The organism is Streptomyces sp. NPDC058457 (genome assembly GCF_042720695.1).
In the GTDB taxonomy this organism is placed as follows: domain Bacteria; phylum Actinomycetota; class Actinomycetes; order Streptomycetales; family Streptomycetaceae; genus Streptomyces.
On the sequence record NZ_JBHXLU010000003.1, the window covers coordinates 107,960 to 163,511 of the forward strand.

Annotated in this window: 51 protein-coding genes, 1 tRNA gene and 4 pseudogenes (2 of these 56 cut by a window edge); 25 read left to right on the forward strand and 31 right to left on the reverse strand. The window is 70.6% G+C overall.

Annotated features, from left to right (window positions below; genetic code table 11):
• From mshA to ACFWPS_RS04045, 4 genes and pseudogenes are all read left to right on the forward strand, one after another.
• Window positions 1–140: the end of a D-inositol-3-phosphate glycosyltransferase gene (gene mshA, locus ACFWPS_RS04030; RefSeq protein ID WP_383700663.1), read on the forward strand. It extends 1,198 nt beyond the left edge of the window; the window shows 140 of its 1,338 coding nt (coding positions 1,199–1,338); its start codon lies off the left edge, out of view; the stop codon is at window positions 138–140.
• Window positions 133–642: a YbjN domain-containing protein gene (locus tag ACFWPS_RS04035; RefSeq protein ID WP_383700665.1), complete on the forward strand. Its 510-nt coding sequence runs from the start codon at window positions 133–135 to the stop codon at window positions 640–642. The genes mshA and ACFWPS_RS04035 overlap by 8 nt, the downstream gene beginning before the upstream one ends.
• Window positions 643–775: 133 nt before the next feature.
• Window positions 776–2,461 (forward strand): glycosyl hydrolase family 28-related protein, encoded by a 1,686-nt coding sequence (locus ACFWPS_RS04040; protein ID WP_383700667.1) that lies wholly within the window; start codon window positions 776–778, stop codon window positions 2,459–2,461.
• Window positions 2,386–2,601: pseudogene (locus tag ACFWPS_RS04045) on the forward strand (hypothetical protein); the annotation flags it as partial. The gene ACFWPS_RS04040 and the pseudogene ACFWPS_RS04045, both read left to right, overlap by 76 nt.
• Here the strand turns inward: ACFWPS_RS04045 and ACFWPS_RS04050 are convergent.
• On the reverse strand, window positions 2,594–3,415 hold the full coding sequence (locus ACFWPS_RS04050; RefSeq protein ID WP_383700669.1) for an AraC family ligand binding domain-containing protein: 822 nt from the start codon (window positions 3,413–3,415) through the stop codon (window positions 2,594–2,596). The pseudogene ACFWPS_RS04045 and the gene ACFWPS_RS04050 overlap by 8 nt on opposite strands.
• On the opposite strand from ACFWPS_RS04050, the gene ACFWPS_RS04055 reads away from it, so the two are divergent.
• Window positions 3,414–3,878 carry a DUF2000 family protein gene (locus ACFWPS_RS04055; protein ID WP_383700671.1) on the forward strand — a complete coding sequence of 155 codons (465 nt, stop codon included), beginning with the start codon at window positions 3,414–3,416 and terminating at the stop codon, window positions 3,876–3,878. The genes ACFWPS_RS04050 and ACFWPS_RS04055 overlap by 2 nt on opposite strands.
• Before the next feature lie 104 nt (window positions 3,879–3,982).
• Window positions 3,983–5,164, forward strand: a complete 1,182-nt coding sequence (locus ACFWPS_RS04060) for a hypothetical protein (protein ID WP_383700673.1) — start codon at window positions 3,983–3,985, stop codon at window positions 5,162–5,164.
• Window positions 5,165–5,222: 58 nt separating this feature from the next.
• On the opposite strand, the gene ACFWPS_RS04065 is transcribed toward ACFWPS_RS04060, so the two are convergent.
• A complete protein-coding gene (locus ACFWPS_RS04065) occupies window positions 5,223–6,482 on the reverse strand; it encodes an MDR family MFS transporter (protein WP_383700675.1) in 1,260 nt (419 codons plus the stop codon).
• A gap of 174 nt (window positions 6,483–6,656) precedes the next feature.
• Between ACFWPS_RS04065 and ACFWPS_RS04070 the strand changes: the two genes are divergently transcribed.
• A complete protein-coding gene (locus ACFWPS_RS04070) occupies window positions 6,657–7,418 on the forward strand; it encodes a phosphoglyceromutase (protein ID WP_383700677.1) in 762 nt (253 codons plus the stop codon).
• A 78-nt stretch (window positions 7,419–7,496) separates the two neighbouring features.
• Here the strand turns inward: ACFWPS_RS04070 and ACFWPS_RS04075 are convergent.
• Both ACFWPS_RS04075 and ACFWPS_RS04080 read right to left on the reverse strand, forming a co-directional pair.
• Window positions 7,497–7,835, reverse strand: a pseudogene (locus tag ACFWPS_RS04075) (site-specific integrase); the annotation flags it as partial.
• 420 nt (window positions 7,836–8,255) lie between these two features.
• On the reverse strand, window positions 8,256–8,462 hold the full coding sequence (locus ACFWPS_RS04080; protein ID WP_383700679.1) for a hypothetical protein: 207 nt from the start codon (window positions 8,460–8,462) through the stop codon (window positions 8,256–8,258).
• 698 nt (window positions 8,463–9,160) lie between these two features.
• On the opposite strand from ACFWPS_RS04080, the gene ACFWPS_RS04085 reads away from it, so the two are divergent.
• A complete protein-coding gene (locus ACFWPS_RS04085; RefSeq protein WP_383700681.1) occupies window positions 9,161–9,550 on the forward strand; it encodes a DUF4265 domain-containing protein in 390 nt (129 codons plus the stop codon).
• Between the two features lie 19 nt (window positions 9,551–9,569).
• On the opposite strand, the pseudogene ACFWPS_RS04090 reads toward ACFWPS_RS04085, so the two are convergent.
• Both ACFWPS_RS04090 and ACFWPS_RS04095 read right to left on the reverse strand, forming a co-directional pair.
• Window positions 9,570–9,836: pseudogene (locus ACFWPS_RS04090) on the reverse strand (hypothetical protein); the annotation flags it as partial.
• Window positions 9,837–9,907: 71 nt separating this feature from the next.
• The gene (locus ACFWPS_RS04095; protein WP_383701037.1) at window positions 9,908–10,216 is read right to left on the reverse strand and encodes a hypothetical protein; all 309 of its coding nucleotides are present in this window, start codon (window positions 10,214–10,216) and stop codon (window positions 9,908–9,910) included.
• 90 nt (window positions 10,217–10,306) lie between these two features.
• Here ACFWPS_RS04095 and ACFWPS_RS04100 point away from each other — a divergent pair, with 90 nt between their 5' ends.
• Window positions 10,307–11,110, forward strand: coding sequence for an aldo/keto reductase (locus ACFWPS_RS04100; RefSeq protein ID WP_383700683.1), 804 nt, complete (start codon window positions 10,307–10,309; stop codon window positions 11,108–11,110).
• Here ACFWPS_RS04100 and ACFWPS_RS04105 read toward each other — a convergent pair.
• On the reverse strand, window positions 11,092–12,390 hold the full coding sequence (locus ACFWPS_RS04105; protein ID WP_383700685.1) for a lanthionine synthetase LanC family protein: 1,299 nt from the start codon (window positions 12,388–12,390) through the stop codon (window positions 11,092–11,094). The genes ACFWPS_RS04100 and ACFWPS_RS04105 overlap by 19 nt on opposite strands.
• Before the next feature lie 174 nt (window positions 12,391–12,564).
• On the opposite strand from ACFWPS_RS04105, the gene ACFWPS_RS04110 reads away from it, so the two are divergent.
• Window positions 12,565–13,572: an alpha/beta fold hydrolase gene (locus ACFWPS_RS04110; RefSeq protein WP_383700687.1), complete on the forward strand. Its 1,008-nt coding sequence runs from the start codon at window positions 12,565–12,567 to the stop codon at window positions 13,570–13,572.
• Between the two features lie 35 nt (window positions 13,573–13,607).
• Here ACFWPS_RS04110 and ACFWPS_RS04115 read toward each other — a convergent pair whose 3' ends face one another.
• From ACFWPS_RS04115 to phoU, 3 genes are all read right to left on the reverse strand, one after another.
• Complete coding sequence (locus ACFWPS_RS04115) at window positions 13,608–13,859, reverse strand: SCO4226 family nickel-binding protein (protein WP_383700689.1); 252 nt, start codon at window positions 13,857–13,859, stop codon at window positions 13,608–13,610.
• A 213-nt stretch (window positions 13,860–14,072) separates the two neighbouring features.
• Window positions 14,073–14,228 (reverse strand): hypothetical protein, encoded by a 156-nt coding sequence (locus ACFWPS_RS04120; protein ID WP_167391710.1) that lies wholly within the window; start codon window positions 14,226–14,228, stop codon window positions 14,073–14,075.
• Window positions 14,229–14,376: 148 nt separating this feature from the next.
• Window positions 14,377–15,066 carry a phosphate signaling complex protein PhoU gene (gene phoU / locus ACFWPS_RS04125; RefSeq protein ID WP_383700691.1) on the reverse strand — a complete coding sequence of 230 codons (690 nt, stop codon included), beginning with the start codon at window positions 15,064–15,066 and terminating at the stop codon, window positions 14,377–14,379.
• Window positions 15,067–15,289: 223 nt separating this feature from the next.
• Between phoU and ACFWPS_RS04130 the strand changes: the two genes are divergently transcribed.
• Window positions 15,290–16,546 (forward strand): sensor histidine kinase, encoded by a 1,257-nt coding sequence (locus ACFWPS_RS04130; protein ID WP_383700693.1) that lies wholly within the window; start codon window positions 15,290–15,292, stop codon window positions 16,544–16,546.
• Window positions 16,543–17,223 carry a response regulator transcription factor gene (locus tag ACFWPS_RS04135; protein WP_010358452.1) on the forward strand — a complete coding sequence of 227 codons (681 nt, stop codon included), beginning with the start codon at window positions 16,543–16,545 and terminating at the stop codon, window positions 17,221–17,223. The genes ACFWPS_RS04130 and ACFWPS_RS04135 overlap by 4 nt, the downstream gene beginning before the upstream one ends.
• Before the next feature lie 108 nt (window positions 17,224–17,331).
• Here ACFWPS_RS04135 and ACFWPS_RS04140 read toward each other — a convergent pair whose 3' ends face one another.
• A complete protein-coding gene (locus ACFWPS_RS04140; protein ID WP_383700695.1) occupies window positions 17,332–17,997 on the reverse strand; it encodes a DUF461 domain-containing protein in 666 nt (221 codons plus the stop codon).
• Between the two features lie 649 nt (window positions 17,998–18,646).
• Here ACFWPS_RS04140 and ACFWPS_RS04145 point away from each other — a divergent pair.
• The 6 genes from ACFWPS_RS04145 (at window position 18,647) to ACFWPS_RS04170 (ending at window position 25,054) form a co-directional block, all read left to right on the forward strand.
• Window positions 18,647–19,129, forward strand: a complete 483-nt coding sequence (locus tag ACFWPS_RS04145; RefSeq protein ID WP_003953493.1) for a CarD family transcriptional regulator — start codon at window positions 18,647–18,649, stop codon at window positions 19,127–19,129.
• A 319-nt stretch (window positions 19,130–19,448) separates the two neighbouring features.
• Window positions 19,449–20,201: a 2-C-methyl-D-erythritol 4-phosphate cytidylyltransferase gene (gene ispD / locus ACFWPS_RS04150; RefSeq protein ID WP_383700697.1), complete on the forward strand. Its 753-nt coding sequence runs from the start codon at window positions 19,449–19,451 to the stop codon at window positions 20,199–20,201.
• Window positions 20,191–20,682, forward strand: coding sequence for a 2-C-methyl-D-erythritol 2,4-cyclodiphosphate synthase (gene ispF, locus ACFWPS_RS04155; RefSeq protein WP_383700700.1), 492 nt, complete (start codon window positions 20,191–20,193; stop codon window positions 20,680–20,682). Before ispD ends, ispF begins: the two co-directional genes overlap by 11 nt.
• 132 nt (window positions 20,683–20,814) lie before the next feature.
• Window positions 20,815–22,212, forward strand: a complete 1,398-nt coding sequence (gene cysS, locus ACFWPS_RS04160; protein ID WP_383700702.1) for a cysteine--tRNA ligase — start codon at window positions 20,815–20,817, stop codon at window positions 22,210–22,212.
• 112 nt (window positions 22,213–22,324) lie between these two features.
• Window positions 22,325–23,266 carry a 23S rRNA (guanosine(2251)-2'-O)-methyltransferase RlmB gene (gene rlmB / locus ACFWPS_RS04165; RefSeq protein WP_383700704.1) on the forward strand — a complete coding sequence of 314 codons (942 nt, stop codon included), beginning with the start codon at window positions 22,325–22,327 and terminating at the stop codon, window positions 23,264–23,266.
• A 117-nt stretch (window positions 23,267–23,383) separates the two neighbouring features.
• Window positions 23,384–25,054, forward strand: a complete 1,671-nt coding sequence (locus ACFWPS_RS04170; RefSeq protein WP_383700706.1) for a DoxX family membrane protein — start codon at window positions 23,384–23,386, stop codon at window positions 25,052–25,054.
• A gap of 131 nt (window positions 25,055–25,185) precedes the next feature.
• Here the strand turns inward: ACFWPS_RS04170 and ACFWPS_RS04175 are convergent, their stop codons facing one another.
• The 3 genes from ACFWPS_RS04175 to ACFWPS_RS04185 form a co-directional block, all read right to left on the reverse strand.
• Window positions 25,186–25,917, reverse strand: coding sequence for an NDP-sugar synthase (locus tag ACFWPS_RS04175; RefSeq protein ID WP_383700708.1), 732 nt, complete (start codon window positions 25,915–25,917; stop codon window positions 25,186–25,188).
• Window positions 25,918–26,012: 95 nt separating this feature from the next.
• The gene (locus ACFWPS_RS04180; RefSeq protein WP_383700710.1) at window positions 26,013–26,474 is read right to left on the reverse strand and encodes a hypothetical protein; all 462 of its coding nucleotides are present in this window, start codon (window positions 26,472–26,474) and stop codon (window positions 26,013–26,015) included.
• A gap of 249 nt (window positions 26,475–26,723) precedes the next feature.
• Window positions 26,724–27,860, reverse strand: coding sequence for an ABC transporter ATP-binding protein (locus ACFWPS_RS04185; RefSeq protein ID WP_383700712.1), 1,137 nt, complete (start codon window positions 27,858–27,860; stop codon window positions 26,724–26,726).
• A 217-nt stretch (window positions 27,861–28,077) separates the two neighbouring features.
• On the opposite strand from ACFWPS_RS04185, the gene ACFWPS_RS04190 reads away from it, so the two are divergent.
• Window positions 28,078–28,151: transfer RNA gene (locus ACFWPS_RS04190), tRNA-Thr, on the forward strand.
• A 417-nt stretch (window positions 28,152–28,568) separates the two neighbouring features.
• Window positions 28,569–28,850, forward strand: coding sequence for a hypothetical protein (locus ACFWPS_RS04195; protein WP_383700714.1), 282 nt, complete (start codon window positions 28,569–28,571; stop codon window positions 28,848–28,850).
• Between the two features lie 36 nt (window positions 28,851–28,886).
• Here ACFWPS_RS04195 and ACFWPS_RS04200 read toward each other — a convergent pair whose 3' ends face one another.
• The 3 genes from ACFWPS_RS04200 to ACFWPS_RS04210 are packed head-to-tail and all read right to left on the reverse strand — an operon-like array spanning window position 28,887 to window position 30,489.
• A complete protein-coding gene (locus ACFWPS_RS04200; RefSeq protein ID WP_383700716.1) occupies window positions 28,887–29,741 on the reverse strand; it encodes a helix-turn-helix domain-containing protein in 855 nt (284 codons plus the stop codon).
• 6 nt (window positions 29,742–29,747) lie between these two features.
• Window positions 29,748–30,263 (reverse strand): DUF6879 family protein, encoded by a 516-nt coding sequence (locus ACFWPS_RS04205; RefSeq protein WP_383700719.1) that lies wholly within the window; start codon window positions 30,261–30,263, stop codon window positions 29,748–29,750.
• Entirely contained in the window at window positions 30,238–30,489 is a 252-nt protein-coding gene (locus tag ACFWPS_RS04210) for a hypothetical protein (protein WP_383700722.1), read from the reverse strand. The genes ACFWPS_RS04205 and ACFWPS_RS04210 overlap by 26 nt, the downstream gene beginning before the upstream one ends.
• A 429-nt stretch (window positions 30,490–30,918) precedes the next feature.
• On the opposite strand from ACFWPS_RS04210, the pseudogene ACFWPS_RS04215 reads away from it, so the two are divergent.
• Window positions 30,919–31,419, forward strand: a pseudogene (locus ACFWPS_RS04215) (transposase); the annotation flags it as partial.
• Here the strand turns inward: ACFWPS_RS04215 and ACFWPS_RS04220 are convergent.
• From ACFWPS_RS04220 to ACFWPS_RS04240, 5 genes are all read right to left on the reverse strand, one after another.
• A complete protein-coding gene (locus ACFWPS_RS04220; protein ID WP_383700723.1) occupies window positions 31,416–31,796 on the reverse strand; it encodes a hypothetical protein in 381 nt (126 codons plus the stop codon). The pseudogene ACFWPS_RS04215 and the gene ACFWPS_RS04220 overlap by 4 nt on opposite strands.
• 413 nt (window positions 31,797–32,209) lie before the next feature.
• Window positions 32,210–32,701, reverse strand: coding sequence for a GNAT family N-acetyltransferase (locus ACFWPS_RS04225; RefSeq protein ID WP_383700725.1), 492 nt, complete (start codon window positions 32,699–32,701; stop codon window positions 32,210–32,212).
• A gap of 522 nt (window positions 32,702–33,223) precedes the next feature.
• Window positions 33,224–34,615, reverse strand: a complete 1,392-nt coding sequence (locus tag ACFWPS_RS04230; protein WP_383700728.1) for an anti-sigma factor antagonist — start codon at window positions 34,613–34,615, stop codon at window positions 33,224–33,226.
• Between the two features lie 180 nt (window positions 34,616–34,795).
• On the reverse strand, window positions 34,796–35,140 hold the full coding sequence (locus tag ACFWPS_RS04235; protein ID WP_383700731.1) for a hypothetical protein: 345 nt from the start codon (window positions 35,138–35,140) through the stop codon (window positions 34,796–34,798).
• 157 nt (window positions 35,141–35,297) lie between these two features.
• Complete coding sequence (locus ACFWPS_RS04240; protein WP_383700733.1) at window positions 35,298–36,875, reverse strand: PucR family transcriptional regulator; 1,578 nt, start codon at window positions 36,873–36,875, stop codon at window positions 35,298–35,300.
• 112 nt (window positions 36,876–36,987) lie between these two features.
• Between ACFWPS_RS04240 and ACFWPS_RS04245 the strand changes: the two genes are divergently transcribed.
• Together ACFWPS_RS04245 and ACFWPS_RS04250 are read left to right on the forward strand one after the other, a co-directional pair.
• Window positions 36,988–38,454 (forward strand): sodium:solute symporter, encoded by a 1,467-nt coding sequence (locus tag ACFWPS_RS04245; RefSeq protein WP_383700735.1) that lies wholly within the window; start codon window positions 36,988–36,990, stop codon window positions 38,452–38,454.
• A gap of 56 nt (window positions 38,455–38,510) precedes the next feature.
• Complete coding sequence (locus tag ACFWPS_RS04250) at window positions 38,511–39,278, forward strand: class II aldolase/adducin family protein (RefSeq protein ID WP_383700737.1); 768 nt, start codon at window positions 38,511–38,513, stop codon at window positions 39,276–39,278.
• Between the two features lie 19 nt (window positions 39,279–39,297).
• On the opposite strand, the gene ACFWPS_RS04255 is transcribed toward ACFWPS_RS04250, so the two are convergent.
• From ACFWPS_RS04255 to ACFWPS_RS04270, 4 genes are all read right to left on the reverse strand, one after another.
• Window positions 39,298–42,552, reverse strand: a complete 3,255-nt coding sequence (locus ACFWPS_RS04255; protein WP_383700739.1) for a Tat pathway signal protein — start codon at window positions 42,550–42,552, stop codon at window positions 39,298–39,300.
• Window positions 42,553–42,652: 100 nt separating this feature from the next.
• Complete coding sequence (locus ACFWPS_RS04260; RefSeq protein ID WP_383700741.1) at window positions 42,653–44,071, reverse strand: NAD(P)/FAD-dependent oxidoreductase; 1,419 nt, start codon at window positions 44,069–44,071, stop codon at window positions 42,653–42,655.
• A 9-nt stretch (window positions 44,072–44,080) separates the two neighbouring features.
• A complete protein-coding gene (locus ACFWPS_RS04265) occupies window positions 44,081–44,737 on the reverse strand; it encodes a rhomboid-like protein (protein WP_383700743.1) in 657 nt (218 codons plus the stop codon).
• A gap of 232 nt (window positions 44,738–44,969) precedes the next feature.
• Window positions 44,970–45,974, reverse strand: coding sequence for a zinc-binding dehydrogenase (locus ACFWPS_RS04270; RefSeq protein ID WP_383700745.1), 1,005 nt, complete (start codon window positions 45,972–45,974; stop codon window positions 44,970–44,972).
• 153 nt (window positions 45,975–46,127) lie between these two features.
• On the opposite strand from ACFWPS_RS04270, the gene ACFWPS_RS04275 reads away from it, so the two are divergent.
• Entirely contained in the window at window positions 46,128–46,814 is a 687-nt protein-coding gene (locus ACFWPS_RS04275) for a pentapeptide repeat-containing protein (RefSeq protein ID WP_383700747.1), read from the forward strand.
• A gap of 98 nt (window positions 46,815–46,912) precedes the next feature.
• On the opposite strand, the gene ACFWPS_RS04280 is transcribed toward ACFWPS_RS04275, so the two are convergent.
• Window positions 46,913–52,165, reverse strand: a complete 5,253-nt coding sequence (locus tag ACFWPS_RS04280) for a hypothetical protein (RefSeq protein ID WP_383700749.1) — start codon at window positions 52,163–52,165, stop codon at window positions 46,913–46,915.
• A 127-nt stretch (window positions 52,166–52,292) separates the two neighbouring features.
• Window positions 52,293–52,793 carry a hypothetical protein gene (locus ACFWPS_RS04285; RefSeq protein ID WP_383700751.1) on the reverse strand — a complete coding sequence of 167 codons (501 nt, stop codon included), beginning with the start codon at window positions 52,791–52,793 and terminating at the stop codon, window positions 52,293–52,295.
• Window positions 52,794–52,799: 6 nt separating this feature from the next.
• On the opposite strand from ACFWPS_RS04285, the gene ACFWPS_RS04290 reads away from it, so the two are divergent.
• Window positions 52,800–54,212, forward strand: coding sequence for a M1 family metallopeptidase (locus ACFWPS_RS04290; protein WP_383700753.1), 1,413 nt, complete (start codon window positions 52,800–52,802; stop codon window positions 54,210–54,212).
• Here ACFWPS_RS04290 and ACFWPS_RS04295 read toward each other — a convergent pair.
• The 3 genes in view from ACFWPS_RS04295 to ACFWPS_RS04305 are tightly spaced (at most 52 nt apart) and all read right to left on the reverse strand, a layout consistent with a single transcriptional unit that may run on beyond the window.
• Window positions 54,209–54,763 (reverse strand): GNAT family N-acetyltransferase, encoded by a 555-nt coding sequence (locus ACFWPS_RS04295; protein WP_383700756.1) that lies wholly within the window; start codon window positions 54,761–54,763, stop codon window positions 54,209–54,211. The genes ACFWPS_RS04290 and ACFWPS_RS04295 overlap by 4 nt on opposite strands.
• A 37-nt stretch (window positions 54,764–54,800) precedes the next feature.
• Window positions 54,801–55,403: a Uma2 family endonuclease gene (locus ACFWPS_RS04300; protein WP_383700758.1), complete on the reverse strand. Its 603-nt coding sequence runs from the start codon at window positions 55,401–55,403 to the stop codon at window positions 54,801–54,803.
• A 52-nt stretch (window positions 55,404–55,455) separates the two neighbouring features.
• Window positions 55,456–55,552, reverse strand: partial view of a helix-turn-helix domain-containing protein gene (locus ACFWPS_RS04305; RefSeq protein ID WP_383700760.1) — the final stretch only. It continues 761 nt past the right edge of the window; 97 of the gene's 858 nt are visible here — the last part of the coding sequence; its start codon lies off the right edge, out of view; it ends in the stop codon at window positions 55,456–55,458.

Below are 55,552 nucleotides of genomic sequence, written 5' to 3' on the forward strand. Positions count from 1 at the left end.
CCCTGACGGACCGTTTCGGCAGCGCCGCCGCCCGGCACGCCCAGTGCTTCGGCTGGGACACGGCGGCCGCCGCGACCGCCGACGTCTACCTGGCCGCGACCCAGTCCCACCGCCGTCGCGTACGCTCGGCCCATGGGTGATGCTTCACAGGAACGGCAGGCCGCGCAGGTCATCGAGGGTGTCCTGAAGGACGCCGAACTGGAGTGGGAGAGCCCCGAGTCCGGCACCTACGTCGTACAGCTCCCCGGCACCCGCAAGCTGAAGACGACCGTCTCCCTCCTCGTCGGCCGTCACTCCCTCTCCCTGAACGCCTTCGTCATCCGGCACCCGGACGAGAACGAACCGGCCGTCCACCGCTGGCTCCTGGAGCGCAACCTCAAGCTGTACAGCGTGAGTTACGCCGTCGACCGCCTCGGTGACATCTACGTCACCGCCCGCCTCCCCCTCTCCTCCGTCACCGCCCCCGACCTCGACCGCCTCCTCGGCCAGGTCCTGGAGGCCGCGGACGGCGCCTTCAATACCCTCCTGGAGCTGGGCTTCGCCGCCGCGATCCGCAAGGAGTACGCGTGGCGGGTGTCCCGGGGCGAGTCCACGCGGAATCTGGACGCGTTCACCCATCTGATCGAGCACTCCACCGACTGAGCTAATAGGTCTATACCTGAATATCCTCTGCACGACTCTTTCGGGGTGCGGGGATGCCATGGCATGCTCGCGGCCGACGCAGATATGAACGTCGTTCACAACCATGAAAGCCGCCATGGGAAGGACGTACGGCATGAGCACCACGCACCACGACCACGGCATGACCAGACGGAGCCTCCTCGCCGGTGCCACCGCGGTGGCCGCGACCGCCGTGGCCGGTGGCACGGCCCGCGCATCGGACGCCGAAGTCCCCTCCCTCTGGCGGGAGTTCACCCGCACCCCCTTCACCCACCCGCAGATCCCGTACATCGGCCGGGCCGGGGCCGCCCGCATCCGCCGGCTCCCCGTGGTGGCCGACGTACGCGCGTACGGCGCCGTGGCCGACGGCGTCACCGACTGCGCCCCCGCGATCAACCGTGCCATCGCCGCTGCCGCCAGGGCCGGCGGTGGCACGGTCACCATCCCGCCCGGCACCTTCCGCATCGACGGCCTGATCCTCCTCGGCTACGACAACGTGGTGCTGCGCGGCGCCGGCAGCGGCCGTACCACGCTGTACGCGACGAAGAACCTCACGGAGCTGATCGGCCCGTACGGCTCCCGCTACGGCGGCACGAAGTCGGCGTGGTCCTGGGCGGGCGGGCTCATCTGGCTGGCGCCGAAGTCCCGTTGGGACTCCCTGGTCACGGCGATCAAGGCGCAGGCCTGGCCCTTCGAGGGCTGGACGGGCAACAAACGGGACGAGTGGGAGCAGTTGACGACCGTCGAACCGGCCCGCCAGGGCGACTGGACGGTGACCGTCACCGACCCCTCCCGCCTCTGCCCCGGCCGCCTGGCCCTGCTCCGGGTCGCCGACGACAGCGCCCACACCCTCCTCCAGCACATGTCCGGCGGCGGCCCGGGCCCGGCGTCGTACTACTGGGAGGACAAGACCAAGCTGCTGTCGTACGTCCCCTACGAGTGGCCCGTCCGCATCACGGCGGTGCGCGGCCGCAGGGTGACGCTGGAACGCCCCCTCCCGGTCGACCTGCGCCCCGAGTGGAACCCCCTGCTCACCACCCACGTCCGTGGACTGACCGGATCCGGCGTCGAGGGCCTCACCCTCGACGTCATGGAGACCCCGCAGTCCCCGCACCTCCTCGACAAGGGCTACAACGGGGTCGTCCTGCAGTGCGCGTACGACTGCTGGGTGGACGACGTCACCGTCCGCAACGTCGACAACGGCTTCGGCCTGGTCGCCGCCTCCGCCTGTACCCTGCGCCGCACCCGGGTCGGCGGCCGGGGCGAACACCACCCCTACTTCTGCCGCGAGGGCTCGCACGACAACCTGATCGAGGACTTCACGGTCGAACAGCGCACGGTCCCGGCCCCGTCCGACACCCAACTCCACGGCATCAACGTCGAAGGTCTGTCCTCCTACAACGTCTGGTCGCGCGGCGAGATGCAGATGGGCACCTTCGACTCGCACCGCGGGCTGCCCTTCGCCGATGTCCGCACCGACATCACCGTGGACAACAACGGCCGGCACGGCGGCGACGCCAACGCCGGGCCGCTGTTCGGCGCCCGCTTCACCCACTGGAACGTTCGAGTGACCAACGGCCGCGCGGGCCTGATGAGACTGGACGGACTCGCCCCGTACTCCGCCACGGTCGGCCTCGACACGGTCACCGAGTTCGACCAGATCGACGTACCGGACTTCACCGGCGACCTGAACTCCCGCCTGGAGCTGTACGGCACCTGGGACGCGGTACGGCCGCGGAACCTGTACGAGGCGCAGCGCGACCTTTCCGCAAGAAGGGCAGCAGCACGTACACGACGCTGAAGACCGTGCGGGCCGACTCCGCCGGCGCCCTGAAGACCACGGTGAAGGCGTCCGCCGACGGCTACTACCGCTGGACCTTCGGCGCCACGGCCACCACGGGCGGCGCGACCTCCGCCGGCGACTACGTCGACGTCAGGTGAGGGACCGCACGCTGTCGCGATAGCGCCCCGGGGGCACCCCCACCAGCTTCCTGAAGTGCCGGGTGAGATGAGCCTGGTCGTAGAAGCCGGTGGCGGCGGCCGTCTCGCCGGGCGGGACGCCGTCCAGCAGCAGCCGGCGGGCCCGGCCGACCCGGCGGGACATCAGGTACTGGTGCGGGGCGATGCCGTACGCGCCGCTGAACGCCCGTACGAGGTGGGCCGGGTGGGCGTGCAGCAGACGCGCGGCCTCCGCCATGGCGAGCCCGTCGGCGACCCGCTCGTCCAGGAGTTCGCGCAGGGACCGGGCGAGGGCCGGGTCGGGAGCCCTCTCGGTCTCGGTCACGAGCGGGGGGCGGAGCAGGCCCCGCAGCCGCTCGCCGATGAGGGTGAGCCGGCTCTCGGCCTCCAGTTCGTCGCCGGGGCGGGCTAGGGCGGAGTGCAGCTGTCCGACCCGCCGCCGCAGCAGCGGATCCCGCAGGTCCGGCCCGTCGACGGCGGCGCCGATGAGGTCCTCCCCGAGGAGGGTCCCGTCCAGGTACACCACGCGCTTGCGGAAGCCGTCCGCGGTGGCCGGGGAGCCGTTGTGCGGGACATGCGGCGGCAGCAGGGACACGGTGTCGCCCGGGGTGCCGTGCTCATGCCGGTCGAGGTCGTACCGCACGGCGCCGTCGTCCACGATGAGCAGCGTCCAGGCGTCGTGGACGTGCATCGGGTACGCGTACTCGGTGAAACGGGCGTGGAAGACCTCGGTGACGCCCGGGACACGGGGGCGCCAGGCGGTGACTTCCTGTGTGGCGGACTGCCGGGCGGCCATGCAAAGAACGTACAAGACCCGGATGAACGACGCCCGGCAGTCTCGGGGCATGAGCACTTTCGACACGAAGATCGCCGTGCTGCTGCGGGCGGACCTGGAGCCCTGGCAGCGCCTCAACGTCACCGCGTTCCTGGTCAGCGGCCTGGGCGCGACGCTCCCCGAGGTGGTCGGGGAGCCGTACGAGGACGCCGACGGGGTGGCGTACCTGCCGATGTTCCGGCAGCCGGTGCTGGTCTTCGAGGGCACGAAGGAGACCCTCAAGGCAGCGCACGAGCGGGCCCTGAGCCGGGCCCTGCCCCGGGCGGTCTTCACCGCCGACCTGTTCTCCACCGGCAACGACCACGACAACCGCGCGGCGGTGCGCGCCGTGCCGACGGCGGAGCTCGACCTGGTGGGGCTGGCGGTGTACGGGCCGCGGAACGGGGTGGACAAGGTGCTGAAGGGGGCGCGGATGCACCCGTGAGACCTGGGGGTCGACTGAGCCGACCGATGGAATCGGGTGGCGTGACCGGGTGATCAGGTCATTTTATCCGACCACTTGCTTCGTAAATGTCGCATCTCAGAGTCATGCGATACATCAGACTCTCCAGTGTGGCCGCGGTAGCGGCGGCGATCGTCACGTGCGGGACGGGCGGCCCGGCGGTCGCCGGCGACGACTCCTCGACACCGGTGCCCTGCTACACGGCAGCGCTGACGAACGCCATCAGCAGCGCCTCGTCGGGGGACACCCTGTCCCTCGCCCGTGACTGCACCTACCACCTGACCACCCCCTTCAGCACCGGTGAAGGCCTGCCGACCATCTCCCAGCCCCTCACGATCAGGGGCAACGGCGCGACGATCGTCCGCGACGGGAACGCGACCCCCGCGTTCCGGATCTTCCACGTCCTCTCCAACGGCAACCTGCGCCTGCAGGACCTCACCGTCCGAGGCGGCAACGCCACCACCGGTACCGGTACCGGCAACGGCGGGGGCATCCTCGTCGACAGCAACGGCAAGCTCACGCTGGTGAAAGTCGACGTGATCGACAACACCGCATCGCTCAACGGCGGCGGTGTGGCGCTGTCCACGAACGCCACGGCGAACATCCGGCGCAGCTGGGTGGCGTTCAACAACGCGCTCAACGGCGCCGGGCTGCACAGCCAGGGGACGTTGACCGTGGACAACTCCGAGATCGGCCGCAACCACGCCCAGGTCCTCGGTGGCGGACTCCTCCAGAACGGCAGCATCGCCTTCATCCACGCGAGCGTCATCAGCCGCAACACCGCGAACCTCAGCGGCGGCGGTGTCCTCAACACCGGCGGCGCGTCGACGACGATCAGCGAGAGCAAGATCGCGAACAACACGACCTCCGGTGTCGCGGGCGGCGGGCTCGTGAACGCGGGGGCGACGCTGACGCTGGAGAAGTCGGAAGTCAGCGGCAACGTCGTCGGAGGCCCCGGGGGCGACGGCGGCGGCATCCACAACTCCAACGTGGGCACGGTGACCGGCACGCTCTTCCTCAAGGGCACCAGGGTCATCCGTAACAGCGCGAACGGCCCGAACGCCGGCACGAACCTGTCCCAGGCCGGCGGCATCTTCAACAACTCCGGGTCGGTCACGCTCGACCACAGCTACGTCCGCAACAACGCCTCCACGTCGGCGCCCGGCGGCCTCCGCACGAACGTCCCGATCACGCTCACGGACTCGTCCATCACCCACAACATCCCGACGAACTGCGTCCCGTTCCCGATCACGGGCTGCACGGACTGACTCGTCCCGGCAGCCTGGCCCCGCCCTCGGTCTTCGAGGGCGGGGGCCCGCGCCGTGCTCAGGCCGCCCGAACCCCGGCCTCGGCGCTCGCCGGAGCGGCGGCGGCCGCAGCGCTCTCCCCCGGCAGCCGCCGCATCAGCAGCCCGTACCCGAGAGCCGCCGCCGTCCCCACCACCGCGCACACCCCCCACAGCCACCGCGCCCCGAACCGGTCGATGACGACCCCGGACATGAGCGGCGCGATGAGCGCGGCGGCGGACCAGGACAGCGTGTACATCCCCTGGTACCGGCCCCTTCCGTGCACCGGCGAGAGCTGCACCACCAGCCCCGTCTGGGTCGGGGCGTTGACGATCTCGGCGAGCGTCCACACGCACACGGTGAGCGCGAACACCCCGACCGACCCGGCGAAGGCGGTGAGCCCGAACCCGTACCCCGCGAGGAGGGACGAGACGACGAGCAGGGACCGCGGGTCCCGGTGCTGGATGACCCGGGTCACCGGAATCTGCAGCACCACGATGAGCAGCCCGTTCACGGCGATGGCCATCCCGTAGTCGGCGGGCGAGAACCCGGCCTCGCCCATCGCCACCGGCAGCCCGACCGACCCCTGCTGGAAGATCAGGGCGACGAGGAACGACAGCCCGACGACGCCCATGTACCGCCCGTCGCGTACCACGGTCAGAAGGCTGACCTCCCGGTCCTTGGCGGCCTCCGCGGCGCCGCGCTCGGGCCGCGACTCGGGCAGCCGGAGGAAGACGAGGACGGCACAGACGGCGGTCATCCCCGCCTCGATCAGGAACCCGGCGCGGTAACTGACCTCGGCGATGAACCCGGCCCCCATGGAGGACACGGCGAAGCCGAGGTTGATGGCCCAGTAGTTCAGCGAGAACGCCCGTACCCGGTCCTCGGGCCGCACGATGTCGGCCATCATGGCCTGCACGGCGGGCCGGGAGGCGTTGGAGGCCACGCCGACGAGGAAGGCGACGGCCGCGATGGCGACCGGATCCCGGACGAACCCGAGCAGCGCGACGGCCCCGGCGGTGGACCCCTGGGCGACGAGCAGGGTCGGCCGCCGCCCCAGCCGGTCGGCCATCACCCCGCCCCCCAGGGAGGACACGACCCCGCCCAGCCCGTGCAGAGAGGCGACGAGCCCGGCGTACGACGCGCTGTACCCGCGGTCGAGGGTCAGGTAGAGCGCCATGTACGTGGCTACGAACGCCCCCAGCCGGTTGACGAGGGTGCTGGTCCACAGCCACCAGAACTCCCGGGGCAGACCGGAGACGGTCTCCCGGACGGCGCGTCGCAGGGCGACGGACGGCATGGCTCCCCCAAGGCAAGGCGTAAGAGACGTAAGAGGCGTAAGCGCATAGCGGAACTTACGTCTATGGCGCTCGCCTGAGCCACTCAATTAACAAATGCAGTCAACTGTCCGCCCTCTGGGACGTCCCGCGGGCGCCCGCACTCCGCCCCGAATACGTGGATTACGCTCTGACCCATGGCCGACGCACCGTACAAGCTGATCCTCCTCCGCCACGGCGAGAGCGAGTGGAACGCGAAGAACCTGTTCACCGGCTGGGTGGACGTCAACCTCAACGAGAAGGGCGAGAAGGAGGCAGTCCGCGGCGGTGAGCTCCTGAAGGACGCCGACCTCCTCCCCGACGTGGTCCACACGTCCCTCCAGAAGCGGGCGATCCGCACCGCGCAGCTGGCCCTCGAAGCGGCCGACCGCCACTGGATCCCGGTCCACCGCAGCTGGCGCCTGAACGAGCGCCACTACGGCGCCCTCCAGGGCAAGGACAAGGCGGCGACGCTGGCCGAGTTCGGCGAGGAGCAGTTCATGCTCTGGCGCCGCTCGTACGACACCCCGCCCCCGCCGCTGCCGGACGACTCCGAGTTCTCCCAGGCCGCGGACCCCCGCTATGCCTCCATCCCGCCGGAGCTGCGCCCCCGCACGGAGTGCCTCAAGGACGTCGTCGTCCGCATGCTCCCGTACTGGTACGACGGCATCGTCCCCGACCTCCTGGCCGGCCGCACGGTCCTGGTCGCCGCCCACGGCAACAGCCTGCGCGCCCTGGTCAAGCACCTGGACGGCATCTCGGACGCTGACATCGCCGGCCTGAACATCCCGACGGGCATCCCCCTCGCCTACGAACTGGACGCCGACTTCAAGCCGGTGACCCCGGGCGGCCAGTACCTCGACCCGGACGCGGCAGCCGCAGCCATCGAGGCGGTCAAGAACCAGGGCAAGAAGAAGTAGTGTTTGTGATCATGCCCCCGACCTGCGCAAACGGCGCGGTACGGGGGCATTCTCACGGCCTGGGCCCACTGTGGGCCCTCAGTGCCCCGGGTCCTGCGGCCGGAGCGCGCGCCCGATGGCCTTCCGGGCGCGGTCCTGGCTGCTGGGCATGAGGTGCGCGTACACCTTGAGCGTCAGCCCCGGGTCGGAGTGCCCCAGGTACTCGCTGAAGGCCTTGATGCTCTCTCCCGCATCCAGCAGAACCGACGCGTAGAAGTGCCTCAGGGCGTGCATGCCGTGCTCCCGCGCGGCGGCGTGCTCACGGCTCTTCGCCTTGGGGATGACACCCGCCTTGGCGAGCGTGGGCTTCCAGTGGTCTTCGTTCAGCGAGGTACGCCAGACGTGGCCGCCACGCGACCCTGTGAAGATCAGCCGGCTGCGCTCCGCTCCGCCGGGCGCGCTCCCGGCTCCGCTGCGCGCTGCGCTCCTGCCTTCGGCCCGCTCTGCGCGCGCTGCGCCGACGCGCCCACGTGGACTGTGCCGGAACATGAGTCGATCACCGTAAAGGGCAGCCACGGTCTGAACCAGCCTCCGGCGGGGGCGCTCAGGCTCCGAGATGGCGGGGGCGCCGTTCGCGAGTGCCGGCGAGTCAGTGGCGTGCGCGGGGTGCTCCCGTCCCGCCTGCCATCGACCCAGGCAGAGCCGAGCAGATGCGAGGAGTTCCGACCCGCCACGTACTTCCGGGCCGACTCGGACCCAGCGTGCCCGACGGGTCGGCACGGTCCCTGCGACTCTCCCGGCTACGCTCGCGCGGGAGCGCCCCGCAGCGCGTGGCTGCGGGGCGTCTCCTGGTGGGGTTCAGTCGACCGTCTTACCGTCTTGCGTACCGCCCCTGCAAGTGCCGGTTCCGGGCACGGTCGGGTTGCTCCAATCGACCGTTCCGCCGGCCTGCGTGCACTCACCCGGGGTGAGGCTCTCGGCGGTGGCGGTGGTGGCGCCTGTGAGGCCGAGTCCGGCGAGGGCTGCCGTGGCGATGACGGCGGCGAGGATTCGTCGAATGCGCATTTGGTTCGCCTTTCACGGATTGCCTCGGTTGGGACGCTACTCAGCTTGATGTTCATCCATGTGGGCGACACGTCATGTTGGGCCGTTCGGGTGACATTGCCGTCGGGTGCGGGGTCGGTGACGCGACCCGTCAGACAGGCCCTGGGAGATCTTTGGCGGGTGTGGCCTTCATCCGCGCGGTTGCGGACGACTGGACAGAAGAGTGAGGAGAGCCCTTGGAGCCGACCCCTATGCGCTCATGTGAGGGCCGAACGGTCCAACGCCGGGCGTGGGGCCATTCGAACTCTCAGAGAGCGGCAGAAATCCACACGTGCCCCTTGTGCGCCCGATCCAAGGGCACGAGGCGGGGAACCACGGTGACCGGACCAGACAGGCGCAGGTCAACGTCCCACCAGGTCAGACACCATCCGCATAAGCGATCTTCCGAACTGGTGCTCCAGGATCCGAGCAGCGGTACTTGGCAGGGGCATTGAAACTCCCGGCCAAAGTCATGCAGACGATCACGTGGGAACGTGCCGCGTGCATTCGCCGTCAACGCTGCACGGTCAGCGCGTCCCATCATCGTCAAGGATGGCTTGGGCCAGCTTCGTGAAGCCCGACAGGCCCTTGTCCAGTTCTTGGAGAGAGCCATGGGCCTGCCGGTAGATATCCAAGATGCTGTTGGGATTGCCCCCGCTAGAGATGTTGACCAAGGTCTCGTGCACCTGGCAGGGGCGGTTGACCAGGGTGACGGCACCGTGCGGCCCGACAACATCCCCTGGTTCGTCCGAGGCATCGCCTGTGGGGACATGGTGGCCGCCGAACCGGACGAGGAAGGCGTGCGATGGGCCGGCGAGGTGGTCCGGCGTTCGGAGAACTGCACCATCCGCCTCATCGTGTTCCGGAACAGCGGTTCCGGAGCTGCACGGCAGAGCGTGATCAACGCATTTCACACCCTCGGGGTCTGCGGCGAGGGCATGGAGAGGTTCGGCGTGGTCGCCCTGGACGTCCCGCCCACCGCCGATCTCACCGAGGTGCAAAGGCTCCTCAACCACGGTGTGGCCAAGGAGTGGCTAGCTCACCAAGATCCCGGACAAGACCCGGCGTAAGAAGAGGTAGGTTCTGTGATCATGCCCCTGAGCTGCGCGTATGGCGTGACTCGGGGGCATTTTCGCGGCCTGGGTCCTCAGTGCCCCGGTTCCTGGGCCGGAGCGCGCGGTCGATGGTCTTCCGAGAGCGGTCCCGGCTGCTGGGCATGAGGTGCGCGTACACCTTGAGCGTCAGCCCCGGGTCGGAATGTCCCAGGTACTCGCTGAAGGCCTTGATGCTCTCGCCCGCGTCCAGGAGAACCGAGGCGTAGAAGTGCCTCAGCGCGTGCATGCCGATCTCCCGCGCGTGGGCCCCATGGGCGGCCGGGGGGCGCTCCGTGGGGACGCCCGCGTTCGGGGCTGACCGTCTTCGGCCCGTCAGCGGATCGGTGGCAGTTTTCGGCGCTTGCGGGGTGTGCGGCCGTTGCGGAGCGTGTTGCCGCCGCGGGCCAGCAGGACGGAGCCGGGCACGCTGAGTACCACGAAGCAGGAGGCGAGGATGATGCCGAGTGGCTGGCGGTCCCCGGTCAGGGAGCCCGCCGCGCGTGTCAACTGCGCCACTCCGAAGGCCAGTGCGCCCCACCCGGCGAGGGTGTTGGCGTGCCTTCGGCGTTGTCGCCGGACGAACCATATGCCGACAGCCAGCCAGAGGACACCACCGGTACCGAACGCCACTGCGTCGTACATTCCCGCCTCCGAGCGGAAGGGTACCGGCAGGGTGGCTTGTTCCTGATAAGCATGCGTAAGCAAGCAAGGGAATGAGGACGGGAGCGCATCATGGCGACAGACGCGATGGCCGCGGGGGTGATCTCCCTCGCGGGGCGAACCGTGCCACGCATGGGCTTCGGAGCCATGCAGTTGCGCGGGGCGATCCGGCCCGAGGACGCGTTGGCCGTACTGAGCAGGGCCGTCGAGCTCGGTGTCCGGGTGATCGACACCGCGTGGTACTACGGCAGCGATGTCGTCAACCGGTTCATCGCCGAAGCGCTCCGCCCCTATCCGGCCGACCTCGTGCTGGCGACCAAGGCCGGCGCCCGGGCGGACCACAGCGGGAATCCGCCGCAGCCCGACTACCGCCCGGGCCAGCTGCGGGCCGGCAACGACCGCGACCGGACCGTGCTCGGTCTGGACACCGTCCCGCTCACCCACCTGAGGTGGCTCGGTGCGGACGACGCGTACGGCGGCGTGACGTTCGACGGCGCGTTCGAGACGATGCTGGCGATGCAGGCGGAGGGCCGGACCGAGCACGTCGGACTGTCCAACGTCACGCTCGACCAACTGCGCCGGGCACACGCACGCGGCCCGATCGCCAGCGTGTCGAACGTGTTCAGCCACGGCCGCCAAGGGGACGCGCCGACACTGGAGTTCTGCACGGAGAACGGCATTCCCTATCTGCCGTTCGGACCGCTCGGCTACGGCGCGGCCGACACCCCTCCGGCCGGACGCGGGCAGACGGCCGCACAGGCGCGGCTCGCGTGGCTGCTCGCCCGGTCTCCCGTCACGGTGGTGATCGCGGGCACCAGCAGCGTCAGGCACCTGGAGGAGAACATCGCGGCCGGTGCTCAGGGAAACCCGGTGTAGTGGGGGTCCGTCCCGCGGTGCAGGCGTACCAGGCGCAGGAGTTCGCGGACGATGCCCGCGTTGCCCATCGCCCAGCCGGCGCACGGTTCGAGGTCGCCGGGGGTGGCCCGGTGTTCGAAGTTGGACCAGCGGGCACCCTCGCCGTCCCGGATCGCGCGGGCGGCGAGGTCCGCGAGGAGGACGTGGGCGAAGTCGTACGGGGCCTGTTGTTCGGCGTGTTCGGCGTGTTCGGACTGTTCGGCCGTTCCGGCTCGTTCTGCTTGTTCGGCGATCCGGTCGCAGGCCAGGGCGAGGACGCCCGCGGTGCCACAGCAGCGGCCGTTGTTGTCCCAGAAGCCGGGGCGCAGCCGCCGGGGCAGGCCGGAGCGGGTCACCGTGTGCCAGCAGCGGTCGGCGAGGTCGGTCCAGGCGGGGTCGGCGGTGATGTCCCTCAGCAGCCGGAAGACCTGCGCGTCCCCGGCAGGGCCGTGGCACCAGCCGTAGCTGACGGGCTCGACGAGCTCGGGGCGGTACTGAGGGGTGGAGTGCCTCACCAGGAACCCCTGCGGCCCCGCCTCGTCGCGCGCGACGACGCCGGCGGCACCGGCCAGGGCCAGTTCGACCAGGTCGTCCCGCCCGGTCGCCGCGCCGACCCGGGCAAGCGCGAGGACGATCCCGAGCGTGCCGTGCGAAATGTGGTGCAGACGGGATTCGACACCCGCGCGGTGGGCCCAGTGGACGCCCGCCGGGGTCTCCTCCGCTGTCCGCGCATAGGGCTCCATGGCGAGGACGGCCAGTTCGGCGTCACCGCACAGAAGCGCTCCGAGGCCGATTCCCGCGTTGCCGCCCATCAGCTCGAACAGGTTGCCCCAGCGGGTGCCGTCGAAGCGTGACCGCACGACGTGCAACGCGCGGTCGGCGGCGGCACCGGCGGCCGTGTCGCCGAGTTCCTCGTGAACGGCCCGCAGGGCCAGGGCCATTCCGGTGCGGCCGAAGCAGAGGGAGTCGTCGTCGAAGTCGTCGACGCGGTCCGCGAGGCTGCGGGCCGCGCGCAGGGCGGTGTCGGCGTAGGAGTCGTCGCCGAAGTGCCGCCAAGCCTCCAGGAGCAGCGGGACGATCCCGGCCGTACCGACGTAGAACGTGGGGTCGAGCCGGTCGTCCGAGGGCCTGGCCGTCCAGGCGAGGCCGCCCCCGGGGGTCTCCCGCGCCACCCCGGTGAGCCACCGCAGCCCGTCCACCGCGAGTTCCTCGACCTCGTCCACCCCTCCCGGTGCTGCCGTCCCTCCCGGTGCTGCCGTCATGGGCCCCACTCTCGCATGGCCCCCGAGCCGGCCCAGGGCATACCGCGTTCGCGTTTGCCGAATCGGCAAACGGGCTCGGCCTCTCGGCGCGCGGCTTCGCATGATCGGTGGAGGGCCGGCACAGCGGCGGTCCTGAAGGGCGACGAGGGCAGACGCGAGCAAGGAGGAGGGCGTATGGCAGCGCAGCATCGGGTGGTCTTCGCGGCCGGAAGGCGGATCCATCTCGTCGAGGAGGGGGCCGGGCCCCTCGTGCTGCTCGTGCACGGGTTCCCCGAGTGCTGGTACTCCTGGCGGCATCAGCTGCCGGCGCTCGCCGCGGCGGGGTACCGGGCGGTCGCCGTCGACGTGCGGGGGTACGGGCGGTCCTCGAAGCCGGCCGCGGCCGAGGCCTATCGCATGGTCGAGCTCGTGGCGGACAACGCCGCCGTCGTACGGGCCCTCGGCGAGGAGTCGGCCGTGGTCGTCGGGCACGACTGGGGCGCGGCCGTCGCCGCGAACTCCGCGCTGCTGCGGCCGGAGGTGTTCCGGGCCGTGGGGTTGCTGAGTGTTCCGTACACGCCGCGTGGCGGGCCCCGCCCCAGTGACGTCTTCGCGCAGCTGAGCGGTGGGGGCGGCGGTGGGGGTGTGGGTGGGGACGAGGAGTTCTACGTCTCGTACTTCCAGGAGCCCGGGCGTGCCGAGGCCGAGATCGAGCCGGATGTGCGGGGCTGGCTCGCGGGGTTCTACGGCGCTCTGTCCGGCGACACCATGCCCGGACCCGGCGCTCCCGACCCGCACTTCGTCGGCAGCGGGGGGACCCTCAGGGACCGGTTCCCCGTCGGGCGGCTGCCCGAGTGGCTCGGTGAGCGGGACCTCGACGTGTACGCGGCCGAGTTCGAGCGCACCGGGCTGACCGGGGCGCTCAACCGGTACCGGAACATGGACCGGGACTGGGAGGACCTCGCGGCCTACGACGGCGCCCCGATCACCCAGCCGTCCCTGTTCGTCGGCGGCGGCCTGGACGCCTCCACGACCTGGCTCGCCGACGCCATCGAGGCGTACCCGGTCACCCTCCCGGGCCTGGTCTCCTGCCACGTCCTCGACGGCTGTGGGCACTGGATCCAGCAGGAACGGCCCGACGAGGTCAACCGGCTGCTCGTCGACTGGCTCGCCGGGCTGCCCGCCACCGCCACCGCCACCTGAAGGATCACCGGAGCATCACCGGCAGACGGTGACGGCTACCAGATCGACAGCGGTACCGGGTGAACCTCGTCCGCCGGATGACCGGTGCGTTCGTGGACGCGCCTGACCGCTTCGGCCGAGGGGGCCTCGGAGAGGCAGTAGACGTTGCCGGAGTCCGGGTCGGCCCAGGCCCGTTCGAAGTGGACGCCCTCGTCCTTCTCGGCCGCGAGGTCGGCCTCGTGGGCCTCCTTGAGCTGGTCGGCGGTGATGCCCTGCATCCCGTGGTGTACGTCCATGAACTGCGGCATGGCTGCCACCTCCTGTCTTCCCTCCCGCGCCGTTCCCGCGCCGTTCCCTCTGCGCCGTTCCCGCGCCGTTCCCTCTCCATGCTGCGCCCGTCCGGGCCGTCCCGCGCGCCGCCCTCACCTGTCCGACGCGCCGCCCCTCACCAGCGCGAAGGGCCCCCGACCGGAGTCGGGGGCCCTTCCTCGTACCTCAGGCGTCGTACCTGGCGCGTCGGGTCAGCCGCACTGGCAGGGGCTGCCCGACTGGCAGCCGCAGCCGCAGCCCGAGCCACAGCCGCAGGCGCCGATGACCAGAAGGTTCTTGATCTCGGCGGGCTGGTCGGTCTCGCGCTCCTGTGTCGGGTCGGGCGTGGTGCTGGGGGATTCGGCCATGGATCCCTCCTAGAGGTCCCTAGAAGCCCTAGAGGTAGGGCCTTGCCCATTCCATGCCCGTTTCTCCGGGCGCATCAACAGCGCACGGCGGCGCACGGTGGTGCCCCGCGCGCGTTGCGCACCCGGCGAGCCCCGCCCACCCGAGGGGTCACGCCCCCTCGGCGCCCGTCACCGGCTGGATGTCGGGCTGCAGCTCGTCCGCGTGCTCGCCGGTGACCAGGAAGACGACGCGCTTGGCGACGGCGACCGCGTGGTCGGCGTACCGCTCGTAGTAGCGGCCGAGCAGGGTCACGTCGACGGCGGTCTCGATGCCGTGCTTCCAGCGGTCGTCCAGCAGGTGCTGGAAGATCGTCCGGTGCAGCAGGTCCATCTCGTCGTCGTCCTGCTCCAGCTGCAGGGCCAGGTCGACGTCCTTGGTGATGATCACCTCGGCGGCCTTGGCCATCAGGCGCTGCGCGAGCTGCCCCATCTCCAGGACGGTCGCGTGCAGGTCGTGGGGGATGGCCTGGCCCGGGTAGCGGAGCCGGGCCAGCTTCGCCACGTGCTGGGCCAGGTCACCGGAGCGCTCCAGGTCGGCGGACATGCGGAGCGAGGTGACCACTATCCGCAGGTCCGTCGCCACCGGCTGCTGGCGGGCGAGCAGGGCTATCGCGCGCGCCTCCAGGTCGTGGTGGAGCTCGTCCACCTTCTGGTCGGCCTCGATGACGCTCTCGGCCAGCTTGAGGTCGGCGTCGAGGATCGCCGTCGTGGCGCGCCCGATCGCCGATCCGACCAGCCGGGCCATGTCGACCAGGCTGTCGCCGATCGAATCGAGTTCCTCGTGGTACGCGTCCCGCATCAGGGTTCCCTCTCCTACGTGTGTTCCATGGGGCTCCGGGGGCCGGGGCCCGTGGCCGAATCCAGCTGCGAACCCCACGCTTCCACGTTCCGGTCTCAACGCGACCGTTTCTGCCACCCCAAATGAACCAATACTGGCTCCAAGGTGAACTCTGGGCGACGAGTGTTCGAGCTCGCACCTCCATGGCTGTGGGGATGTCGTACCCCCTGCTTAACCTGTTTGCATGGACGTGAACGCGGCGGTCGCCGCAGCGGCAGCGATCGCCGGGGTGCTCACCGGTGTCATCGCCATGCTGGCGTTCCGCTGGAGCGAACGCGACCAGAAGCGACCGACCAGGACTTCTCTGCACACCGACCCCGTACTGCCCCCGGGCGTGGACACCGTACTGAGCGTGCTGCGCTCCTCGGCGGTCGTCCTCGACGAGGGCGACGTCGTCGTCAAGGCGAGCTCGGCGGCGTACGCCCTCGGACTCGTGCGCGGCGGCAAGCTCGCCATCGAGCCGATGCTCGGGATGGCCCGGGACACCCGGCGGGACGGCGAGATACGACAGGTCGAGCTGGACCTCCCGAGGCGGGGCACCGGACGGGGCGAGGCGCTGGCCGTCTCCGCCCGCGTGGCGCCCCTCGGCTCCCGGCTCGTCCTGCTCCTCGTGGAGGACCTCACCGAGGCCCGCCGCATCGAGGCGGTACGACGGGACTTCGTGGCGAATGTCAGCCATGAGCTGAAGACCCCGGTCGGCGCGCTCTCCCTGCTCTCCGAGGCCGTCATGGACGCCTCGGACGATCCGGAGGCCGTGCAGCGCTTCGCCGGTCGCATGCAGATCGAGGCCACCCGCCTGACCAACCTGGTCCAGGAGCTGATCGATCTGTCGAGAGTGCAGAACGACGACCCGCTGGAGGACGCCGAGCCCGTCCGGGTCGACGAGCTGGTCGCCGAGGCGATCGACCGGTGCCGGCACCAGGCCGGCACCAAACAGATCACCATGGCCGCCGGCGGCACCGCCGACCTGCACGTCTGGGGCAACCGCGGCCAGCTGGCCGCCGCCCTGGGCAACCTGGTCGAGAACGCTGTGAACTACTCCCCGGCCCGCACCCGGGTCGGGATAGCCGCCCGCCGGGTCAACGCGCCCGGCGGCGACATGATCGAGCTCGCCGTGACCGACCAGGGCATCGGCATCACCGACAAGGACAAGGACCGCATCTTCGAGCGCTTCTACCGCGTCGACCCGGCCCGCTCACGGGCCACCGGTGGCACCGGCCTCGGCCTCGCCATCGTCAAGCACGTGGTCGCCTCGCACGGCGGGGAGGTCACGGTGTGGAGCGCCGAGAACCAGGGCTCCACGTTCACCCTCAGACTGCCGGAGGCGGGCGCGGCCCGCGACCGCGCGTCGCAGCACCCCGACCCCGACCTCGACGACGAGGCCGGTACCACCGAGTCATCCCCGTACGAACCGCTTCCCGCCCCGGAGGTCCTTCCGTGACCCGAGTGCTTGTCGTCGAGGACGAGGAGTCCTTCTCCGACGCCCTGTCGTACATGCTCCGCAAGGAGGGCTTCGAGGTCGCTGTGGCGGCCACGGGCCCCGACGGCCTCGACGAGTTCGAGCGCAACGGCGCCGACCTCGTCCTTCTCGACCTGATGCTGCCCGGCCTGCCGGGCACCGAGGTCTGCCGCCAGCTGCGCGGCCGTTCCAACGTCCCCGTCATCATGGTGACGGCCAAGGACAGCGAGATCGACAAGGTCGTCGGGCTGGAAATAGGAGCCGACGACTACGTCACCAAGCCCTTCTCCTCCCGCGAGCTGGTCGCCCGCATCCGCGCGGTGCTCCGCCGCCGCGGCGAGCCGGAGGAGGTCACCCCGGCCGCCCTCGAAGCGGGCCCGGTCCGCATGGACGTCGACCGCCACGTCGTGACGGTCTCCGGCTCCAAGGTCGACCTCCCCCTCAAGGAGTTCGACCTCCTGGAGATGCTCCTGCGCAACGCGGGCCGCGTCCTCACCCGCATGCAGCTCATCGACCGCGTCTGGGGCGCCGACTACGTCGGCGACACCAAGACCCTCGACGTCCACGTCAAGCGCCTGCGCGCCAAGATCGAGCCCGACCCGGGAGCTCCGCGGTACCTGGTGACGGTGCGCGGTCTCGGGTACAAGTTCGAGCCGTAAACCGCTGAGCCGGGTTTACGGGCGTACGACCGACATACGGTGCCGGCTGTACGACGAAGGGCGGCCCCCTCGGGGGTACCGCCCTTCTCGCGTTGTCGCTGCGGCCGCTCAGCCCGCGTTCGTCGACTCCGAGGCCGAGTCGCTGGGCGTGGCGGAGGCGCTCGCGGACTCCTTGTTCTTCTTGCCCGCCTTGGCGCTCTCACTCGCCGTGGCGCCCGCGAGCGGGGTGGTGGAGGTGGACGGCGAGGCGGAGGCCGACGGCACCGCGCTCGGGCCCCAGCCGGTGAAGAAGCTCTCGGCCGGCACGACGAACGCGCGCAGGCTCACGTCACCCGTCTTGCTGAAGGTGAACGTGATCTTCTGGGCGTTGCCGTCGATGATCGCCTCACGGCTGCTGGCCAGCACCGCGGAGGCGTTGCCCGTGCCGCCCAGGATCAGCCGGCCGCCGCCCTGGATGGTCAGCGGCTGGGACTTGGTGGCGTGCAGCTCGGCGGTCTTGCCGGTGCCGGCGACGACGATCGACTGGAGCGTCTCCGGCTCGGTGCCGGTGTTGAAGATGGTCGCGGAGACCACGGCCGGTCCGGTCGAGGTGAGGTCGGGCTGGGTGATCACGGTCGCGTTCTGGACCTTGATGTCGCCGACACTCGCCGCCGCGTTGTCCGGCTTGACCTCCAGCGTCTGCGAGTTGTTGCCGGCACCGCAGGCCGAGAGCGCGGCGACGGAGAAGGCTAGGGCGGAGGCGGCGAGGGCGCCGCGTCGAAGGCTGCTGCTCACGGCGGCGGCATCTCCTTGAACGCACGGGCGGTTCTCTATAAAGCCGCCCTAAGTGTCTGTCAGCGGCCTTAGGTTACCGAGCCGTTCCCGCGCGGCCGCACCCGACCCTCCCCAAGCCCCCCGCTTCCCTCAAGGCTTCCCTCAAGCAGGGGGTACCCCGGGCTCCACAAGTGACTCTTCGGTCACTTTGCAGCAGCGCTCGTCGGGCATTCACATAACCCGCCCGCAAGACCGCGCGCAAAACTTCCGTGAAGGAATGCGCGACCGCCGGGAAAATTGATCACTCGCTGCTTCGCGTGCCCCTTCACGTGCGTCTTCACGTACCGTTCGGTCGGACTCCGTGATCAATTCCGGAAACGTCCGGGATCCGGCTCCGGCAACCGAACGGAGTAGCGGAAGTCGTACGCTTGGAAGCGGACATATGGGGACGTTCAACCGCTTGGGCGAGCGTCCGGATGTGTGTAACGTGCGCGTTTCACCTCGCCCGGAGAGCCGCTCCGACCTGCGAATACCTGGTTCCGGACGGCCTGCGAAGCACGTTCCTGTTGCTGTTGTCAAGCCCCGAGATATGCCCTGACCTGCGAAAACGCCATTCAGAACCGCCGGTTTCCGTGTTACCCTGGATAGCCACGGAAGGGGTACCTGTCACATGACGTTCAAGGTTGGCGACACCGTGGTCTATCCCCATCACGGGGCCGCGCTGATCGAGGCCATCGAAACTCGCCAGATCAAAGGCGTGGACAAGACCTACTTGGTGCTGAAGGTCGCCCAGGGTGACCTGACGGTACGTGTGCCAGCGGACAATGCGGAGTTCGTCGGCGTGCGTGATGTGGTCGGTCAGGACGGGCTGGACCGGGTCTTCGAGGTGCTGCGCGCGCCGTACGCCGAGGAGCCCACGAACTGGTCCCGTCGTTACAAGGCAAACCTGGAGAAGCTCGCCTCCGGCGATGTCATCAAGGTCGCGGAAGTCGTGCGTGACCTGTGGCGTCGTGAGCGCGAGCGTGGACTCTCCGCCGGTGAGAAGCGCATGCTCGCCAAGGCCCGCCAGATCCTGGTGAGCGAGCTCGCCCTCGCGGAGAACACGAACGAGGACAAGGCCGAGGCCCTGCTCGACGAGGTTCTCGCATCCTGACGCAGACACAGTCCAGCTCGGCACACTGAACTCCGCACACCCGAAATGCCGCGGTGCCCGATGACACAGCAACTGTCGCCGGGCGCTGCGGCATGTCTGTGCCCGGAACACGCCGGGAACGCACCCGGAACACTTCTCCTCGGGGACGCTGGTACCCGGCGACCCGGCACCCGGCCCGGTGGAAACCCCCGATACTAGGCGTGCCGGGCCCGGGCTGCTGGCTCGACCAGTGTCACGGAAGGGTCCGGTCAAGGCGTCGCGCCCGGCACTTCCCAGGCCATACCCACGCCAGGCCCGCACACAAACCTGACAGGAACCGATGTCTGACGATTCGCGTCCTTCGCGTACGGAACTGCGCACGGCAGCCGTGATTCCCGCCGCCGGCCGGGGCGTACGGCTCGGTCCGGGCGCTCCCAAGGCGCTACGCGCGCTGAACGGCACACCCATGCTCATCCACGCCGTGCGCGCCCTCGCCGCCTCCCGCGCGGTCTCCCTCGTCGTGGTCGTGGCCCCGCCCGAAGGCGCGCCCGAGGTCAAGTCCCTCCTGGACGCCCACGCGCTCCCCGACCGCACCGACTTCCTCGTCGTCCCGGGCGGCGAGTCCCGCCAGGAGTCGGTCAGGCTCGGCCTGGACGCGCTGCCCCCCGACTACGACATCGTCCTGGTCCACGACGCCGCCCGCCCCCTCGTCCCCGTCGACACGGTCGACGCGGTGATCCAGGCGGTCCGCGACGGCGCCCCGGCCGTGGTCCCCGCCCTCCCGCTCGCCGACACGGTCAAGGAGGTCGAGCCGGCCACCACCCCCGGCGACCCGGAGCCGGTGCTCGCGACCCCCGAGCGGGCCCGCCTGCGCGCCGTGCAGACCCCCCAGGGCTTCGACCGTGCGGCGCTGGTCCGCGCCCACGAGACGGTCACCGACAACGTCACCGACGACGCCAGCATGGTGGAGCAGCTCGGCGAACGGGTCGTGGTCGTCCCCGGCCACGAGGAGGCCTTCAAGGTCACCCGCCCCCTCGACCTGGTCCTCGCGGAGGCGGTCCTGGCCCGCAGGAGGCTGAACGATGGCTTCTGAGGTCGTACTGCCGCGGGTCGGCATCGGCACCGACATCCACGCCTTCGAGGAGGGCCGCGAGCTGTGGTGCGCCGGCCTGAAGTGGGAGGGCGAGGGCCCGGGCCTGGCCGGCCACTCCGACGCGGACGTCGTCGCGCACGCCGCGTGCAACGCGCTGTTCTCGGCGGCGGGCCTGGGCGATCTGGGGCAGCACTTCGGTACGGGAAGGCCGGAGTGGTCGGGCGCGTCGGGCGTGACCCTCCTGACGGAGGCCGCACGGATCGTCCGCGCCGCCGGTTTCACCATCGGGAATATCGCCGTACAGGTCGTGGGCCCGCGCCCGAAGATCGGAAAGCGGCGAGACGAGGCGGAGAAGATCCTTTCGGACGCGGCGGGCGCTCCCGTTTCGGTTTCGGGGGCCACGACGGACGGTTTGGGTTTCCCGGGCCGCGGAGAAGGCCTTATGGCGGTGGCAACGGCGTTGGTCGTCAAAGCAGCGTGACTGGATCGACCTTCTTTTAGGGGCGCGGGGCTGAACCGATTTGCGGCTCCGCCGCGGGGCGCGATCAACCCCCACGAACCCGCACATGACAACGGTCCCCGGCACTGCTGTCGGCCCACTACCCTAGGTCCCGTGACTATTCGCCTGTACGACACCAACGCCCGGCAGATCCGTGACTTCACCCCGCTCACCGCGGGTTGTGTCTCGATCTACCTCTGTGGTGCCACCGTGCAGGCGGCGCCCCACATCGGGCACGTCCGCTCCGGCCTGAACTTCGACATCATGCGCCGCTGGTTCGAATACCGCGGCTACGACGTGACGTTCATCCGCAACGTCACGGACATCGACGACAAGATCATCGCCAAGTCCGCCGACCAGGGCCGCCCCTGGTGGGCGATCGGCTACGAGAACGAGCGCGCGTTCAACGACGGCTACTCCGCGCTCGGCTGCCTCCCGCCGACGTACGAGCCCCGGGCGACCGGGCACGTACCGGAGATGATCGAGATGATGCGCGGGCTGATCGAGCGCGGGCACGCCTACGAGGCCGACGGCAACGTCTACTTCGACGTGCGCTCCTACCCGGACTACCTCCAGCTCTCCAACCAGGACCTGGACAGCCTGCGCCAGCCCAGCGGCGAGGGCGAGACCGGCAAGCGGGACCAGCGCGACTTCGCGCTGTGGAAGGCCGTCAAGCCGGGCGAGCCCAGCTGGGAGACGCCGTGGGGGCGCGGCCGGCCCGGCTGGCACCTGGAGTGCTCGGCGATGGCCCACAAGTACCTCGGCGAGGCCTTCGACATCCACGGCGGCGGCCTCGACCTGATCTTCCCGCACCACGAGAACGAGATCGCCCAGGCCAAGGCGTTCGGCGACGACTTCGCCCAGTACTGGGTGCACAACGCCTGGGTCACCATGAGCGGCGAGAAGATGTCGAAGTCCCTCGGGAACTCGGTGCTCGTCTCGGAGATGGTCAAGCACTGGCGCCCGATCGTGCTGCGCTACTACCTCGGTACCCCGCACTACCGCTCGATGATCGAGTACAGCGAGGAGTCGCTGCGCGAGGCCGAGCAGGCGTTCGCGCGGATCGACGGGTTCGTGCAGCGCGTGATGGAGCTGGCCGGGGGAGCCGTCGAGCCCTCGGCCGAGGTCCCGCCGGCGTTCGCCGAGGCGATGGACGACGACCTGGGCGTCCCGCAGGCCCTCGCGGTCGTGCACACCACCGTCCGGCAGGGCAACTCCGCCCTCGCCGCCGACGACAAGGAAGCCGCCGTCGCCCGCCTCGCCGAGGTCCGCGCCATGCTCGGTGTCCTCGGCCTGGACCCGCTGGACCCGCACTGGGCCGGCGGCGCGGAGAAGGGCGAGGACCTGCACGGGGTCGTCGACACCCTCGTACGCCTCGTCCTCGACCAGCGTGAGTCCGCCCGCGCCCGCAAGGACTGGGCGACGGCCGATGCCATCCGTGACCAGCTCAACCAGTCCGGTCTCGCGATCGAGGACAGCCCCTCGGGCCCGCGCTGGACCCTCAAGTCCTGACCACTGGTCTGTACTACTGGTCTGTTGAAGATCGACTGTGCCGCCCGGCCTCCCGGGCGGCACACTGCATAAGACGTACGTACGAAACGAAGCTCACGGAGACGGGTAACTCATGGCAGCCAACAACCGCCGCATGTCCGGCAAGAAGGGCGCGCAGGTCGGCAGTGGCGGCCAGCGGCGCCGGGGCCTGGAGGGCAAGGGGCCGACCCCGCCCGCCGAGATGCGCAAGGGGCACAAGAAGAACCGCATCGCCACCTCCAAGGCCAAGCAGACCCAGCGCCGTCCGGTGGTGCGGGGCCGGGGCGGCAAGGGCACGTCCGAGATGGTCGTCGGCCGTAACCCGGTGGTGGAAGCGCTCCGCGAGGGGGTTCCCGCCTCCACCCTCTACGTCCAGCAGTTCATCGACAACGACGAGCGGGTCCGCGAGGCCCTCCAGCTCGCGGCCGAGCGCGGCGGCATCAACCTCATGGAGGCCCCGCGGCCCGAGCTGGACCGCATGACGAACGGCCTCAACCACCAGGGCCTGGTCCTCCAGGTCCCGCCGTACGAGTACGCCCACCCCGAGGACCTGGCGAACGCCGCGTACGACGAGGGAGAGGACCCCTTCATCGTCGCCCTCGACGGCGTGACCGACCCGCGCAACCTCGGCGCGGTCGTCCGTTCGGTCTCCGCCTTCGGCGGCCACGGCGTGGTCGTCCCCGAGCGTCGCGCGGCCGGTATGACCGCCGGCGCCTGGAAGACGTCGGCCGGTACGGCCGCCCGCACCCCCGTCGCCCGCGCCACGAACCTGACCCGGGCGCTGGAGGCGTACAAGAAGGCCGGCATCGTGGTCGTCGGCCTCGCCGCGGACGGCGAGCACGAGATCGGTGACCTGGAGGCGCTGGGCGGCCCGGTCGTCATCGTCGTCGGCAGCGAGGGCAAGGGTCTGTCCCGGCTGGTCGGCGAGACCTGCGACTACCGGGTCCGGATCCCGATGCCGGGTGGTGCCGAGTCGCTCAACGCCGGTGTGGCGGCGGGGATCGTGCTGTACGAGGCGGCGCGCCGCCGCGTGTGAACAGATGTCCGCAGCCTGACCCGTGCGGGGTAATTCGGGTATCCCGGACATCTTTGACGCGGTCCGGACACATCCGGGCGGTCAAAGCAGTGTCCTAACTCCACGTCACTCGGTTAGATGAGTGTGGACACCAGAACACCCCGCACACCCACGGGGGACCGCTCGTCGGGATTCCGCTCCGGATTCGCTTCCGGGCCCGACGACGCTCCCGCGCTGAGCATGGTGAAGGTGCCGAGCGATCCGGCGCAGGTCATCGTCAACCACGCGAGCTTCCGCGTGCAGCTGGGCGTATCGACACGGCGTACCCAATCTCCCCGGGTCGCACGGCACTTGAGCGCCACCGAGGACACCGCGCGCATCCCGGCCGTCGGCACGGCGGGCAGAGCGGGGGCGGCACCCGGCCGTCGCCGCCCGGTCGTCTGGAGCGGCAAGTCCGCGCCCGACGACACCGGCGCCCACCGGCTGCTCCAGGCCGTCCGGGGCGGCAGCGTACGGCATGTCGAGGAGCCCGCGGAACCGGCCGGCGCGACCCAGGTCATCCCGCGCGTCGGCGACGGCTACGGCGCCTTCGAACAGACCGTCGAGACCCCGATGGTCGGCCACCCGCGCTCCCCGGCCTCCGGCGAGAACCGACTCATCCCGAACATGCCGGCGGTGGGCAGCGCCTACGACGAACCGTCGTACGAGGAATCGGCGTACGGCCGACCGTCCTACGCCGACGACGAGTTCGAGGACTTCGAGGAGCCGCGGTCGGCCCGGCGGCCCGGCGACGGCGACCCGGCCCGGCACGCCTACTACCCCGGCCGCCGGATGAACCTCGGGGTGGTTCTCCTGCCCCTCCGGATCTTCCTCGGCTTCATCTCCGTCTACGCCGGCATGGGCAAACTGTGCGACCCCGTCTACTTCGACGGCGGCAAGCGCGGCTCCATGGTCACCTGGCTCAACACGCTGCACCCCTGGGAGGTCGCCGAGCCGCTGCGCCAGTTCGCCCTCCAGCACCCGGTCGGCTCCGGCCTGGTGATCGCCTTCCTCCAGGTGATCGTCGGCGTGCTGACCGTCCTCGGCTGCTGGCAGCGGGTTGCCGCGGTCGTCGGCGCGCTGCTCTCCGCCGCGCTCATCGTCACCGTCAGCTGGAAGACGGTCCCCGCGTACGACGCCCCCGACATCATCTACCTCGCCGCCTGGTCCCCGCTGATCATCGCCGGCGCCCCCGTCTACTCCGTGGACGGCCGGCTCGCGGGCGGCGCCTGGCGACGCCTCGGCCCCCACTCCGACATCTGGGACCTGCGCGCCCACGTACTGCGCCGCGGCGCCCTGGTCACGGCCGTCACCATCGGCCTCACCCTCCTCGTCGGCTCGCTCCTGGGCGGCGCGGTCCGCGACTCCAGCCGTGTGGTCGTCCCCGGACCCGGCGAGGCCCCCCGCAACAACCTCCCCGGCTCCGCGCTGCCCGGCGAGTCGACCAAGCCCCGGCAGAAGACTCCGCCGGCCTCCACGGCACCCTCCGGGGGCGCCACGGCGAGCCCCTCGCAGGCGGCGACCACCCCGGGCGCCGACCGCACCACGAGCGGGGCCACCACCACGACCCCCAGCGAGACCCAGGGCACCACCGGCCAGGCCCCGCCCCAGCACACGGCGCCCGCGCCGACCACGGCCGGCCCGACCTCGGGAGGCACCGCAACCGGCGGTACGTCCTCGACGGGCGGCGGCACCGGCAGCAACACGGGAAGCACCGGCGGCGCATCCTCCTCGGGCCAGCCGGGCCTGGTAGGCGGCCTCCTCGGCTGACAGCCGCTGCACACTGACGCAGCCCCGCGCTTCAGAGGCGCGGGGCTGCGGTGTACCAGGCGTACCGAAGGGGCGCGACCAGCCCCCATCCACCCGCAGCCGACGAACCGGCCGCCACCACCCCCCTCGGCCTACCTCCCCAGCGCGGCCAACTCCTTCGCGGCCTCCGTCAGGTCCTTCGCCGTGTCGATCGCCCGCCAGTACGCACCCTGCGGAATCGGGAACCCGGCCAGCCGCCGGCTCCGGGCGAGATGGGGGAAGGTGGTCCGCTCGTGGTCCCCGCGCTCGGGAAGCATGTCGGCGAACTCAGGAGAGAAGACGTAGACACCCGCGTTGATCTCGAACGTCGACGGCGGCGACTCGATGAAGTCCGTGATGTGGCCGAAGCCGTCGGTCTGCACGGCGCCCCAGGGGATCCGCGGACGCGCCAGCGCCAGCGTCGCCACCGCATCCCGCTCCAGGTGGAAGTCGGCCATGTCGCGCAGCGAGAACCGCGTCCAGATGTCGCCGTTCGTGGCGTACCAGGGCCGGTCGGTGTGGGGAAGGTGCGCGGCCGCGTACTTGAGGCCGCCGCCCCGGCCCAGCGGCTCGCTCTCCACCACCGTGGTGACGGAGAGCGGCAGGTCGGCCGACGCCAGCCACTTCTGCAGGACCTCGGCGAGGTGGCCGCAGGAGACCACCACGTCGGTGACGCCCTCCTCGGCGAGCCAGGTCAGCTGGTGGCCGATGATCGGCGTGCCCGTACCCGGGATCTCGACCATCGGCTTGGGCCGGTCGTCGGTGTACGGACGAAGCCGTGAGCCCTGGCCACCGGCCAGGACCACGGCTTGAGTGGGGCGCAGCGCGGCGTTCGGATGGGTCATGCCCGAACTGTACGACGCGCCCTTGGGTCGGCTTCCCGCCGCGGGCGGCCCCTTAAGGAGCCGTTACCCACTTCCCAACCGGCGTTAGGCCTGCCCTAGCTGTGCGCGGCCAGCACGCCGGACGCGAAGGACGTGTCGCAGACCGGGCGGGCGTACGACTGGGCGCGCGAGGCGCCGTAGATCCGCACCGCGGCCCGGCCCAGCGCGCGGGCGATGGACGTGCAGTGCTGCGCCAGCGACGGGTGGCCGTTGACCGCCTGCTGGAGGTGGGTGAGGACCTGGCCCGGGTTCTTGTCCTGGAGCTCGGTCATCAGCTGGTCGCGCAGGACGTCCTGCGGGGCCTGGGCGACGGCCTTGGAGGAGACGTGCGCGTCGGACACGTCGGTCGCGGTGAGCACCGAGCTCCGCGGGGATCCGGTCCAGTTGACGCGGGTGACCGCGAGGGTCCCGGAGAGCACCAGGACGACGGGCAGGACAAGGGCGAGGGTGCGGCCGATCCGGCGGGCAGGGCCGCCCCGGTGGCCGCGTCGCGTCTGAGAGATGGTGGAGTGCTTCACGCGTGTGAGGGTAGCGTGCGGTAATGATTTGGCGACATTTAGTCACCGGTTCGGGGGATGGAGAAGTGCCGTGTTTCGGGTACGGGGTTGACGTACACGGCTCGAAAACCACCCGCTTGCCGGGGTAAATCGGGGCAACGGAAAGGGCCCCGCAGCAGGCTGCGGGGCCCTTTCCGTCAACCTGGGTGAATTCACCCTGGTCAGAGGTTTGTTTCCGTGACGCGCGCCCGGCGGGTGCCGGTCCCTGGGTCAGTCGGAGAGACGCTCGCCCGTGGAGGTCGAGAACACGTGGGTCTCGCCCGGCCGCGGCACGACGTGCAGCGTGGCGCCCTTCTCCGGGACCGCGCGGCCGCTGACGCGGACGACCAGGTCCTTGAGCTCGTCGCCGACCTTGGCGCTGCCGTAGACGTAGCCGTCGGCGCCGAGCTCCTCGACGACGTTCACGGAGACCGCGAGACCGGCCGGGGCGTCCTCGGAGTCCTTGGACAGGGAGGCGGCGGCCTCGCCGTTGTGCTCGACGATGTCGAAGTGCTCGGGGCGGACGCCCACGGTGACCGTGCGGTCGCCCTTGTCGGCGGCGGCCTGGATCGCCTCGCGGTTCACCGGAACCACGCTGTTGCCGAACTTCACGCCGCCGTCGGTGATCGGGACCTCGACCAGGTTCATGGCGGGGGAGCCGATGAAGCCGGCGACGAAGAGGTTGGCCGGACGGTCGTACATGTTGCGCGGGGAGTCGACCTGCTGGAGCAGACCGTCCTTGAGGACCGCCACGCGGTCGCCCATCGTCATGGCCTCGACCTGGTCGTGGGTGACGTAGACGGTGGTGATGCCGAGGCGGCGCTGCAGCGACGCGATCTGCGTACGGGTCGAGACACGGAGCTTGGCGTCCAGGTTGGACAGCGGCTCGTCCATGAGGAAGACCTGCGGCTCACGCACGATGGCGCGGCCCATCGCGACACGCTGGCGCTGACCACCGGAGAGCGCCTTCGGCTTGCGGTCCAGGTACTCGGTGAGGTCGAGGATCTTCGCGGCCTCCTCGACCTTCTGCCGGATCTCCGCCTTGTTGACGCCGGCGATCTTGAGCGCGAAGCCCATGTTGTCGGCGACCGACATGTGCGGGTAGAGCGCGTAGTTCTGGAACACCATGGCGATGTCCCGGTCCTTCGGCGGCAGGTGCGTGACGTCGCGGTCGCCGATGCGGATGGCGCCGCCGTTGACGTCCTCCAGGCCCGCGAGCATCCGGAGCGAGGTGGACTTGCCGCAACCCGACGGGCCGACCAGGACGAGGAACTCGCCGTCCTCGATCGCGATGTCGAGGCCGTCGACGGCGGGCTTGGTGGAACCCGGGTAGATCCGGGTCGCCTTGTCGAACGTGACAGTGGCCATGGCTCAGAGGCCCCCTTCTACCGGCAGGAACGTGCCGGACGATCCGTTGTAGGAAGGTGGTTGGTGTAGTCCACGAGGGTGAACTGGCTCAGGACGGTACCTGGCGTTCACCCCGTATGTCAGTACCTGGAGCCCTGTGAACTTCGCGGAAATTTTCGACGGGCCCCGCCCACGACGTGGGTACACTGCACGAGGCACACACCCGGGGTGTGTGCATGCCTCCTTAGCTCAGCTGGTCAGAGCGCCGCTCTTGTAAAGCGAAGGTCGTCGGTTCGAATCCGACAGGGGGCTCATCTACTGCCCAGCTCAGACAGCCCTCGGGGCGATCGGAAGATCACTCCGGGGGTTTCTGCGTGAGCGGTGCGTGAGCGCCTGTGTTTTTCCGGGCCCTCGGGACCACCGCAGCCTGCTCGGTGCCGCCGCGCTCGCCATGATGTCCCGCTACCGGAAGCTGTGACAGCTGCCCGGGTTGCCGACCCGCTGAGCGTTCACGCCCGCATCGAGACGCTAGTCACAGAAAAGCGACAGATATACGCGCGGAGACTCGCACCGAGTGACAGATTGCGACCAGTGGCGACCTTGGGCGGCCGCGAATCGAAGGTTTGGTGCCGACGACGGGCACCTGGTGCCAACCTGCGAGTTCCGTAAGGGGATCATCACTTCGTGGTGGAGGCGTAGCAGAACAAGCTCTACCTCCACGTCGTCGGCATGACCGCCATTGAGATCAAGCACGCGCGCACCCTTCAGACCTGGCCAGGTATCGAGGAGGGCAAGCCGGAGCCGAGCGTGAAGAGCGCGGTCCGTGCGGTCCGTAAGGTTGCCAAGAACTACCTGACCGGGCCGGAACTGCGGAAGCCGGACCGGCTCGTCGGCCGGCTCTGTCTCCGGGCCGAGGACATCGCCGAGGACGGACTCCACCTGTCGCTGTCTCAGTGGCGGAACCTGGTGGAGGTGGAAATCGTGATGGCGAACCGCCAGATCGCCGCCTGACGGAACACCCGCGGCCCCGCTTTCGTGCGTCCAGGGTCAGCCCAGGGCGTCGATGGCCCTGAGGACCAAGGCGCGCGCCTCAGCGCCGTACACAGCCAGCTCTGCGAGCCGGGCGAACGCGCGCAGGTAGATGTTCAGTTCGCCCGGCGCGGTGACGGTCACCTTCGCGGCGAGCAGTTCCACGTGGATCCGCTGGTCGTCGAACACCGTGAACTGCTCCAGCGGCCACATGACACCGTCCCGGGCGGCCTCGGCCGGGATGATGCCGAGCGACATGGACGGCAGAGACATCGCGGCGAGCAGGTTGCCGAGCTGACCGGCCATGACCTCCCGGTCGCCGATCCGATGGTTGAGGACGTTCTCCTCGATGAGCGTCGCAAACCGGTGGTCGCCCTCGTAGATGACGCGGCCGCGCCGCATCCGCACCTCGACCGCCTCGCTCACATCGTCGGGCGTGCCGCGGAAGTCCGCGATCGTGCGCATGAGCGCCGTCGCATAGCCGGGGGTCTGCAGGTAGCCGGGTACGACGTGGGAGGCGTACACGCGGAACAGGCGGGTGCTCTCGTACAGCTTGGCCGAGGTCTCCGCCAGCTGCTTCATGCCCGTCCGCTGGACCCGCTTCCACTGCAGGTACATCGAGTCGGCCTGCCGGTTGGCCGCGACCAGATCGTCCGCCTGGTCGTCCGCGCGGCAAGCCGTGCACCAGGCGCGAATGTCGGCGTCCGACGGGGCGGTTACCGCGTTCTCGATCCTCGACGACTTGGCGACGGACCAGCCAGCGAGCCGGGCGAGTTCCTTGCCGGTGATGCCCGCGTCCAGGCGGAGCTCCCGCAGCCGGGCCGCGAGAGCTCCGCGCGCTTCCTGCACGCTGGACGTGGGGAACGTGGACATGGACGGCTACTTGACCTCGTACTGGTCGTGCGGAATGGCCCGCTGCCACACCTGCTCGAACGCCGCAGCGTGCTGGCCGACGATGGCGGCATCGTCGCAGAGTTCCTTGCTGATCCATTCGCCGTCGCCGGAGAAATGGTGGACGCGCATCAGCCGCCCGTCGAAGATCCACAGGTCTGTGCCCGGCAACAGCAGATCCCACGCCTGGTGGCGAGGGAGCCAGCGCACGACCTCGCCGGCCTCCACGTTGGCGCGGGTCTGGAAGTACTCCCAGGCGATGTAGTCGGTGACCGGCTCGGACACGATGCGGGCGCGCCGCACGGTTACACCGCGGGCGACGGCGTCCGCGACCGTCTGGTGGTACGGGCGCCACCAAGAGGCCCGGTCGTCCCAGTCGACGCGCTCTCCGTCCGTCCAGGCATGGAAGCGGGGGTTGGCGAAGTAGACGTCCCGCATCTCAAGGTGGACGGCCGACTTGGTGGCGCCGGCAAGGAGTTCAGCGAACTCCGGGATCGAGCTCATCGCACGCCTTCCTGGTGATCGGGATCATTCGCTTCGGGATCCTGATGACGGTCTCGCCGGGCGGGATCGGCGCCCTCGCCGGAGGCAGGTTGTCGCACGTCGCAGTGGTCTCAGCGTCGGCCTGGTAGTTCTGGATCAGCAGGTCTTCGGCCTGCGTGTCCACCCAGACTGCTGGGCATCCGTCCTCATCTGTCTCGGGGTCGATCCCGACGAAGCGAATCTCCATGATGGCTGGCCTCCCGCGCTAGTCGGTTGCAGCGATTTACACCACCGCCGCACCCACCAGCCCTCATGGTCAGGAGCGCATGTTGGCCACGACCTGCCGTCACAACCAGCCTGTAATTCAGTGCAACTTTGTAGCCGGAGCAGGGCGCGGCTTCCTAGCGTCGGGAGATACGACGAAACCCCGGCGAGGCGGCGGAGCCTCCCGGGGCATGGCCAACGCTGCTGAGGAGCGCCGACATGAGGCAAGCTACAGTCCACCCGCTCACGGCCGAAGAGCAGGATCAGGCCCCGCTGGATATCGCCACCATGCGATCCACCGCGGCGGCGGACCTGGGTGCCTGGCTCTGCTTTGAGGACGAGGCAGGCCAGGGCCTGAGGCCGCCCAAGGGCCAGCCGCACCTGGGGCCGCCGAGGCCACACACCCAGCGCGCGGGTCACCGCCGCGGGCACCAAACGGGTCTCCATGGCGGCGCTGATCTGCACGAAGGCCGGCCGCAGGCCACGGCTCATCTACCGCATCCACCTGGACCGCGGCCCCGCCAAAGGCCGGCGCAAGGGCTTCACCGAGATCGATTACGCCCGCTTGCTCGATGCCGCACACCAGCAGCTCGGCGGTCCCATTGTCTTGGTCTGGGACAATTTGAACACGCACGTCAGCCGCATGATGCGACGGCTGATCGCCGCCCGGCTATGGCTGACCGTCTACCAGCTGCCGCCGTACGCTCCGGAGTTCAACCCGGTCGAGGGCGTGTGATCGCACCTGAAGAGATCGCTGGCCAACCTCACCAAACACAGCCTCGACCAGCTCACCGCACTGGTGAAGACGCGGCTGAAACGGATGCAGTACCGACCCCGCCTCATCGAGGGACTCATCGCCAGAACCGGACTCGACCTCCAACCACCGCAGCCTCAGCCGTTAAAGATCTTCTAGAGGGAGCCAGGGGGCAGCAGGTGTGGGGCGCGGGTGCCGAGGATGCCGAAGACCTCATCCTTCGCCAGGCTGCGCAGTTCCGCCAGGAAGGCGGGGTCCACGTGGCCCTCCCTGGCCCAGATTCCGGCGAGGGACTCGGCGCAGTGCTGGGCCAAGTCGCTGCGGAAGTCCCCCGCCCGGATGGCCCGGATCAGGGCCGCCTCGACAAACGGACCGGAGAGGAACTCCAGAGCCGACGCCGCGTCGTCTTGATCGTCCTCGCGCGCCGTGGGGTCTTCGATGAGGCGTACGAGCAGAACCGCGCGCTCTTCGTCCGGGATCGACGGATCGCTCCACATCGGGCCCGGCGACGAGACCGCCGCCGCATCCTCATTCACGATGCGGGGCCGCTCCTTCCCGAACAGCCTCGCCAGCCAAGTCCTCATCTACGACAGATCCTCGATCCCGTCCACGATGCCGATACCGACCACGCCACCGACGACACCTCCCAAGATCCCGCCGACCGGCCCGCCGCCGCGCGGGTCCGACAGTCCGGAGGTCTGCCCCGAACCCGAACCCGAACCCGTAACCCGCGCCCGCGAGGCCGCCCGCCGTGCTGACACCGTCGTGGAGGCCGCCTGGATCCGCTCGGTGCGGCCACCACATCGTAGACGTGCAAGGCGACGGTCGCAGCGATCAGCAGCCTGCCGCCGATCTTGGCGGTCGACTTTCCCGGAGCGATGGCTCCGCGCGGCATCCACAGCCCCTCCAAGGGGACGTGCTCCTTCGTAATCCCAGCCGTTAAAAATCTCTAGCCGAGCTGGGGCAGCGGAAGGATGAAATAGCAGCCCCTGTCATCGTCGTCCCGGACGGTTGGGTGAACGGCGAAGCCGAGCCGCAGTTTGAGCTGGTGGTTCTCGACGTTCTCGCCCGAGCTGTGCGACCTGACCTGGTGGCAGCCCTTCCTGCCGGCCGCCGCAATGACCGCTCGTTGCAAGGCGGTCCCCACACCCCGCCGACGCCACCGCTCGGGTACGCCGAAGGCGAGGATTTTCGCTTCGTGTACCGCTTGCCCCTGGACGGTGATGGGCGGGCAGCCGGTGTCAGGGCCTATGGGCTGCACGACGTAGCGGCAGAAGCCCATCAGCAGTGTGTCCGGTGAGTATGCGGCGAGCAGGTGGGAACTCAGGTGGAATCCGGCGGTGAACCGCACCCAGTCGCTCTGGCCAAGGTCATCGATCAGTGCCCACACCGGGTCGTCCTCCCGGCGGCCGTCCAAGACTTCCCTGACCTCGATTTCCATCCCTGGGACGGTAACGACAGCCCTTCATGGGCGCCACCGGTTTTCCATGGCCGTCTATGTCGCCCACCACTCTCGCGGTCAGACCCACACCGCGACCAACGCGGATGACCTGGCCCGGCTCCGCGAACAGGCAAGCGACGACGTGGATCGGCGCTGTGACGCATCGGGTAGGCCAGGCTGGTATTGCATCCGCTTCAGGCAGGTGCCAACCCACCCCCCGAAGGGTCGAAAGGGACATTAATCCACGTACCGCCCTCTCAAAGCCCGGTTCAGGGCGCACTTGACAGAGGAAGCGTGCCAGCGCCATACCCGTGACCCCCTGTAGTCGGCGCTCAGTGCTGTCACAGACCAAAGTTGGGGTTCCCGAACCCCGCCCCGCCCGGGGCCTCTCTTTGTGCTCGTTGTGGTGCGCGAGGGAGTGCGGGACAATGGAAGAGGCCCAGTTCAGGCAGCGAACGTGCACTTCACCAACCAGTGGAGCGGGACCGACCAGGGATCCGCTGCGGTGGGACGTCGTCCGGCTCACGCCTCGGTCGTGGACTTCTCTTCAGTGGACTGCGGTGAGTGGAGCTCGCCCGGAGGGCCAGAATTACGGGTGCGTGCTGGGGCAGTTGCCGCGCCATTCAGAGGTGCGTTCAAAATTCGCTCGCCTCTTTCGGCGGCTATGGCTTCATCGAATGCCGCGCGGATTCGTGCTCCACATTTATGGAATCCCAATATGTCGGCCATTTCGCGTTGCATTTCCTGATGTGACCTGCCCTTGCCGTCACCGTCGATCCATCGCACCAGAATTTGAAGGTCTTCCTTGGTGTATGCGTCGATAGGGGGGCGTCTTCCTCTGTGCCTACGCTTGCTTATGCCTGTGATGCCGAATTCGAGATACTCGGGGAGTATTGGTCGAGAGCAGGCGTCTTGCAGCGATGGATATATCGAGAAGATTATTTCGAGGCCGGTAATGCGGAATATTCTTTCTATGTGTTCGTTATTTTCGATGACCAGGCGGAGCGGAATGCCCGCAGAGTGGAACCGCTTCAATGCTCCTGCTAGTACCCCCAGGCCTGTGGAGTCCAGAGTGTCTGCCTCCGAGAGGTCGATCATGATTGCCGCTGGTGCACTTTGCGCCGACTCGATAATCTTGGATCTCAGTAGCGGTGCGGTGTATACGTCGATATCACCGATTGTCTCAATGATGAGCCAACCGCTGTCGCGGCGCGTGGTCACGGAAAGCCCCAGGTCGGGGTGCGGCTTTTTGTGCGGGCGTGCCGAGTCTTCGTGTTGCGGAGACGGCGGAGTGTCCGTGGGGGCAGTGGCTCTGCTCGAATACTGTGGATGGGACCTGTTGGGGGCCAGTGCCAGTCCTTCGGCGGATGTCCCGGTTCCCGAGGATTCTGGTACGGGCTGACCATCCGCCCTTGCGGTTCTCACGATCTCACGGAAAACGGCACCGAAACTGAGCAGCGACCTTTCGCCGGGAATGCCGTTTCGCACCGCGTGAAGCAGCAGCTCTGTGAATACAGTGTTTCTGTGACCCTCTCCTGACCTGGCCACCTTGTTGCCGGAGGTGGAGGTGATCGTGTACGTCCCGCTCACGGGTATTTGCTGAAGTGCGGTGTCCTCTTCGGTTCCCGGAGACAGAGTTCGATCGATTGCCCGCCCGGAAAAGCAGCAGTCGAGGATGATTACTCGGTTCTTTGCCGGGCTCGCTAGGAAAGTGTCACGGACGAAATCAAACGGTACGGCACTTGATGGGATGTTGTCATAGTCTGTGCTGGCGAGTGAGAGGTACAGATCGTGTCGTCGAGTCGCAATAAGTCCGTGCCCGCTGTAGTAAAAGAGAAGGAGATCCTCAGCTGTTTGCGCAGCCCTGTTCAGCTCTTCCCCCACGTGCTTCAGGTCTGCAGGGTCGAGGATCACGGTGCAATGCTCGTGTGGAATTATGCCGTAATCTTTGTCGGTCACCGCAGTGGTGAGATCAAATACGTTGAATTTAACCGGCCATTGATTTGTCAGCCTGTCATCGCGGAATCGGCTCGCTCCTACCAGAATGACTCTGGACAGAGCAGGATCTGGAAGCCTCATGGTACTGCCTCTGGGCTATTGATCATCCGTGGCGTGCAGGAATCGCTCAATATCTTGCGGCCGGTCGGCTTCTACTTCTACTACTCTCCCGCTGCTTTCTCTTATGGTTAGTCGCACGCGGGATCTGTTGCGGAGGGAAAGCCAGGTCTGAATTGACTGCAGGAGTACAGGCAAGATCCCTGAGCCGCCGATGGCTATCTCCAAGGCTTCGGGGAGTGTTCCCAGTTCCCCATCGCCGATTGCGCGTTTCTCCAGGCCCACTCTCCCCTGCAACTCTGGTTCACGGCGCAACCAGTCAGCTATCTCTTCGAGCTCTCTGACGCCACCATCGGTCCGCACGTGCACATCCCATGTGGCCATGGCCCACCTCGTTGCATCGCTACGTCCATCCTCCGTCGGGCGCGCGTGCAAGGCATCCGGAAGGCGAATTGCGAGCGCCGGTGATGTGGGCAACGGTCTCAGTTGTGGTCTCAAACGCCGCTGATGCTCCACGGATACATCCACGGCGGGCCGCCGGTCAGGGCGAATGCCATTGCAGGGCGAACCACAGCTCCATGCGGACGCCGGGGTCCTGCAGGTCCACGTCGAGGAGTTCGGCGAGGCGGGCCAGGCGGTGGCGCACGGTGTTGCGGTGCACCCGCAGGGCCGCCGCGGTGCGGTCCCAGCTGCCGTGCAGGGACAGCCAGGTCCGCAGGGTGTCGAGGAGGACCTCGGCGCCAGGTGCGCCGGCCCGGTCCAGGGGCGCGAAGCGGGTGCGGGCGAGGGCATGGGCTTCGGCGGGGGAGACGAGCGCCTGCAGGGTCAGCGGGTCGGCGGTGTGGACGACGACGGGGGTGCCGGCGGCCACGGCGCGCCGTAGGGAACCTTCGGCCTGGGCGTCGGCGCGCGGCAGGTCGGGCGCGGCCACGGGTGCGCTGTAACCGAGGACCCAGCCCAGCTCGGCCGCCTGGGCGGGCACGCTCGGCCTGGCGTCGGGGGCGCAGGGGAGCAGTGCCTTGAGGCCGGTGCTGTCCATGTGCACGTAGGGGGTGCCCAACAGGGCGGACAGAGCGGCCAGTCGGGCTGGGGCTACTTCGACGGACGAGCCGTCGGGCAGGTGCCGGCCGTGCACCACCGTCCAGTGGTCGTGGCCCGTCCCGGCCGGCGTGAGCGCGGGCGCGACCTCGGCGGGCGTGGCCCCGAGCATGAGCCGTACCAGTGCGCCGACGCTGTGGGTGTCGGTGCTCAGGGCGTGCCGTGGGCTGGTGAGCAGGGCCAGCAGGACCGCCGCGGTGCCGGTCACCTGGCGGTGTACGGCGGTCGGGGGTGTGGTGGCGGCCTGGCCCAGGGCGAGTGTCGTGGTGGTCGTGCGGTCCACACCGGCGGGCAGGGTGTGGACGGTCAGGTGGACGCCCTGGTCGTGTGCCGCGGCGGCTTTGGGGCCACCGTCCTGCCGCAGGGTGCGTACGGCGAGGTCGCGCAGCAGGTGCGGGGACGCGGGGCGGGGGCCCGCCGCGAAGAGCTCGGTGCCCTGGGTGTCGTACAGGACCGACCAGGCCCCGGTGCGGGCGGCCAGCTGGCCGAGGACGGCACGCAGGGCGTCCGGGCGGGCGGCGGCCGAGGCCAGCGCCGACTGGGCCCGGGATACCTCCCGCAGCTCGCGGTTGCGGGCCTCGGCGATCGCCGCGTACGTGGCCTGTCCGACGGCGACGAACGGGGTGGCGGGCGGGAGGCGGAGGAGCGGGAGGCCGTGCCGGTCGCAGGCGCTGGCCAGTTCCGGCGGCACCTCGGGGTGCACGGGGGCCACGCCGAAGCCGAGGGCGGCCACGCCGGCGGCGACGACCCGGCGGACGTAGGTGTCGATGCCGTCCGGGTCGCCGGGGAGCCGGACCCCGGCGGTCAGCAGCAGTTCGCCGCCGACCAGGTACGGCGTGGGGTCCTCGATCTCCGTGGTGCCGACCGTGCTGACCGTGCGGTCCCCGGCCGGCGGCCCGGCGACCTGGGTGAGGCCGAGCCCCGGGGCGGCGAGCAGCACGGCGAGGCGCACGGACGGCTGCTCGGCGTTCGCGTCGCCGTCGGCGCCCGGGCCGGAGCCCGCGGTGGCGGATTCACCCAACGGGCATCTCCATATTGGACAGAAGCGGCACTTCAACCCCAGTACACCCCGTGGCTACGGTCATGTCACTCCCCCCACCCGACCCCGCTCTCCCCCGTCCCCGGAGGATTCCATGACCGTCGACTACCTCGTCATGGCCGCATACCTGCTCGGCATCATCGGCGTCGGCTGGTGGGGCAAACGCCGCGCCGCCTCCAAGAGCGACTTCCTGGTCGCCGGCAGACGCCTCGGCCCCCTGATGTACACCGGCACGATGGCCGCCGTCGTCCTCGGCGGCGCCTCCACCATCGGCGGTGTCCGGCTCGGCTACACCTACGGCGTCTCCGGCGCCACCATGGTCGGCGCCATCGGCCTCGGCCTGCTGGCGCTGAGCGTCTTCTTCTCCGCCCGGATCGCCCGGCTGCGCGTCTACACGGTCGCCGAGATGCTCTCGCTGCGCTACGGCGACGCGGCCAGCGTGATCTCCGGCCTCGTCATGTGGGTCTACACGCTGATGCTGGCGGTGACCTCGACGATCGCGTACGCCAGCGTCTTCGACGTCCTCTTCGACGTACCGCGCTGGGTCGCGGTGGTCGTCGGCGGCACGATCGTCGTCGGCTACTCGGCGCTCGGCGGCATGTGGTCCATCACCCTCACCGACATGGTGCAGTTCGTGGTGAAGAGCCTCGGCGTGCTCGTCCTGCTGCTGCCGATCGCGGTCGTCAAGGCGGGCGGCTTCGGCGCCATGGCCGACCGGCTCCCGCACGGCTACTTCTCGCCCACCTCCATCGGCGGGCAGACCATCTTCACCTTCGTGCTGATCTACACCTTCGGCATGCTCATCGGGCAGGACATTTGGCAGCGCGTCTTCACCGCCCGCAGCGACAGGGTCGCCTCCTGGGGCGGCACCGTCGCCGGTGTCTACTGTCTGGCGTACGCGCTGGCCGGCGCGTTCATCGGCATGGCGACGAAGACCCTCTACCCGAACCTGGCCGACGCCGACCAGGCCTTCGCGACCATCGTCAAGCACGCCCTGCCCACCGGTGTCCGCGGCCTGGTGCTGGCCGCCGCGCTGTCCGCGATGATGTCCACCGCCAGCGGCGCCCTGATCGCCTCCGCGACCGTCGCCGACAACGACATCCTGGCCCGGCTGCGCCGCCGTACGGCGTCCGGGGACGGGGACCACGACGAGATCGGCTCCAACCGGCTCGCCATCGCCGTCCTCGGCGTGGTCGCCATGGGGATCGCCTGCGTCCTCGGGGACGTCATCTCGGCCCTGACCGTCGCCTACAACCTGCTCGTCGGCGGCCTGCTGGTACCGATCCTCGGCGGGCTGGTCTGGCGGCGCGGCAACCTGCAGGGCGCACTCACCGCGATGATCGCGGGCGGTACGACGGTGATCACCCTCATGGTGACCGACGGCCTGCTCGCCAACGAGCCGATCTACTACGGCCTTCTCGCCAGCCTCGTCGCCTACGTCGCCGTGAGCCTCGCGACCAGGCCGACCGACGAGACGCTCCTGGAGACGTGGCGCCGCCGCCTGGCGGGCGAACCGGCCCCGGCCGCGGCCGCCACGAGCCCGGAGCTCAGCGCGGCCTGACCGCCGCACTTCCGCACCCGCACCCGCACGTGCCCGTACCCCGCTGAAAGGCCTCGATGTCCGCCCCCTCCGCCCCCTCCGTGGAAGAACTCCGTCTGCGCCGCGAACTCGCCGCCGTCTACCGCCTGGTGGCCCACTTCCGGATGACCGACCTGATCTTCACGCACATCTCGGTACGGCTGCCCGGCCCGGAACACCACTTCCTGATCAACCCCTACGGGCTGCTCTTCGAGGAGATCACCGCCTCGAACCTGGTGAAGATCGACCTCGACGGCAACCCCGTCGAGGAGACCCCCCACCCCGTCAACCCGGCCGGTTTCGTCATCCACAGCGCGATCCACGCCGCCCGCTCCGACGCCCACTGCGTCCTGCACACCCACACCAGGGCGGGCTGCGCGGTCGCCGCCCAGGAGGAGGGGCTGCTCCCGCTCAACCAGATCTCCATGGAGTTCCACGGCAGGCTCGGCTACCACTCCTACGAGGGCGTCGCCCTCAACCTCGCCGAGCAGCGGCGGCTGGTCGCCGACCTCGGCGGCCACCCGGCGATGATCCTGCGCAACCACGGACTGCTGACCGTCGGCGAGACCCCCGCCCAGGCGTTCCTGCGCATGTACTACCTGGACAAGGCCTGCGAGATCCAGACCGCGGCGGCGGCCGGGGGAGCCAAGCTGGTCCTCCCCGACCCCGAGGTCCGCGAACTCACGGCCCGCCAACTGGCCGGGGAGGAGCACGACTCCGACCTCCAGGACGACAAGGCCTACGACCTCGCCTGGTCGGCACTGCTCCGGCTGGTCGAGCGCATCGCCCCCGACCACAAGGACTGACGCCCAGGGGGCTGCACGGTCAGGCGGTGACCGCCTTCGTCGGCTTGCTGGTCGCCGTGCCGTCCTGGTGGCCGGTGCGGTGGGCCGTGACCTTCACGGTGATCTTCTTGCCCTTCTGGGCCGCCTTCAGGGTCAGCGTGGACCTGGTGGCACCGCTGATCGCCTTGCCGTTCGCGTACCACTGGTACGTGTACGAGGTCGCGGCCGGGCTCCAGGTGCCGTGCGCCGCCGTCAGCTTCTTCCCGACCTTCGCCGTGCCGCCGACCGTCGGCGCCTTGGTCGCCTTCGGCGCGTCCCCCTTCGCGACCGTCACCGCGGCCGAGGTCGCCGACCCGCTCAGCCAGCCGCTCCGCATGGCCGTCACGGTCACCGTGAGCTTCTTGCCGAGCAGCGAGGACGGGACGGTGTACGACGCGGCGGTCGCCCCGGAGACCGCCTTGCCGTCGGCCTTCCACTGGTACGTGTAGGAGGCCGGGGTGGACGACCAACTGCCGGTGGTGGCCGTGACCTTGGCGTCCACCTTCGCCGTGCCGGTGATCTTCGGGGCGGCCGTGCTCGCCAGCTGGGGCTGGGTCACCGTGAAGGTGCCGCGCGGGTACTCGCAGCACGTGGTGAACACGCTGACGTTCCAGTCGCCGGCCGCGACACCGGTCAGGTCCAGGGTGGCCGTCACCGAGCGGTTGTCGGCGGCGACCGAGTCGGCCTTCGCGGAGACGGTCTTGCCGGAGCGGGACAGCCGTACCTCGGTGTCCGGGCCGAGGGCGGTACCGGTGACCGTGACGCTGACCTTCGTGCCGCTCACGCCGGTGGCCGGGCCGATCCCGGTGACGCTCGCCCTGTCGGGGCCGCACAGGGCGGCGGCGCAGTCCAGCCGGGCGCTGTAGGCGGTGCTCGACGCGGTCTCGGGCAGGCCGAGCAGGAGCACGGTCGGAGCGGCCTTCGACGAGGAACCGTGCACGGAGCAGTCGTAGCCCGAGCCGTTCGAGCTGACGGAGTAGGTGCAGCCGTTGGTCCAGGACGTGGTGTTGTACAGCGTCGGGACGGCGGTCGTCGTGGCGCCGGTGGTGTCCTTGACGTCGGCCGAGAAGCGGTCGAAGCCGGCCGTCGGCAGGACCGCGCAGACCGCGCTGTGTGTCTCGTCGAGGGCGCCGGTGACCGGGCCGTAGCCGTACGCCACCGACGGGACCCTGGTGCACTCGGGTGCGGGGCCGTCGGCGGTCGCGATGCGCAGGGCGTCCAGGTGGTACTCCGGTGAGGCCTTCAGCGAGACCGGGGTCTGCACCAGGACCTGGTGGGTGGTGGAGCCGGTGACTGCGCAGGAGCGGTTGGCGAAAGAGCACTCGACGCTGCCGTCCCCGTCGAGCACGGCCATGTCGGCGGTCCCCAGCGCGTCCCGCACGTTGACGTGGACGACGTCGGTGGCGGCGTCGGTGGTGATCTGGTGGCAGTCCAGGGTGCCGGGTTCGCCGTACGCGGAGGTCAGGGACGGGCCGCCGACCTCGGTCGCAGCGGTCTTCGCGCAGCCCGCCGAGGAGGCGCTCGCGCTGACGTCGCGCCGGGTCAGGGTGTACGTGGCGGCCTGGTTCCGGCCGGTGACCAGCACGGTGTGGGCGAGGCCCGGGGTGAGCCCGCACACCGTCCAGCCGTTGGTGGTGGCGGAGCGGTTGCAGACCTTCTTGCCGGTGGCGTCCAGCACCGAGAACTGTGCCGGTACGCCGCCGGAGGTGGCGATCAGCTGGAGGACCTCGGCGCCGGTGTGGGCGTCGGCGGGAATGGTCAGGCACCGGGAGAAGACGCCGTCGCCGGTGGCGAGGGAGGCCTTCGCGCCGTCGGCGGTGAAGCTGCCGGCGGGCAGCACCGGGCAGCCGTTCGCGGCGTCGGTGCGGTGGAAGGCGATCGTGTACGGGCCGACCGCGTCCGCTCCGGAGTCCTCGGTGTGCACCAGCGCCCGGTAGGGGGCGGTGCCGGTCAGCGCGCAGTCGCCGTCCGCCAGTTCCGTCGCGGTGCACTGCTCGGTGCCGGTGGCGTCCAAGACCTGCACGTCGGCGTCCACGCCGGAGGCGCCGAGCGGGGTGAGCGCGGCGATCCGGGCGCCCTGCGGGACGTCCAGCGTCAGGCAGTCGTACTGGCCCACCGTGCTCAGCTCGCCCTGGTACACGCCGGTCCCGACCGGCACGCACCCGGAGCCGGAGGCACGGTCGAGGACGGCGAGGTCGTCATGGACCTCCTTGAAGGCGTACGAGTCGTCGAGGACCGCGGTGTAGGTGCCCGCGCCCGGCAGCCGGCAGGGGTCGGACTCCCGGCAGGCGATCTTCCCGGCCGCGTCGAACACGAGGGCGGGGTCCGCGGAGTCGTCGTCGACCGCGTGGACCAGGAGGGCGGACGCCTTGTCCACGGTGAAGGTGAAGCAGGGGTTGGTGCCGAAGTCCAGGTCCCTGAGCGGTCCGAAGGGGCGCACGGAGGCGGTCCGGCAGCCCTGCGGGTCGGACAGCGAGCGCACCCTGACCGCGTACTCGGCGGGGAAGTCCGCACTGGTCACCCGGGAGAGCACCCGGTACGGGCCGGTGCCGGGGAGCACACAGCTGAGGGTGTCCTCGTCGTCCCCCGTCCGCGGGCAGACGCGGGCCCCGCTCGCGTCGGTGATCCAGGCGACCATGCTGCCGGAGGCCCTGGTGTCCCGGGAGAGCAGGACGCGTTCGCCGGGCGTGCCCTCGAAGGCCTGGCAGTCGACCTCGATCGGGCTCGCGCTGGTGCGGGTGACGAGCGGCCGGTCCCAGCCGGTGCCGACGGAGTCGCGGCAGCCCGCGGTGTCCGAGCCGAGCGGGACGACGGTGACCTGGGCGTCCTCGGTCTCCCAGCCGTTGTTGACGACCGTGACGGTGTAGGTGCCGGCCGCGGGCACCTGGCAGCGGCCCTGCTCGGAGAACTGCTCGTCGTAGCAGTCCACCTGGGTGCCGTCCGCGGCGGACATCTGCGTGTACGCCACGACGTGGCTGTCGTCCAGCGACACCAGGTACCGGCCCGCCGCCGGGGCGGTCACGGTGAAGCAGGCGCTCCCGTCGACCGGGAGGGTCGCCCTGCCGACGGCGTCCCCGGGGTCGCCGAAGGACGCGAGGGCCAGCGGCGCGCACACCGGGTCGTCGGCGCGGGCGGACCCGGCGCCGGTGAGGGTGAGCAGCGAGGTGAGCAGGGATACGACGAGGACGGTCACGGCGGTGAGCCGCCCGGTTCTCGCCGTCGTGCCGGAACCGCTGCCGGGCACGGGGTGCGCCATCAATTCCCCCCTGGAATATGAACGTTGGGGTGATGATCGCACGCAGGTGTGACACATCCTCAACGGGTTTCCGGGGCGGACGCCCGCGCCGGGTGTGGCCTCAGTGCCGCCCCGCCACCCGGTCCGCGACCCGGGCCAGCCGGGACGACTCGGTGCTCGGGTGGAGGCGTTCGCGCTGGTCGGCGGCGCGGTAGGTGGCGTACATGCCCTGGACGCCGAGCCAGCGGAAGGGCTCCGGCTCCCACTTGCGGACCTTGTGGTTCACCCACGGCAGTGCGGTCAGTTCGGTGCGGCCGCCCTGCCCGGAGTCGAGTTGCACGAGGTCCCGGAGCGTCCGGGCCGCGAGGTTGGTGGTGGCGACCCCGGAGCCGACGTAGCCGCCCGCCCAGCCGAGCCCTGTCGTACGGTCCAGGGTGACGGTCGCGCACCAGTCCCGCGGCACTCCGAGCACCCCGGACCAGGCGTGCTCGATCCCGACCCCCGCCAGCGCCGGGAAGAACCGCACGAGGATCTCGCGCAACGCCTCGACCGTCGCCGCCTGCGTCCGCCCGTCGTTGTCCGTCCGCGACCCGAACCGGTACGGCACCCCGCGCCCGCCGAGCGCGATCCGCCCGTCGGCCGTGCGCTGCGCGTACATGTACGCGTGTGCCATGTCCCCCAGGGTCTCCCGGCCGTCCCACCCCACCGACGCCCACTGCTCCGCCGTCAGCGGCTCGGTGGCGATCATCGAGGAGTTCATCGGCAGCCAGGTGCGCTTCTGGCCCTTGAGGTTCGCGGTGAAGCCCTCGGTGCAGCGCAGGACGTACGGGGCGCGGACCGTGCCGTACGGGGTGACGGCGTGCCCGGGCCGGATCTCGGTCACCGGTGTGGACTCGTGGATCTCCACCCCCAGCGCCGCCACCGCCGCCACCAGCCCCTTCACCAGCTTCACCGGGTGCAGCCGGGCGCCGTGCGGGGTCCAGGTGCCGCCCACCGCGTCGGCGACCCGGATCCGCTCCCGGGTCTCCCCGGCGCCGTACAGCTCGCGGTCCTTCTCGCCGTACGACAGCTCGTGCTCGTGGAAGGCCTTCAGACGGGCCAGTTGGGCCGGGGTGGTGGCGACCTCAAGGACCCCGCCCTTGTGCACGTCGGCGTCGATCCCCTCGGCCGCGGCGACACCCACGACCTCGTCGACGGTCTCGTTCATGGCCTTCTGCAGGCGTACGGCGGCCTCGTGGCCGTGCAGCGCGGCGTACCGGTCGCGGCCGGCGATGCCGTTGTAGAGCCAGCCGCCGTTGCGGCCGGAGGCGCCGTAGCCGCAGAACTTCTGCTCCAGGAGGGTGACCCGGAGGGAGGGGGCGGCCTGCTTCAGGTAGTAGGCGGTCCACAGCCCCGTGTACCCACCGCCGACGATCACGACGTCCGCCGACGCGTCACCGTCCAGCGGCTCCCGCACCGCCGGGAGACCGTCGTCCGCGTACCAGAAGGAGATGCCGCCGTTGACGACGCTGCCTGCCGACCTGCTTGCCGAGCTGCTCATGTGCGGACGTTAACCCTTGAGTGCGGCCAGTGTCTCCTTCGGATTCCATGCTTTTCCGCGCCCTCTGACCAGCGGATAGCAGGTGAGACCGATCAGCGCGGCGACGAAGTGTCCCAGGTCGGTGAAGGTCGGCGACTCGGTCAGCGGCAGCCCGTAGACGAGGAGGACGGCCGCCAGGTACGGATACCGCCAGGGCGTCACGATCCGGTACGCGAGCACCGCGATCACCCCGGCCAGTGCGTAACTCACCCCGATGTCCAGGGTGTTGACCGCGGAGTGCGGGGCGATGCCGTCGTGGATCCCCTTCAGCAGCGCGCCCTCGCTGATCAGGGTGGCCAGGACGTGCGCGACCACGCACACCAGCAGCCAGCGGACCGTTCCCAGCCAGCGCTCCGCCGGCGCGTGGAAGACGGTGTAGAGGAAGGCGTACGGCACCCAGTGCCCGCCGTCGATCCACATCGCGCTGGCGACCAGCACCCGCACCGGGTTGTCCGACAGCTCACGGATGTTGGTGGACCGCTGCCGCAGGAACTGCTGCTCGAACTCCGGTGACATGTGGTGCAGCGCGACGGTCGTCACGAAGAGAATCGCCAGCCAGATGTACGTGCCGGGGGCGCTGCGGACGTACGCCCACACCTTGCCGCCGAGGCCCCGGAAAAATCCCATGAGGCGATTCACGCACGATCGTGACGCCGAGTGGGTGATTGACATTCCGGATGAGCTGATCGCCCAAGGGGGCGGGGGCCGTGCGGTCTGGCGGCTGCGGCGCCGTCGTGGCTGGTCGCGCAGTTCCCCGCGCCCCTAAAAGCAGGGCGCCACTGCGGGCGCCCATTCAGGGGCGCGGGGAACTGCGCGAGCAACCCACCACGACCCGCACCCACAACACGACCGCTCCCGGTCACGGCTCCAGGATCACCTTTCCGACGGTCGCCCGGGTCTCCAGGGCGCGGTGTGCGGCTGCCGCCTCGGTCAGCGGGAAGCGTGTCAGGGCGGGGCGCAGGCGGCCGTGGGCGGCCTCGGCGAGGGCGCGGAGTTCGAGGGTGCGGAGCGGGTCGGGGCCGCCGGTCCGGCGGAGCATCGCGGGGCCGAGCAGGGACTCGGACAGCCCCTCCACGAGGTGGCCGCCGCCGCTCGCGATCCCCTCCGCGGACCAGCCGAAGACCAGGTGCCGGCCGCCCTCGCCGAGCAGGGCGACGGCCTCCCGGGCGACCTCGCCGCCGACGCCGTCGAGGACGACGGTGACCGGTCCGGAACGGGCGCGGACCTCGCCGGGCCAGCCGGGGTCGGTGTAGTCGAGGGCGAGGTCGGCGCCGTTGGCCCGGACCCGCGCCACCTTCTCGGGGCCGCCCGCGAGGCCGATCACGGTCGCGCCGGCGTGCTTGGCGGCCTGCACGAGCAGTGAGCCGATGCCGCCGGCGGCCGCTGGGACGAGGACCACCGAGGCCGGTCCCAGCTCGGCGAACTGCAGGATGCCGAGGGCCGTACGTCCCGTTCCGATCATGGCGACGGCCTCGGGGAAGCCGAGGTTCACCGGGATCTCGTGCAGCCGTTCGACATCGGTGACCGCCAGCTCGGCGTAGCCTCCCCCAGAGCTTGAAGAGCCTGGGGGGACCCCCATGGCGAAGCCGAGGTGGGCGACCACGCGCCGCCCGAGCCAGAGCCCGTCGACGCCGTCGCCGAGCGCCTCGACCACCCCGGCGACCTCGCGGCCGGGGATCGTCGGCAGGACGGTCGGCCGGGGCGCCGGGCCCTGGTGGCCCTGCCGCAGCGACGTGTCGAGCAGATGGACACCGGCCGCCGCGACGGCGATCCGCACCTGGCCCGGACCCGGTACGGGGTCCGCCACCTTCTCGTGGACGAGGTTCTCGGCAGGACCGAAGGCATGCAGAACGATGGCGTGCACAGGGACTCCCCGGGGCGATGGCCGATCCGACGGTCCGACTCTTCGACCTCAAGCACGCTTGAGGTCAAGGGCGGGCCGCCCTCTCCGCCCTCTCCGTCCTCTCCGCTTTCGCGGGTCGAGGGGATTGTCAGTGGGGGCCTGCACTATGGGGGCATGGCGAGGACAGCGGCCGGCGGGGCCGGCACAGGCAGGGTGAAGGGTGCACGGCGGCCGGAGGTGCGGCTGCCCGAGCTGGAGCCCTGGGGCGCCGGTGAGCTGGCGCCGGACGGGGACTATGACGGGCTGGAGTTCCGGGAGACGGACTTCGTCGGGCAGGACGGAGCGGGCGCCCGGTTCATGGACTGCGCGCTGCGGGACTGCGCCTTCGACGAGACGGGGCTGCGGCACGCGCGCGTGCTGGACACCGTCCTCACCGGGGCGAGAGGCGTCGGCACCGACCTGGCCGAGGCGACCCTGCGCGATGTCGAGCTGGTCGACGCCCGGCTGGGCGGCACCCAGCTGCACGGTGCCGTCCTGGAGCGCGTGGTGATCCGCGGCGGCAAGATCGACTACCTCAACCTGCGCACGGCGAAGCTCAGAGACGTGGTCTTCGAGAGCTGCGTCCTGGTCGAACCGGATTTCGGCGACGCCTCCCTGGAGCGCGTCGAGTTCACCGGCTGCACCCTGAAGGCGGCGGACTTCAGAGGGGTCACCATGAAGGACGTCGATCTGCGGGGCGCCGCGTCCCTGGAGATCGCCACCGGGGTGGAGCGCCTGGCGGGGGCGGTGATCAGCACATCCCAACTGCTGGACCTGGCACCGGTGCTGGCGGCACAGCTGGGGATCCGGGTGGAGGACTGACCAACCCCAAGGACAGCGCGCCCCATAGGGGCGCGGGGAACTGCGCGACCAGCCCCCACCGACCCGCAGCCGAGAACCGGCCGAAGCACTCAGTGCACTCAGTCCCGGGGCGTGGCCGCGGCCACCTCGCGCACCCCGAGAAGGTCGTCCGGGTCCCGGAGCCGGTCCGGCTGGGCCGCCAGCATGCGGCGGACCACCGGCTCCGGCATCCGGATCACCACCGGCCGGGGCAGGGTCAGCTCCCGCACGGCAGTGCCGGTACGGCCGGACCGCACCCGGTTGGTCACCCTCGCCACCACCCGCACGTCCAGCGTGAACTGCACCAGGACCGACGCCGACTTGGGCTTGTGCAGCGGCATCGAACCCGACGCGTTCACCGCCGCGTCGGCCGCGCCGCCCGCGCCGCCCGCGTTCCCCATCAGCTGGTTGAGGCGGAACTCGTCGGCGTTGAGCAGCCCCGCGCCCGCCAGCCCGCGTGCCGACCTGCCGTGGTCGGCGGAGCTCAGACCGTCCGTCTGGGTGGGCCGGGGCGCGTCCAGGTGACTCTGCCCCACCGTCTCGAAGGTCATCTTGTCGCCGACGCCCAGCACCCGCCCGTCCCGCAGCCGCGCGTGCAGGGACGCCCGCAGGTCCTGGCCCTCCACCCCGGTGGCGTGCACCGGCGGCAGCTCCGCCCCCGCCGAGGTCAGCAGTGGCAGCGCCGCGATCAGCCACTCGGTGGAGACGGCCTCGTGCAGGGTGTACGCGGCAGCCTGGCCCTTGGTCCGGAAGCGGTCGCCGCCGCCCGCCTCCCGGACCGCGGAGCCGACCAGCTCCCGTACCTGCGGGGCCCCTTGGAAGCCGTTCACCTGCGCCTCCATCGGCAGCCGCACACCTCCGGAGCGCCAGCTGCCGAGCGCGGCCGGGCGGTCGTCCCCCGGGCCGGGGGCCGGAGCCACCGGCCGGTGGCGGGGCGCGGTCAGCCGGGCGAGGGCGGCCAGGTCCTGGTCCAGGACGCGGTGGGTCAGCGCCTGGCGGCCCAGCGAGACCAGCGCGAGCCGGCGGTCGCCCCGGTGCAGTTCGAGGGTCGCCTCGATCGGCACCCGCATCTTCGACGACTTCGCGGTCTTCGCCTCCGCGACCGTCTTCATGCCGAGCTGGCCGCGGCCGGCCGTCCCGGAGCGCCGCGAGCCGCCCGAGCCGACGCCGAGGCCCGCCGCACCGCCCGTGCTCTTCAGCTGCCCGGCCCCGCCGTCCGGTTTCCCGGAGCCGGCGAGGATCCCCTCCACGCCGGTCGTCACGCCCTCGTCGTGGGAGGCGGCCTGCTGGGTCACGGCCGCGGTGATGTACTCCAGGTCCCGGCCGTCGTCCGCCGCACCGTCGTAGCCGCCGTCGCCGAGCCGGTTGACCTTGAACACCGCCCAGTACGGGGTCCTGCGGCCGTCGAGCAGTTCGACGGTGACCCCGCCGTCCATCGCGCCCGACAGCAGTCCCGCGCTGCCGTCGCGGTCCAGGACGCGCAGCAGTCGTTGCACGTTGTCGTTGCGGTCCGCCAGCTGCTGCCGGGGCAGCAGGTCGTCGGCGAGGCCCTGCTGCCCGCTCTCCGCGAGGCGGGTGCGGAGCCGGGCCAGCAGCGGCACGAAGTTCGGCAGGTTCTCGACCATGCCGAAGCCGAGGGGGAGCGCGCGGGCGAAGGACGGACCGGTGGTGCGCGGCGGCGCGGACGTGGTCGACCCGGCCGCCGTCTCTGCGGCGTGGCCCCCTTCTCCGGCCTCGCGCTCGGCGCCCGCCCGGGAGCTCTCGGCTGCCCGGGAGTTCTCCGCCGGTCGCTGCCCCGGCTGCCTGGGCGAGGACATCAGGGCCGGTTCCGGGTCGAGTTTCAGCTGTCGGCGGATCGGCGCCGGCAGCTGCGCCTCCGTCAGCCACACCGCCGCCTCGGCCGGCAGGGTGCGGGCGGCCGTCGCCACGTAGGGGCCGCCGCCGGTGACCTTGACCTCGGCGACCATGGTGACGAGCAGGTCGCACTGGACCAGGTACAGGGGCGCCTTCTTCGGGGTGTGGGCGTTGCGCTCGACCGTGCCGGACAGGGCCGCGGACCGGGTGTCGCCCTCGCTGGTGGTGCGGCTCCCGGAGAGGCCCTGGCCCAGGCGCCACTCGGGGCCGTTCTCCGAGCCGGTGGCGCCGAACTGCCAGGTGCTGGTGGTGCCCTGCCCCTCCTGACCGGCCGCCTGGTGGCCGCCGAGCACGAAGGTCTCGGTGCCCGGCCCCGCGCCCTGGTGCAGGAACTTCGGGTTGGTCAGCGTGAGCCGGGTGCCCACGGCCCCGTTCAGCGCGGCGAGGCGGCGCGGATAGCGCAGGTTCTTCACCACCCACCCGGAGGACGCGGCCTGCCGCAGCGACGCAGTGATGGCCTGCGGCCCGAACCGCTCCTCGATCGCCAGCCGCGGCGCGAGTCCCTCCGTCTGCAGCGCGGGATCCTCGCGGACGCCCTTGTTGCGGGCGGCGGCCCGGGACAGCAGCTGGAAGGCGAGGTCCCGGACGGCCTGGCCGTCGCCGACCGTCTCCGCCAGCTGCCAGTCCCGCAGCGGCTGCCCGACGGACGGCCGGGGCACGAGCGTGGCCAGGTCGCCGATGCCCTCGGCGGTGACGGCGTGCGCGGGCCGCGGGGCCTGTGCCCGCCGCCGGTCGCCCACCGCGTCCTGCCGCCGCCTGCCCTCCTCGTCGAGGGTGAACTCCGTCGGAGTGACCAGCCGTACGTCCTGCTCGTCCAGGTGCAGTCCCGCCAGCTGCCTGGCCTCGGGCGCGTCCTGGCCCAGGGAGCCGGGGGTGAGGGCGCGGCCGAGCTTGCGCTGCCGGGAGGTCATGGTGACGTCGACGTCGAGGCGCAGGGCAGCCCCGAAGGTGCTCGCCTTCTCGGAGCCGTTGGTGAGGACGTCCGTGCGGGTGGTGGGACCGGCCTGGTTGCGGCGGGTGCCGGAGCTGTGCCGCTCGTAGCGGGCCGAGCCGGTCAGGATGCCGGGGACGAGGCGGGCCTGGCCGAGCACGAGTCCGCCGATCGAGCGCGAACTGCCCCGTCCGCTCTGCGTGTTGCCGGTGACACCGGAGTGGCTGCGGACCAGCCAGTCGTCGGTGTCGCCGAGGTAGCCGGTCTCGCGGAGCTGTCCTCGGACGCGGATCTGCACGTCGTGGGAGTGCAGGGTGGTCTTGCGGCGCAGCCGCACCCGGATGCCGGTCGTGGTCAGCTGGTCCTTGTTGACCCGCAGGTTGGTCTCGGACAGGGCGGCCATCAGCTCGCGGTGGTTGCGCCGCTGGAGGGCGGCCTCCTCCTTGCCCGGCGCCGAAGCCACCGCATCCATGCCGAAGGCGGGAAGATAGCCGGCCAGCCGGGGATCGGTCGCGAACAGCTCCTGCACGGCCCGCACCATGGGTCTGGTGTCCAGCTGGCTGAGGGTGACGCTGGAGCCCATGGCGCCGAAGGGGAGGTGCCGTTCGACGTCGACCTCGTCGCCGTTCTCGTCGGTCCGCTTCGGCCTCTCGATGAACTCCTTGGCCTCCTTGGCCTCCTTGGTCTCCGTCGCCTCCTTGACCTCTTCGGCCTCGGTGCCCGGCGGCAGCGGCAGCCCGAGCGAGCGCGCCTCGTCGGCCCGCAGGCTCATCCACACCCGCATCGAGTGCCGGGCGACCCGGGTCCCGGGGCGCAGGATCATCTCGGCCGAGCGCGGCCCGGTGCCCTCCGCGGTGAACCGGACGGTCGCGAGGTAGAGCATCTTGTCGCCTCGGACCTCAGCGCCCTGGCGGCTGGACACGGTCTGCTCGGCCACCGTGAACCGCGCCTTGCGGGCCGCCGCGACCGGCATGGCCGTGCCCCGCAGCACGGCGGCGTTGCCGACCGCTCCGACGCCGATGGCCGGGCCCACGCCGCCGGTGACGGCACGCCCCTTGCCCGCGCTCTCGGTGACCGTGTGCTGGGTCTGCTGATGGGTGCGCAGCTGGGTCCCGCCGGTGCCCCAGGCGGGCGACATGCCGGTGATCTCGGCGTGCAGGAGGTAGCTGCCCACGCTGCTGCCGTCCTTGGCCGCCAGGTCCTCGCCGGTGACGCCGTCGCGCAGCAGCCGGGGCATGTCCTCCAGGACGGTCGCCGTGGCGGTGGCCTCGTAGAGGCGGCTGCGGCCGGGGGCTCCGGGCGCGGTGAGCGAGGGGTGCAGGACGGAGGCGACCGCGTCGAAGAGCCCGCCGCCGCCCTGGTGCGGGGCGGCGGTGTCGGTGACGGCGACCGGGGCCAGGGAGTCGGCGAGCGAGACCCGCCGGGCGGTGTCCGCGCCGACGGCCTCCGGAGCGGCGGGCGCCGCGGTCCCGGCCGGGACGAGGTGCTCGGTGGGCACGCGCTGGGTGAGGGTGCCCGAGCCGTGGAAGGTCTGCGCGTGCTGTGCCGCGTGCTGGGCGCCCTGTTTCTTGATCCGTACGCCGTACCGCACCTTGCGGGGCGCCTCGACCGAGCCCTTCTCGCTGCGCAGCACCCGGGGTTCGGCCACGTTGCGCTGGCTGCGGGACTCCCGTGAGGACTGCCAGGGCTGCGCGTTCGCCAGCCCGGCGCCGCCCAGCCACAGGCCCGGCGCGACGGGCGCGAGCCCGAAGGCCATGCCGCCGACGCCCTTGCTCGACCCGCCGCTCGCGGTGGTGGCGACGGTGGCGGCGGTGTTGTGCTGGACGTCGACCTTGGTGTCCTTGCCCTCGGCGTCGTCCACCGCGGCGAGCGGCGCCCCGTCCGGGTCGGGCACGGTGTTGGCGAGCAGGTCCTTGGGATGGAAGACCGGCGGCCGGTCGTCGGGCGCGCGGGAGACGGTGACGGTGACGTCGTACCACTCCCTGCCGCCACTGCCGCCACTGCCGCCACTGCCGTCCCTGCCGCCCTTGCCCTGGACCGCGAAGGCGCGGCCCTGCCCGTAGAAGGACTCGGGGCGGCCCGCGAGTTCGGCGGCGATGTCGGCGACCGTGCCGTCGCCGTGGCCGACGACGGCGGCCACCGCGTTCCGTACGAACTCGTGCCCGGTCAGCCCGTACGCCGTGGACAGCCCGGCGGCCTGGAAGTCCATCAGGTACGGCGGCAGCACCAGGCCGGGATCGGTGTGTTCCTCCGCGATGGGGGCCACGGGCGCCACCGGCCGGCTCCGTACCGCCGGCGGCCGCGCGACGCCCTTCCCTTTCCCCTTCGCGTCCCGCAGGGCCTGCGTGGTGGCCGCGTTCCCCGCGGTCCCCTGGAGGGCGAGCAGAGCGTGTTCCGTGGGTCCGGCGGGCCTGGCGGTGACCGGTGCCGGGGAGACCTCGGAAGAGGCGTCTTTCCCGCTGTCGCCTGCCTGTCGCTGCGTCCGCACGGAGTCAACGTAGGCGCGGCCGGGACAGCCGGAACGCCTTCCGCGGACTCCCGACGCACTTGTCACTCCCGCCTCTGCGGGGGGTCAACTTCCGTACACCCGGAGGTCGTTCAACCGACAGGGTGGGCTACGACACCCTCGGGAAGCGGGCCTGGAGCGTCCAGATCGCCGGGTTGTCGGCCAGCTCCTCGTGCATGTCGGTGAGGTCGGCGATCAGGTCGTGCAGGAAGTCCCGCGCCTCCCGGCGCAGTTCGGTGTGGGAGAAGGTGAGGGGCGGCTCCTCGGCCGGCATCCAGTCCGCCTCGATGTCCACCCAGCCGAAGCGGCGCTCGAAGAGCATGCGGTCGGTGGACTCGGTGAAGTCGAGTTCCGCGTGCTGGGGCCGGGCGGCCCGTGACCCCGCCGGATCCCTGTCCAGCCGCTCCACGATGTCGCACAGCGCCCATGCGAAGTCGAGCACCGGCACCCATCCCCAGGCTGTGGACAGTTCCCGGTCCGCCTTGGTGTCCGCGAGGTAGACGTCACCGCAGAACAGGTCGTGACGCAGGGTGTGGACGTCCACCCGCCGGTAGTCGGTCTGGGGAGGGTCCGGGAAGCGGTTGGAGAGGGCGTAGCCGATGTCGAGCACACGCCGATGGTGTCACGGCGTCCTACGATCACGAGCGTGCCCCGGTCCCCGCTGCTGCTTCCGTCCGCCCTGCTCTGCCTCGCGCTGGCCGCGTGCAGCGGCGGAGTCCACGGCACCCCGGGCGGCGCGGGCGTCCGCGACCCGTACTTCCCGAAGGCGGGCAACGGCGGCTACGACGTCGGCCACTACGGCCTCACCCTCGCCTACGACCCGGACGGCGGCCGCCTCACCGGCACCGCCGTCATCACCGCCCGCGCCACCCAGGACCTGACCGCCTTCGACCTCGACCTGAAGGGGCTGCACGTCGACACGGTCACCGTCGAGGGCAGACAGGCCCGCTGGAACCGCGCCGGCCAGGAGCTGACCGTCCGCCCGCACGACGACCTGAAGAAGGGCGAGACCTTCAGCACGACCGTGCGCTACTCGGGCCGCCCGGAGACGCTCACCGACCCCGACGGCTCCGAGGAGGGCTGGCTGCGCACCGCCGACGGCGCGCTGGCCCTCGGTGAGCCCGTCGGCTCCATGGCGTGGTTCCCCGGCAACGACCACCCCTCCGACAAGGCGTCGTACGACATCACGGTCACCGTCCCGCAGGGCCTCCAGGCCGTCTCCAACGGGGAGCTGAAGAGCGAGACGACGAAGAACGGCCGTACGACCTTCGCCTGGCACAGCCCCGAGCCGATGGCGAGCTACGTCGCCACGGTCGCCGTCGGCCACTACACGATCACCCGCTCCACCCTCTCCGACGGCCTCCCGGTGTACACGGCCGTCGACCCCACCCAGGTGGAGGCGAGCCGGACGGTGCTGGCGAAGCTCCCCGAGATCATGGAATGGGAGTCCTACAACTTCGGCCCCTACCCCTTCTCCTCCATCGGTGCGATCGTCGACCGCCCCGCCGACTCCGGGTACGCCCTGGAGACCCAGACCCGGCCCGTCTTCCCCGGCGCCCCCGACACCGCGACCCTCGTCCACGAACTCGCCCACCAGTGGTACGGCGACTCCGTCACCCCGAGGACCTGGCGGGACATGTGGCTCAACGAGGGGTTCGCGACCTACGCCGAGTGGCTGTGGGCCGAGGATTACGGCGGCCGGACCGCCCAGCAGACCTTCGACAGGCTCTACGCGGGCTCCGGGGACAGCGACCTGTGGGCGTTCCCGCCCGCGGAGCCGTCGAGCGTCGCGCACATCTCCGACCGGCCGGTCTACGACCGCGGCGCGATGGTCCTCCAGAAGATCCGCCAGAAGGTCGGCGACGACACCTTCTACGACATCATCCAGGGCTGGGCGGCCGCCCACCGCCACGGCAACGCGGACACCGCCGAGTTCACGGCGTACGTCGAGAAGAAGGCGCCCGGCAAGGACTTCGCCACCATCTGGAAGGACTGGCTGTACGGCGACGGCAAGCCGTCCCGGCCCTAGGCGCCCGTACCGTCCGTACCGTCCGTACCCAGCTCCTTGCCCAATTCCTTGCGCAGCACGGCACACGGCCGGCTGCGTTCGAGATCCGGGCGACGGTCGATCACCTCGTACCCGAGCGCGGTCCAGAAGGCGAGCCCCTTCGGACTGCCCTCCAGCACGGCGAGCCGCACGGCGTCCCGCCCGGCCGCCCGGAACCGTCCCTCGACGCTCTCCGCGATCCGCCGCCCGTACCCCTTCCCCTGTGCCCCCGCATCCACCATCAGCAGCCCGATCCATGGATCCGGATCGGCCGGGTCGGGGTGCCGGGCCAGCGTGACGACCATCCCGACCAGCCGCCCCTCGGCCCGCGCCAGCAGCACCTCCGCATCCGGATGCGCCAACTCGTCCGCCAACTCGGCGGCCACCTGCTCCGGCCGGATGTCGTCCGGGTCCGGGAAGTCGCCGCTGAGCGCCTGGAACTCCCGGTTGGAGGCGTACAGCGCGGTGAGCTCGGAGAGGACCGGGGCCGGGATGTCGTGATCGGGGGTGAGGGCGACGGGGTCGAGGATCATGCGGGCAACCTATCCGGCCCTCGTCGGCGCGGGACCGTCACTGCCCCGAGGGCTGGTAGCGGGGCAGACCGTCCGTCGCGATGGTCCACTCTCCGATCGTGACGTCCTCGCCGTAGACGAAGTCCTTGCGGGTCGCGTAGCGCGGGCCGTCGGGGGTGGGGTGGATGTCGGTGAGGACGGTGCCGGTGCCGGTGCGGGGGTCGAAGATCGCGTAGACGGGGATTCCGATCAGGGGGTAGTCGCGCATCTTGGCGACCCAGTCGTTCTCGGGGTTGGAACGGGAGACGACCTCGATGGCGGCGATGAGGGTGTGCGGGTCGAAGGAACCTGGCACATCCATGTCATCCCAAGCGATCACCATCAGGTCGGGGCGACGCATGATGCCCTCGGACTCATCCTCGACATCGGGCTCGCCCGTGTGGGCCACGAGCTCCTCCGGCATCACCCTTTCGAGGCGTTTCCGGAGATGTGCTGCGGTCAGCTCGTGTGGGCCGACGGGCGCCATCATGTCGTGAACGATCCCTTCCTTGGTGACTTCGAATTTGCCTGGCACCGTGTCGTCGGTGGACCGGATGAAATCCCGCATGGCCCGGTACCGGTGGGAGGCGCCCTGCCGCGCGTTGTCGGGTGCGATGGTCATGGCGCTCGCTCCTCGTCGTCTGTGCCCAGGGGCAAGGATCGTCGCTTTCATGCTAGGTCTCCTCAGGGAGATCGGTTCGGCAGTCGCGGCAGAGGCCGGGGGCCGGGGCGCGGAAGCCTCGGTCGCAGCTGTCGCAGTTGTGGATCCGG

Bases quoted from the DNA above. Each gene is read 5' to 3' on its own strand.
- ACFWPS_RS04145 (WP_003953493.1), top strand. From the start codon at position 18,647: ATGACGTTCAAGGTTGGCGACACCGTGGTCTATCCCCATCACGGGGCC.
- ACFWPS_RS04235 (WP_383700731.1), bottom strand. From the start codon at position 35,140: ATGGCCACATGGGATGTGCACGTGCGGACCGATGGTGGCGTCAGAGAG.
- ACFWPS_RS04120 (WP_167391710.1), bottom strand. From the start codon at position 14,228: ATGGCCGAATCCCCCAGCACCACGCCCGACCCGACACAGGAGCGCGAG.
- ACFWPS_RS04290 (WP_383700753.1), top strand. From the start codon at position 52,800: ATGGTGTCACGGCGTCCTACGATCACGAGCGTGCCCCGGTCCCCGCTG.
- ACFWPS_RS04300 (WP_383700758.1), bottom strand. From the start codon at position 55,403: ATGACCATCGCACCCGACAACGCGCGGCAGGGCGCCTCCCACCGGTAC.
- ACFWPS_RS04205 (WP_383700719.1), bottom strand. From the start codon at position 30,263: ATGAGCTCGATCCCGGAGTTCGCTGAACTCCTTGCCGGCGCCACCAAG.
- ACFWPS_RS04185 (WP_383700712.1), bottom strand. From the start codon at position 27,860: ATGGCCACTGTCACGTTCGACAAGGCGACCCGGATCTACCCGGGTTCC.
- ACFWPS_RS04130 (WP_383700693.1), top strand. From the start codon at position 15,290: ATGGACGTGAACGCGGCGGTCGCCGCAGCGGCAGCGATCGCCGGGGTG.
- ACFWPS_RS04245 (WP_383700735.1), top strand. From the start codon at position 36,988: ATGACCGTCGACTACCTCGTCATGGCCGCATACCTGCTCGGCATCATC.
- ACFWPS_RS04070 (WP_383700677.1), top strand. From the start codon at position 6,657: ATGGCCGACGCACCGTACAAGCTGATCCTCCTCCGCCACGGCGAGAGC.
- ACFWPS_RS04050 (WP_383700669.1), bottom strand. From the start codon at position 3,415: ATGGCCGCCCGGCAGTCCGCCACACAGGAAGTCACCGCCTGGCGCCCC.
- ACFWPS_RS04260 (WP_383700741.1), bottom strand. From the start codon at position 44,071: ATGAGCAGCTCGGCAAGCAGGTCGGCAGGCAGCGTCGTCAACGGCGGC.
- ACFWPS_RS04250 (WP_383700737.1), top strand. From the start codon at position 38,511: ATGTCCGCCCCCTCCGCCCCCTCCGTGGAAGAACTCCGTCTGCGCCGC.
- ACFWPS_RS04035 (WP_383700665.1), top strand. From the start codon at position 133: ATGGGTGATGCTTCACAGGAACGGCAGGCCGCGCAGGTCATCGAGGGT.
- ACFWPS_RS04105 (WP_383700685.1), bottom strand. From the start codon at position 12,390: ATGACGGCAGCACCGGGAGGGACGGCAGCACCGGGAGGGGTGGACGAG.
- ACFWPS_RS04115 (WP_383700689.1), bottom strand. From the start codon at position 13,859: ATGCCGCAGTTCATGGACGTACACCACGGGATGCAGGGCATCACCGCC.
- ACFWPS_RS04225 (WP_383700725.1), bottom strand. From the start codon at position 32,701: ATGGAAATCGAGGTCAGGGAAGTCTTGGACGGCCGCCGGGAGGACGAC.
- ACFWPS_RS04080 (WP_383700679.1), bottom strand. From the start codon at position 8,462: ATGCGCATTCGACGAATCCTCGCCGCCGTCATCGCCACGGCAGCCCTC.
- ACFWPS_RS04195 (WP_383700714.1), top strand. From the start codon at position 28,569: ATGACCGCCATTGAGATCAAGCACGCGCGCACCCTTCAGACCTGGCCA.
- phoU (WP_383700691.1), bottom strand. From the start codon at position 15,066: ATGCGGGACGCGTACCACGAGGAACTCGATTCGATCGGCGACAGCCTG.
- ACFWPS_RS04210 (WP_383700722.1), bottom strand. From the start codon at position 30,489: ATGGAGATTCGCTTCGTCGGGATCGACCCCGAGACAGATGAGGACGGA.
- ACFWPS_RS04110 (WP_383700687.1), top strand. From the start codon at position 12,565: ATGGCAGCGCAGCATCGGGTGGTCTTCGCGGCCGGAAGGCGGATCCAT.
- ACFWPS_RS04170 (WP_383700706.1), top strand. From the start codon at position 23,384: ATGAGTGTGGACACCAGAACACCCCGCACACCCACGGGGGACCGCTCG.
- ACFWPS_RS04100 (WP_383700683.1), top strand. From the start codon at position 10,307: ATGGCGACAGACGCGATGGCCGCGGGGGTGATCTCCCTCGCGGGGCGA.
- ACFWPS_RS04295 (WP_383700756.1), bottom strand. From the start codon at position 54,763: ATGATCCTCGACCCCGTCGCCCTCACCCCCGATCACGACATCCCGGCC.
- ACFWPS_RS04095 (WP_383701037.1), bottom strand. From the start codon at position 10,216: ATGTACGACGCAGTGGCGTTCGGTACCGGTGGTGTCCTCTGGCTGGCT.
- ACFWPS_RS04055 (WP_383700671.1), top strand. From the start codon at position 3,414: ATGCAAAGAACGTACAAGACCCGGATGAACGACGCCCGGCAGTCTCGG.
- ACFWPS_RS04275 (WP_383700747.1), top strand. From the start codon at position 46,128: ATGGCGAGGACAGCGGCCGGCGGGGCCGGCACAGGCAGGGTGAAGGGT.
- ispD (WP_383700697.1), top strand. From the start codon at position 19,449: ATGTCTGACGATTCGCGTCCTTCGCGTACGGAACTGCGCACGGCAGCC.
- ACFWPS_RS04175 (WP_383700708.1), bottom strand. From the start codon at position 25,917: ATGACCCATCCGAACGCCGCGCTGCGCCCCACTCAAGCCGTGGTCCTG.
- ACFWPS_RS04060 (WP_383700673.1), top strand. From the start codon at position 3,983: ATGCGATACATCAGACTCTCCAGTGTGGCCGCGGTAGCGGCGGCGATC.
- ACFWPS_RS04265 (WP_383700743.1), bottom strand. From the start codon at position 44,737: ATGGGATTTTTCCGGGGCCTCGGCGGCAAGGTGTGGGCGTACGTCCGC.
- ispF (WP_383700700.1), top strand. From the start codon at position 20,191: ATGGCTTCTGAGGTCGTACTGCCGCGGGTCGGCATCGGCACCGACATC.
- ACFWPS_RS04040 (WP_383700667.1), top strand. From the start codon at position 776: ATGAGCACCACGCACCACGACCACGGCATGACCAGACGGAGCCTCCTC.
- ACFWPS_RS04065 (WP_383700675.1), bottom strand. From the start codon at position 6,482: ATGCCGTCCGTCGCCCTGCGACGCGCCGTCCGGGAGACCGTCTCCGGT.
- ACFWPS_RS04255 (WP_383700739.1), bottom strand. From the start codon at position 42,552: ATGGCGCACCCCGTGCCCGGCAGCGGTTCCGGCACGACGGCGAGAACC.
- ACFWPS_RS04200 (WP_383700716.1), bottom strand. From the start codon at position 29,741: ATGTCCACGTTCCCCACGTCCAGCGTGCAGGAAGCGCGCGGAGCTCTC.
- rlmB (WP_383700704.1), top strand. From the start codon at position 22,325: ATGGCAGCCAACAACCGCCGCATGTCCGGCAAGAAGGGCGCGCAGGTC.